This window comes from Pseudomonas sp. B37(2017) (genome assembly GCF_002112885.1).
GTDB lineage: Bacteria > Pseudomonadota > Gammaproteobacteria > Pseudomonadales > Pseudomonadaceae > Aquipseudomonas > Aquipseudomonas paraglycinae.
In genome coordinates, this window is sequence record NZ_NEIX01000004.1 from 461,374 (window position 1) to 512,857 (window position 51,484).

General features: G+C 60.9%; 55 protein-coding genes, 2 tRNA genes, 1 pseudogene and 1 riboswitch (1 of these 59 cut by a window edge). Of the genes and pseudogenes, 37 read left to right on the forward strand and 21 right to left on the reverse strand.

The features are described from left to right. Positions 1-734: the 5' portion of an MFS transporter gene (locus CAF90_RS13965; protein WP_085607039.1), read on the reverse strand. 451 nt of this gene lie to the left of the window's left edge; 734 of the gene's 1,185 nt are visible here — the first part of the coding sequence; the start codon lies at positions 732-734; the stop codon falls past the left edge of the window. Positions 735-818: 84 nt separating this feature from the next. On the opposite strand from CAF90_RS13965, the gene CAF90_RS13970 reads away from it, so the two are divergent. Beyond that, positions 819-1,592, forward strand: coding sequence for a helix-turn-helix domain-containing protein (locus tag CAF90_RS13970; RefSeq protein ID WP_085606949.1), 774 nt, complete (start codon positions 819-821; stop codon positions 1,590-1,592). Here CAF90_RS13970 and CAF90_RS13975 read toward each other — a convergent pair. Continuing rightward, positions 1,576-2,205, reverse strand: coding sequence for a LysE family translocator (locus tag CAF90_RS13975; RefSeq protein ID WP_007956831.1), 630 nt, complete (start codon positions 2,203-2,205; stop codon positions 1,576-1,578). The genes CAF90_RS13970 and CAF90_RS13975 overlap by 17 nt on opposite strands. Positions 2,206-2,296: 91 nt before the next feature. Between CAF90_RS13975 and CAF90_RS13980 the strand changes: the two genes are divergently transcribed. The 3 genes from CAF90_RS13980 to CAF90_RS13990 all read left to right on the forward strand — a co-directional run bounded on the left by CAF90_RS13980 (position 2,297) and on the right by CAF90_RS13990 (position 5,130). Beyond that, entirely contained in the window at positions 2,297-3,262 is a 966-nt protein-coding gene (locus CAF90_RS13980; protein ID WP_085606951.1) for a 2-hydroxyacid dehydrogenase, read from the forward strand. A 33-nt stretch (positions 3,263-3,295) separates the two neighbouring features. After that, on the forward strand, positions 3,296-4,294 hold the full coding sequence (locus CAF90_RS13985) for a class I SAM-dependent methyltransferase (protein WP_085606953.1): 999 nt from the start codon (positions 3,296-3,298) through the stop codon (positions 4,292-4,294). A gap of 40 nt (positions 4,295-4,334) precedes the next feature. Then, positions 4,335-4,457, forward strand: a riboswitch (yybP-ykoY riboswitch). A gap of 88 nt (positions 4,458-4,545) precedes the next feature. After that, the gene (locus tag CAF90_RS13990; protein WP_007956837.1) at positions 4,546-5,130 is read left to right on the forward strand and encodes a TMEM165/GDT1 family protein; all 585 of its coding nucleotides are present in this window, start codon (positions 4,546-4,548) and stop codon (positions 5,128-5,130) included. A gap of 44 nt (positions 5,131-5,174) precedes the next feature. On the opposite strand, the gene CAF90_RS13995 is transcribed toward CAF90_RS13990, so the two are convergent. After that, a complete protein-coding gene (locus CAF90_RS13995) occupies positions 5,175-5,993 on the reverse strand; it encodes a M48 family metallopeptidase (protein WP_007956847.1) in 819 nt (272 codons plus the stop codon). Between the two features lie 1,352 nt (positions 5,994-7,345). On the opposite strand from CAF90_RS13995, the pseudogene CAF90_RS29895 reads away from it, so the two are divergent. Together CAF90_RS29895 and CAF90_RS29900 are read left to right on the forward strand one after the other, a co-directional pair. Continuing rightward, positions 7,346-7,540: pseudogene (locus CAF90_RS29895) on the forward strand (HAMP domain-containing protein); the annotation flags it as partial. Positions 7,541-7,654: 114 nt separating this feature from the next. Next, on the forward strand, positions 7,655-8,398 hold the full coding sequence (locus tag CAF90_RS29900; protein WP_371857322.1) for a methyl-accepting chemotaxis protein: 744 nt from the start codon (positions 7,655-7,657) through the stop codon (positions 8,396-8,398). 4 nt (positions 8,399-8,402) lie between these two features. Here CAF90_RS29900 and CAF90_RS14005 read toward each other — a convergent pair whose 3' ends face one another. The 3 genes from CAF90_RS14005 to CAF90_RS14015 are packed head-to-tail and all read right to left on the reverse strand — an operon-like array spanning position 8,403 to position 9,515. Next, positions 8,403-9,026, reverse strand: coding sequence for an SOS response-associated peptidase (locus CAF90_RS14005; RefSeq protein WP_085606958.1), 624 nt, complete (start codon positions 9,024-9,026; stop codon positions 8,403-8,405). A 36-nt stretch (positions 9,027-9,062) separates the two neighbouring features. Continuing rightward, positions 9,063-9,323 carry a putative signal transducing protein gene (locus CAF90_RS14010; RefSeq protein ID WP_011335895.1) on the reverse strand — a complete coding sequence of 87 codons (261 nt, stop codon included), beginning with the start codon at positions 9,321-9,323 and terminating at the stop codon, positions 9,063-9,065. 9 nt (positions 9,324-9,332) lie between these two features. Further along, entirely contained in the window at positions 9,333-9,515 is a 183-nt protein-coding gene (locus CAF90_RS14015; protein ID WP_011335896.1) for a CPXCG motif-containing cysteine-rich protein, read from the reverse strand. 142 nt (positions 9,516-9,657) lie between these two features. On the opposite strand from CAF90_RS14015, the gene CAF90_RS14020 reads away from it, so the two are divergent. Next, on the forward strand, positions 9,658-10,821 hold the full coding sequence (locus CAF90_RS14020; protein WP_170929378.1) for a 1-acyl-sn-glycerol-3-phosphate acyltransferase: 1,164 nt from the start codon (positions 9,658-9,660) through the stop codon (positions 10,819-10,821). Between the two features lie 49 nt (positions 10,822-10,870). Here CAF90_RS14020 and CAF90_RS14025 read toward each other — a convergent pair whose 3' ends face one another. Beyond that, positions 10,871-11,149 carry a hypothetical protein gene (locus CAF90_RS14025; RefSeq protein ID WP_007951673.1) on the reverse strand — a complete coding sequence of 93 codons (279 nt, stop codon included), beginning with the start codon at positions 11,147-11,149 and terminating at the stop codon, positions 10,871-10,873. 194 nt (positions 11,150-11,343) lie between these two features. Between CAF90_RS14025 and CAF90_RS14030 the strand changes: the two genes are divergently transcribed. Continuing rightward, the gene (locus tag CAF90_RS14030) at positions 11,344-11,550 is read left to right on the forward strand and encodes a hypothetical protein (protein WP_085606961.1); all 207 of its coding nucleotides are present in this window, start codon (positions 11,344-11,346) and stop codon (positions 11,548-11,550) included. A gap of 56 nt (positions 11,551-11,606) precedes the next feature. Here CAF90_RS14030 and CAF90_RS14035 read toward each other — a convergent pair whose 3' ends face one another. Continuing rightward, positions 11,607-12,191 carry a YajG family lipoprotein gene (locus tag CAF90_RS14035; protein WP_007951676.1) on the reverse strand — a complete coding sequence of 195 codons (585 nt, stop codon included), beginning with the start codon at positions 12,189-12,191 and terminating at the stop codon, positions 11,607-11,609. Between the two features lie 190 nt (positions 12,192-12,381). On the opposite strand from CAF90_RS14035, the gene CAF90_RS14040 reads away from it, so the two are divergent. Both CAF90_RS14040 and mqo read left to right on the forward strand, forming a co-directional pair. Continuing rightward, on the forward strand, positions 12,382-12,615 hold the full coding sequence (locus CAF90_RS14040) for a hypothetical protein (RefSeq protein ID WP_007951677.1): 234 nt from the start codon (positions 12,382-12,384) through the stop codon (positions 12,613-12,615). 700 nt (positions 12,616-13,315) lie between these two features. Then, complete coding sequence (gene mqo, locus CAF90_RS14045; protein ID WP_085606963.1) at positions 13,316-14,824, forward strand: malate dehydrogenase (quinone); 1,509 nt, start codon at positions 13,316-13,318, stop codon at positions 14,822-14,824. 74 nt (positions 14,825-14,898) lie between these two features. Here mqo and CAF90_RS14050 read toward each other — a convergent pair whose 3' ends face one another. The 3 genes from CAF90_RS14050 to CAF90_RS14060 form a co-directional block, all read right to left on the reverse strand. Next, the gene (locus CAF90_RS14050) at positions 14,899-15,186 is read right to left on the reverse strand and encodes a PA4642 family protein (protein ID WP_007951679.1); all 288 of its coding nucleotides are present in this window, start codon (positions 15,184-15,186) and stop codon (positions 14,899-14,901) included. A gap of 63 nt (positions 15,187-15,249) precedes the next feature. Next, a complete protein-coding gene (locus tag CAF90_RS14055; RefSeq protein ID WP_007951680.1) occupies positions 15,250-15,729 on the reverse strand; it encodes a hypothetical protein in 480 nt (159 codons plus the stop codon). A gap of 87 nt (positions 15,730-15,816) precedes the next feature. Beyond that, on the reverse strand, positions 15,817-16,374 hold the full coding sequence (locus tag CAF90_RS14060; protein WP_007951681.1) for a hypoxanthine-guanine phosphoribosyltransferase: 558 nt from the start codon (positions 16,372-16,374) through the stop codon (positions 15,817-15,819). Between the two features lie 165 nt (positions 16,375-16,539). Here CAF90_RS14060 and upp point away from each other — a divergent pair, with 165 nt between their 5' ends. Both upp and CAF90_RS14070 read left to right on the forward strand, forming a co-directional pair. Beyond that, the gene (upp, locus tag CAF90_RS14065) at positions 16,540-17,178 is read left to right on the forward strand and encodes a uracil phosphoribosyltransferase (RefSeq protein WP_007951682.1); all 639 of its coding nucleotides are present in this window, start codon (positions 16,540-16,542) and stop codon (positions 17,176-17,178) included. Between the two features lie 2 nt (positions 17,179-17,180). Then, a complete protein-coding gene (locus CAF90_RS14070; protein WP_007951684.1) occupies positions 17,181-18,455 on the forward strand; it encodes a uracil-xanthine permease family protein in 1,275 nt (424 codons plus the stop codon). A gap of 159 nt (positions 18,456-18,614) precedes the next feature. Here the strand turns inward: CAF90_RS14070 and hemH are convergent, their stop codons facing one another. Both hemH and CAF90_RS14080 read right to left on the reverse strand, forming a co-directional pair. Further along, positions 18,615-19,640 (reverse strand): ferrochelatase, encoded by a 1,026-nt coding sequence (gene hemH / locus CAF90_RS14075; RefSeq protein ID WP_085606965.1) that lies wholly within the window; start codon positions 19,638-19,640, stop codon positions 18,615-18,617. A gap of 13 nt (positions 19,641-19,653) precedes the next feature. Next, positions 19,654-20,556, reverse strand: a complete 903-nt coding sequence (locus CAF90_RS14080; protein WP_085606967.1) for a TIGR01777 family oxidoreductase — start codon at positions 20,554-20,556, stop codon at positions 19,654-19,656. 197 nt (positions 20,557-20,753) lie between these two features. Here CAF90_RS14080 and CAF90_RS14085 point away from each other — a divergent pair, with 197 nt between their 5' ends. From CAF90_RS14085 to CAF90_RS14140, 12 genes are all read left to right on the forward strand, one after another. After that, the gene (locus tag CAF90_RS14085; RefSeq protein WP_007951687.1) at positions 20,754-21,740 is read left to right on the forward strand and encodes an NAD(P)/FAD-dependent oxidoreductase; all 987 of its coding nucleotides are present in this window, start codon (positions 20,754-20,756) and stop codon (positions 21,738-21,740) included. Further along, on the forward strand, positions 21,737-21,952 hold the full coding sequence (locus CAF90_RS14090; protein WP_085606969.1) for a TIGR02450 family Trp-rich protein: 216 nt from the start codon (positions 21,737-21,739) through the stop codon (positions 21,950-21,952). Before CAF90_RS14085 ends, CAF90_RS14090 begins: the two co-directional genes overlap by 4 nt. A 112-nt stretch (positions 21,953-22,064) precedes the next feature. Further along, a complete protein-coding gene (locus tag CAF90_RS14095; RefSeq protein WP_085606971.1) occupies positions 22,065-23,027 on the forward strand; it encodes a DUF523 and DUF1722 domain-containing protein in 963 nt (320 codons plus the stop codon). Next, positions 23,027-23,968 carry a MerR family transcriptional regulator gene (locus CAF90_RS14100; RefSeq protein WP_085606973.1) on the forward strand — a complete coding sequence of 314 codons (942 nt, stop codon included), beginning with the start codon at positions 23,027-23,029 and terminating at the stop codon, positions 23,966-23,968. The genes CAF90_RS14095 and CAF90_RS14100 overlap by 1 nt, the downstream gene beginning before the upstream one ends. Positions 23,969-23,988: 20 nt before the next feature. Further along, on the forward strand, positions 23,989-25,434 hold the full coding sequence (phrB, locus tag CAF90_RS14105; protein WP_139834492.1) for a deoxyribodipyrimidine photo-lyase: 1,446 nt from the start codon (positions 23,989-23,991) through the stop codon (positions 25,432-25,434). After that, entirely contained in the window at positions 25,427-25,849 is a 423-nt protein-coding gene (locus tag CAF90_RS14110; RefSeq protein WP_085606977.1) for a nuclear transport factor 2 family protein, read from the forward strand. Before phrB ends, CAF90_RS14110 begins: the two co-directional genes overlap by 8 nt. Beyond that, the gene (locus tag CAF90_RS14115; RefSeq protein WP_085606979.1) at positions 25,846-26,628 is read left to right on the forward strand and encodes an SDR family oxidoreductase; all 783 of its coding nucleotides are present in this window, start codon (positions 25,846-25,848) and stop codon (positions 26,626-26,628) included. The genes CAF90_RS14110 and CAF90_RS14115 overlap by 4 nt, the downstream gene beginning before the upstream one ends. Further along, positions 26,625-27,872 carry an NAD(P)/FAD-dependent oxidoreductase gene (locus CAF90_RS14120; protein WP_085606981.1) on the forward strand — a complete coding sequence of 416 codons (1,248 nt, stop codon included), beginning with the start codon at positions 26,625-26,627 and terminating at the stop codon, positions 27,870-27,872. Before CAF90_RS14115 ends, CAF90_RS14120 begins: the two co-directional genes overlap by 4 nt. Then, positions 27,869-28,684, forward strand: coding sequence for a DUF1365 domain-containing protein (locus CAF90_RS14125; RefSeq protein WP_085606983.1), 816 nt, complete (start codon positions 27,869-27,871; stop codon positions 28,682-28,684). The genes CAF90_RS14120 and CAF90_RS14125 overlap by 4 nt, the downstream gene beginning before the upstream one ends. Next, positions 28,671-29,942: a cyclopropane-fatty-acyl-phospholipid synthase family protein gene (locus CAF90_RS14130; protein WP_085606985.1), complete on the forward strand. Its 1,272-nt coding sequence runs from the start codon at positions 28,671-28,673 to the stop codon at positions 29,940-29,942. Before CAF90_RS14125 ends, CAF90_RS14130 begins: the two co-directional genes overlap by 14 nt. Continuing rightward, positions 29,935-30,426, forward strand: a complete 492-nt coding sequence (locus CAF90_RS14135) for a DUF2878 domain-containing protein (RefSeq protein WP_085606987.1) — start codon at positions 29,935-29,937, stop codon at positions 30,424-30,426. Before CAF90_RS14130 ends, CAF90_RS14135 begins: the two co-directional genes overlap by 8 nt. 52 nt (positions 30,427-30,478) lie before the next feature. Next, the gene (locus CAF90_RS14140; protein ID WP_007951707.1) at positions 30,479-30,784 is read left to right on the forward strand and encodes a YkgJ family cysteine cluster protein; all 306 of its coding nucleotides are present in this window, start codon (positions 30,479-30,481) and stop codon (positions 30,782-30,784) included. 54 nt (positions 30,785-30,838) lie between these two features. Here CAF90_RS14140 and CAF90_RS14145 read toward each other — a convergent pair whose 3' ends face one another. The 6 genes from CAF90_RS14145 to hemA all read right to left on the reverse strand — a co-directional run bounded on the left by CAF90_RS14145 (position 30,839) and on the right by hemA (position 36,200). After that, positions 30,839-31,357 (reverse strand): acyloxyacyl hydrolase, encoded by a 519-nt coding sequence (locus CAF90_RS14145; protein ID WP_085606989.1) that lies wholly within the window; start codon positions 31,355-31,357, stop codon positions 30,839-30,841. 113 nt (positions 31,358-31,470) lie between these two features. Beyond that, on the reverse strand, positions 31,471-32,262 hold the full coding sequence (murI, locus tag CAF90_RS14150; protein ID WP_085606991.1) for a glutamate racemase: 792 nt from the start codon (positions 32,260-32,262) through the stop codon (positions 31,471-31,473). Then, positions 32,255-33,010, reverse strand: coding sequence for a molybdopterin-synthase adenylyltransferase MoeB (locus CAF90_RS14155; protein ID WP_085606993.1), 756 nt, complete (start codon positions 33,008-33,010; stop codon positions 32,255-32,257). The genes murI and CAF90_RS14155 overlap by 8 nt, the downstream gene beginning before the upstream one ends. Then, entirely contained in the window at positions 33,004-33,834 is an 831-nt protein-coding gene (gene prmC / locus CAF90_RS14160; RefSeq protein ID WP_007951712.1) for a peptide chain release factor N(5)-glutamine methyltransferase, read from the reverse strand. The genes CAF90_RS14155 and prmC overlap by 7 nt, the downstream gene beginning before the upstream one ends. After that, positions 33,835-34,917 (reverse strand): peptide chain release factor 1, encoded by a 1,083-nt coding sequence (gene prfA / locus CAF90_RS14165; RefSeq protein ID WP_085606995.1) that lies wholly within the window; start codon positions 34,915-34,917, stop codon positions 33,835-33,837. After that, positions 34,914-36,200, reverse strand: coding sequence for a glutamyl-tRNA reductase (hemA, locus tag CAF90_RS14170; protein ID WP_007951716.1), 1,287 nt, complete (start codon positions 36,198-36,200; stop codon positions 34,914-34,916). Before hemA ends, prfA begins: the two co-directional genes overlap by 4 nt. 182 nt (positions 36,201-36,382) lie before the next feature. Here hemA and CAF90_RS14175 point away from each other — a divergent pair, with 182 nt between their 5' ends. From CAF90_RS14175 to ychF, 8 genes are all read left to right on the forward strand, one after another. Continuing rightward, entirely contained in the window at positions 36,383-38,107 is a 1,725-nt protein-coding gene (locus CAF90_RS14175; RefSeq protein ID WP_085606997.1) for a tetratricopeptide repeat protein, read from the forward strand. Positions 38,108-38,110: 3 nt separating this feature from the next. Beyond that, positions 38,111-38,728, forward strand: a complete 618-nt coding sequence (gene lolB, locus CAF90_RS14180; RefSeq protein ID WP_007951721.1) for a lipoprotein insertase outer membrane protein LolB — start codon at positions 38,111-38,113, stop codon at positions 38,726-38,728. A 3-nt stretch (positions 38,729-38,731) separates the two neighbouring features. Next, on the forward strand, positions 38,732-39,583 hold the full coding sequence (gene ispE, locus CAF90_RS14185; protein ID WP_085606999.1) for a 4-(cytidine 5'-diphospho)-2-C-methyl-D-erythritol kinase: 852 nt from the start codon (positions 38,732-38,734) through the stop codon (positions 39,581-39,583). 37 nt (positions 39,584-39,620) lie between these two features. Further along, a tRNA-Gln gene (locus CAF90_RS14190) sits at positions 39,621-39,695 on the forward strand. Between the two features lie 47 nt (positions 39,696-39,742). After that, complete coding sequence (locus tag CAF90_RS14195; RefSeq protein ID WP_003171603.1) at positions 39,743-40,684, forward strand: ribose-phosphate pyrophosphokinase; 942 nt, start codon at positions 39,743-39,745, stop codon at positions 40,682-40,684. Positions 40,685-40,825: 141 nt separating this feature from the next. After that, positions 40,826-41,428, forward strand: coding sequence for a 50S ribosomal protein L25/general stress protein Ctc (locus tag CAF90_RS14200; protein ID WP_007951725.1), 603 nt, complete (start codon positions 40,826-40,828; stop codon positions 41,426-41,428). 171 nt (positions 41,429-41,599) lie between these two features. Then, positions 41,600-42,184, forward strand: coding sequence for an aminoacyl-tRNA hydrolase (gene pth, locus CAF90_RS14205; RefSeq protein WP_007951726.1), 585 nt, complete (start codon positions 41,600-41,602; stop codon positions 42,182-42,184). Positions 42,185-42,206: 22 nt separating this feature from the next. Then, positions 42,207-43,307 carry a redox-regulated ATPase YchF gene (gene ychF / locus CAF90_RS14210; RefSeq protein ID WP_085607001.1) on the forward strand — a complete coding sequence of 367 codons (1,101 nt, stop codon included), beginning with the start codon at positions 42,207-42,209 and terminating at the stop codon, positions 43,305-43,307. Positions 43,308-43,370: 63 nt separating this feature from the next. Here the strand turns inward: ychF and CAF90_RS14215 are convergent, their stop codons facing one another. Then, entirely contained in the window at positions 43,371-44,588 is a 1,218-nt protein-coding gene (locus tag CAF90_RS14215; protein WP_085607003.1) for an MFS transporter, read from the reverse strand. 333 nt (positions 44,589-44,921) lie between these two features. On the opposite strand from CAF90_RS14215, the gene CAF90_RS14220 reads away from it, so the two are divergent. Continuing rightward, a complete protein-coding gene (locus tag CAF90_RS14220; protein WP_085607005.1) occupies positions 44,922-46,979 on the forward strand; it encodes a methyl-accepting chemotaxis protein in 2,058 nt (685 codons plus the stop codon). A gap of 115 nt (positions 46,980-47,094) precedes the next feature. Next, positions 47,095-47,171, forward strand: a tRNA-Met gene (locus CAF90_RS14225). Between the two features lie 84 nt (positions 47,172-47,255). Here the strand turns inward: CAF90_RS14225 and CAF90_RS14230 are convergent. Continuing rightward, positions 47,256-48,356 (reverse strand): M14 family metallopeptidase, encoded by a 1,101-nt coding sequence (locus CAF90_RS14230; protein WP_085607007.1) that lies wholly within the window; start codon positions 48,354-48,356, stop codon positions 47,256-47,258. A gap of 154 nt (positions 48,357-48,510) precedes the next feature. Here CAF90_RS14230 and ggt point away from each other — a divergent pair, with 154 nt between their 5' ends. The 3 genes from ggt (at position 48,511) to CAF90_RS14245 (ending at position 51,281) form a co-directional block, all read left to right on the forward strand. After that, the gene (ggt, locus tag CAF90_RS14235; RefSeq protein WP_085607009.1) at positions 48,511-50,343 is read left to right on the forward strand and encodes a gamma-glutamyltransferase; all 1,833 of its coding nucleotides are present in this window, start codon (positions 48,511-48,513) and stop codon (positions 50,341-50,343) included. A gap of 260 nt (positions 50,344-50,603) precedes the next feature. Then, positions 50,604-50,906: a type II toxin-antitoxin system HigB family toxin gene (locus CAF90_RS14240; RefSeq protein ID WP_064378527.1), complete on the forward strand. Its 303-nt coding sequence runs from the start codon at positions 50,604-50,606 to the stop codon at positions 50,904-50,906. 3 nt (positions 50,907-50,909) lie between these two features. Beyond that, entirely contained in the window at positions 50,910-51,281 is a 372-nt protein-coding gene (locus CAF90_RS14245) for a type II toxin-antitoxin system HigA family antitoxin (protein WP_074692315.1), read from the forward strand. Positions 51,282-51,484: the final 203 nt, after the last annotated feature.

The following is a 51,484-nucleotide window of genomic DNA, read 5'->3' on the forward strand; positions in this document are numbered from 1 at the left end:
AGGATTTGCGGCGAGGCGAACAGGTCATGCAAGCGGTCCTGAAACAGTTTCGGGTAGGTCATGGTGGTGGCGTTGAACACCACCCCGCCGGTGGCCGTGGCCAGGGCCAACACGCCAAACACCATGAACATCGAAATGCGCTGGCCGCCGGCGCCCTTGAGCGCGGTATGCGGGCGCTTGGGAATCGGCTCCTCGCGCACCTGCAAGGCAAAACCGATTCCCAGCACGATCGCCACCGCTCCCGGGATCAAAAACGCCGAACGCCAGCCGAACTGCGCCACCAGCAAACCGGTAATCAGTGCCGAGAACGCCACGCCGAGGTTGCCCCACATGCCGTTGATACCGATCTCGCGCCCGCGATTCTGCGCATAGGCCACTAGCATCGCCGTGCCGACCGGGTGGTAGATCGCAGCAAAAATGCCGATCAGGGTCAGGCCGATGACCAGCATCGTCGGGCTATTACTGAGACCGGTGAAGATCGCCGAGGCACCGATACCGAAGAAAAACACCAGCATCATCTGCCGCCGGCTCCAGTGATCCCCCAGCCAGCCGGCCGGTAGCGAACACGCGCCGAACGCGATGAAGCCGCCCAGCGACAGGCCGATCAGCGCGGCATAGTCGAGGGCGAAGGCCTGGGTCATGCCGAGCACGGCGGCGGGGAAAATCAGCATGAACATGTGATCGATCACATGGGCGGCGTTGATGTAGCGAATGACGTTTCTGGACTGGTTCATGACGGCACGCTTTACGTTGTAGTGAGCGCTCATGCTAAGTTGGCCGGAAAGCGCATTCCTGCCAACCAAGTCATCGAATCCGACATGTTGATCAGCCATTTCGAACACGGACCTGTCAGTGCCTATCCCCGGGATTATCTGGACGGCTCGCACCAGCCGCTGCACCTGCACCGCGAGGCGCAATTGCTTTATGCCGTGAGTGGAGTGATGCGGGTGGTCACAGCGCAAGGCGCCTGGGTGCTTCCGCCGAGTCGTGCGGTGTGGATTCCGCCCGAAGTCGCCCACGAGATTTTCATGTCCGGCGATGTGCAGATGCGTTCACTGTTCATCGCCCCCGAACTGGCGCCGGCCAGCCTGCGAAACTGCTGTGTGCTGGCGGTCACGCCCTTGCTGCGCGAGCTGATCCTGCGTGCGGTGCAGGGCCCACCGCATGCCGACAATCCGCTGATCCAGCAACTGATGCTGGAAGAACTCGCCAGCCTCGAAAATCTGCCGCTGCACATCCCGATGCCCAGTGACCGGCGCCTGCAAGGCATTTGCCTGGCGCTGTTGCGCACGCCGGATCATCCCAACACCCTGGAAGACTGGGCGCAGCAGGTCGGCGCCAGCTCACGCACGTTGGCGCGGCTGTTCCAGCAACAACTGAAGATGAATTTCAATGCCTGGCGCCAGCAACTGCGCCTGATGGAAGCCCTGCCCCGCCTGCTCGCCGGGGACAGCGTGCAGAGCGTGGCGCGGGATCTGGGTTACGGCAGCGCGCGGGCGTTCAGCGCGATGTTTCGCCGTTTGCTCGGGGACAATCCCCGGGAATACCTCAACGCCCTGAATCAGCTTCGCTCGATCAATGCATCTCGGTGAACGCGAGTTTTACGCCGATGGCGATCAGCACCGCGCCCATGGTGCGGTCGAACCAGTGGCCCATGCGGGCGAAACCGGCGCGCACGCGCTGCTGGCTGAACAGCATGGCCACCAGGCAGAACCAGGTGGCGGTCGCGACAGCGAGGTAAATCCCGTAACCAGCTTGTACTGTCAGCGGGGTGTGCGGGTTGATCACCACGGTGAACAGCGACAGGAAGAACAGCGTGGCTTTCGGGTTCAGGCCGTTGGTCACGAAACCCGAAGTGAAGGCACCACGGGCGGTGCGCTCGCCGGCCTCTTTGTGCAGATCATCGGTGACGGTTTTGGCCGGTTGCGCGCGCAGGGCCTTGAAGCCGATGTACAGCAGGTACGCGGCCGCCGCCCATTTCAGGGCGTTGAACAGCACGATCGATTGGGAAACGATCAGGCCGATCCCCAGCAGCGAATAACCCACGTGCAGGAAAATTGCCGTGCCCACGCCCAACGCGGTCCAGGTCCCGGCGCGTCGCCCATGGGTCACGCTTTCGCGCACCACCACGGCGAAATCAGGACCGGGGCTGGCGACGGCCAACAGGTGAATCAGGGCAACGGTCAAGAATTCGGTCCAGTACATGGGGGCTCCTTTCGGCCAAGCGTAACGAGTTGTTTCATCTGGTAGGCTCGGCAGATTACGCCTTCCCTTCAAAGCACAACAGGTACAGTTGATGACGAACGCCCACCGCGCCGTATTCCTCGATCACCCGTCGCTGGATCTTGGCGATCTCGACCTGAGCCCTTTGCGTGACTGCTTCAGCGATCTGCAACTGTTCGCGCAGACACTACCCGCGCAAGTGAGCGAACGCCTGCAAGGTGCGACCGTGGCGATCAGCAACAAGATCCTGATCGACGCCGCCGCCATGGCCGCCAACCCACAGTTGAAGCTAATCCTGATCACCGCCACCGGCACCAACAACGTCGATCTGGCCGCCGCCCGCGCCCATGGGATCACAGTGTGCAACTGTCAGGGTTACGGCACGCCGTCAGTGGCGCAACACACGATCATGCTGCTGCTCAATCTCGCCACGCGTCTGGCCGATTATCAAAAAGCCGTCGGTGAAGGCCGCTGGCAGCAGGCGAAACAGTTCTGCCTGCTGGATTACCCGATTGTCGAACTGGAAGGCAAAACCCTCGGCCTTCTCGGGCACGGCGAACTCGGCGGCGCGGTCGCGCGGCTGGCCGAAGCCTTTGGCATGCGCGTGCTGCTGGGGCAGATTCCGGGGCGCCCTGCCCGTCCGGATCGTCTGCCGCTGGAAGAATTGCTGCCGCAGATCGACGCCCTCACCCTGCACTGCCCGCTCAACGAACACACCCGACATTTCATCGGCGCCCGCGAACTCGCCTCGATGAAACCCGGCGCGTTCTTGGTCAACACCGCCCGGGGCGGGCTGATTGACGAACAGGCTCTGGCCGACGCCTTGCGCAGCGGTCATCTGGGCGGCGCGGCCACCGATGTGTTGAGCGTCGAACCACCGACCAACGGCAATCCGCTGCTGGCCGCCGACATCCCGCGTCTGATCGTCACCCCGCACAACGCCTGGGGCAGCCGCGAAGCGCGGCAGCGGATCGTCGGCCAACTGGTGGAAAACACCCAGGCGTTCTACAGCGGTAAGGCGCTGCGGGTCGTCAGTTGATAAACTGCGGCACTTTTTTTCACAGGAGCAGTTATGGATCCGCGCAGTGAAGTACTGCTTCGTCAGGCCGAGTTATTCCAGGGGGCGGTGTTGCTGGCCGGTTTGCCTGCCGATGATCTGCTGGGGCGCCTGCCCGATGCATTTGGCTGGTGCTGGCACGCCGGCGATCAGGCCGCACTCGAAGCGCGTTTCGAAGGGCGTAGCCATTTTGGCGTGAACGTACCGGAACGCGAATTCACCAACGCCGTGGTGTTTCTGCCCAAGGCCAAGGACCTGACCGATTACATCCTCAATGCCGTGGCTTCGCGTCTGGCCGGGCGTGAGGTGTATCTGGTCGGGGAAAAACGCAGCGGTATCGAAGGCGCCTCCAAACAGCTCAACCCGTTCGGCAAGCCGCGCAAGCTCGACAGCGCGCGCCATTGCCAGCTGTGGCAAGTGACCGTGGCCAACGCTCCGGAAGCCAAACCGCTGGAAAGCCTGGCGCAGACTTATGAGCTGCCGCTGGCCGAAGGCCCGTTGAAGGTCATCAGTCTCCCCGGTGTGTTCAGCCATGGCCGACTGGATCGCGGCAGCGCCCTGCTGCTGGAACACCTGGACAAACTGCCGAGCGGTCACCTGCTGGACTTCGGTTGCGGCGCCGGCGTGCTCGGTGCGGCGGTCAAGCGTCGTTACCCGCACAATCAGGTCACGTTGCTCGACGTTGATGCCTTCGCTGCCGCCAGCAGCCGTCTGACCCTGGCGGCCAACGGTCTGGAAGCCGAGGTGCTGACCGGTGACGGCATCGACGCAGCACCGATGGGTTTGAACGCGATTCTGAGCAATCCGCCGTTCCATGTCGGCGTGCACACCGATTATTTCGCCACCGAGAACTTGCTGCGAAAAGCAGCCAAACATCTGAAAAACGGCGGCGAACTTCGCTTGGTAGCGAACAGCTTTCTCAAGTATCAACCGCTGATCGAAGAGCATCTCGGGGTCTGCGCGATCAAGGCCGAAGGCAATGGTTTCCGGATTTACCGGGCCAAGCGCGGCTGAAAATTAGCACTTGCCGAATGGATTCTGCCTAGGCAGAATCCGCTCCGTCCTAGGGGAGTAGTCTCCCACGAGCGCCAAGCTCGTCCGGCATACGTCAACATACTTGATCCTCAGATCATGGCGTATGCGACCCAAGCGTCCGCAGCAGACGGATCGCAGGGTTTGACAAGACCTATGACACGCACACCTTACCCGGGGCGGGAAGGCTGTACGTGTCATAGCCGTGTCGACCCGCCCCTTAGGAAATCCTGATGCTGGACTCGTTACTCGTTCCCACCGCAATCGTTGCCTTGGCCGAAATCGGCGACAAGACGCAACTGCTCGCGCTGATTCTCGCCGCTCGCTTCCGCAAACCCTGGCCGATCATCGCCGGTATCGTGGCTGCGACCCTGGCCAACCACGCGGCAGCCGGTGCGGTCGGCGCCTGGTTCGGCAGCTTCTTCTCCGATTCGGTCCTGCACTGGATTCTCGCCGCGAGCTTCGCCGCCACCGCCCTGTGGACGCTGGTGCCGGACAAGATGGACGACGATGAAGCCAGCACCGCCCGCAAGTTCGGGCCATTCCTGACCACGCTGATTGCGTTCTTCCTCGCGGAAATCGGCGACAAGACTCAGATCGCTACCGTGATGCTTGCTGCGCAATACCCGGAGCTGTGGCTGGTGATCATCGGCACCACGGCGGGCATGCTGATTGCCAACGTGCCGGTGGTATTGGCGGGTAATTTTGCGGCGGAGAAACTGCCGTTGACCCTGATCCGTCGACTGGCCGCCTCGGCGTTCCTGATCCTGGCGATCGTCGCGGTGTACAAGGCGATGCAGAGCAGCGGCTGGGTTTGATCCGGCAGACCGCTCCCGCACCGAGTGCGGGAGCGATCATGGTTTCAGGACTTGGGCGCTTTCTCGTAAAGCGGCATGACCTTCGGAATCGCCGCCTGCAAGGCAGCCGTGCGGCTGCTGGAAGACGGGTGAGTGCTCATGAACTCCGGCGGCGCGCCTTCAGAGGCCTTGCTCATCTTCTCCCACAGAGTGATGGCGGCGTTCGGGTTGTACCCGGCACGCGCGGCGAGTTCCAGACCGATCAGGTCGGCCTCGTTCTCGTTGGCGCGGCTGTTGGGCAGCGTCATGCCGTAGTTGGCCACGGTGTCGGCCAGCGCCAGGCTGTCCTGCCCCAGGCCGAGCAACGCACCGGCGCCCTGCTTGGCCATTTCGATGCCATAGGCCTTGGACATGGCTTCACGTCCGTGCTCGCGCAAGGCGTGGGCGATTTCATGGCCCATGACCGCGGCGATTTCATCGTCGGTGAGTTTCAGGCTGTCGATCAGCCCGGTGTAGAAAATGATCTTGCCGCCAGGACCGCAGTTGGCGTTGAGCTCGTCGCTCTTGATCAAGTTCACTTCCCACTTCCACTGCGCCGAATCCGGACGGAAATTCGGTGCCTGGGCGATCAGCCGGTTGGCGATGGCCTGAATCCGTTTGGCATCGTTGCTGGTCTTGTCCAGCACGCCTTTGCTGGACGCTTCGCCCACGGTCTTCTGATAGGACTGGGCATACATCTGGTCGACCTCTTGCGAGGACAGCATGCTGAACATGTACTGCTTGCGCTCCACGCCCACGGCACCGCCGCTGGTGGTGTTGACCGACTGACAACCGGCCAGCAACAGCGCCGCGCTCAGTGCACTTACAACCAATGTCTTGTTCATTCAAAAGCTCCCTGAAAACCTGCCGCGTATCCTAGGCGGGTAATTGTATCGACGCCAGATACAACGGACGTGTTGCACCTGTTTTCAGAACACGCCCGCCAGCCCTGCAGGAAAAAATTCACATCCACCGCCGCGCCCGCTGCAACTGCGTCGCGCACTGATCCATTTGCGACATCCGACTGCAATTACTTGCTCCGCACCTCATGGCGCAATTGTGGCTGCCGATACAGCAGCGCAGACGTCCTCTCGCGTGCGGAGCTCCCATGAAGTTCAAGTCGATCCAGTTTTCCGTGGCCGCCCTGGCCGGCGCCATCGTACTCAGCGTAGTCGCCGCGCTGGTGCTGTACGCGCTGTTCTCCGGTGCCCGCACCCAGGAGATGGTCCAGCAACGGACCCAGGCCCAGTTCGAGCAAGTCATCGAACAGCGCCTGACATCGCTGGCGCAGACCCAGGTCAGCCAGATCCAGCGTGAACTGGAAGCGCCACTGTTGATTGCCGGCGGACTGGTACGCGTCAACGCCCTGCTCGGCACGCCGGGGGCCGATGGCCAGCCGCGACTGACCGTCAGCCGTGAGCAACTGATCAGCCTGATCAAGGAAAACGTCGAGAAGAACCCGAAGATTCTCGGCACCTACATCGGTTGGGAAAAGAACGCGCTGGACCACAACGATTCGGCCTACGTCGGCACCAGTGTGGTCGGCATCGACGCCGCCAACGGGCGTTTCCTGCCGTGGTGGTTCCGCAACGACGACGGCACCCTCGGTCTGGACAAACTGGTAGACGTCGACGACCAGAAAGTCCTGTCCACCGGCGTGCGCGCCAGCGAGTACTACCTGTGCTCGAAAGAAACCAAAAAATCCTGCGTGATCGATCCCGCCCCGTACAAGGTCGGCGACAAGATCGTCATGCTCGCCTCCTTTATCGAACCGATCATGCTCAACGGCGCCTTCCAGGGCATCGTCGGCGCCGACCTGTCGGTGAACTTCATCCAGGAAATGCTTCTGGGCGCCAACCAGAAGCTGTACAGCGGCGCCGGGCAAATGGCGCTGATCGGCGGCAACGGTCGGATCGTCGCCTACACCAAGGATCCGAGCAAATTCGGCGAGAAGGTCAGCGATATCCTCGACGCCCAGCAGATTGCCAACATGGCCAATCTCAAGCGCGGCGAAGTGACCTACACCGTCAATAAAGAGCAAGGCCGGATCGAGTTGTACCTGCCGTTCGGCATCGGCCAGACCGACGCGCGCTGGACACTGATGCTGCAACTGCCGCTCGACGCGGTGATGGCCGACCTGCAAAAGCTCCAGGGCGACCTCGACGCCCAGCGCAAATCCGACACCTTCGGCATGGCCATGGTCGGCCTGATCATTGCCGGCCTCGGCCTGCTGGTGATCTGGCTGGTGGGCCACGGCATCGCCCGCCCGCTCAAACAGATGGTGACCATGCTCGATGACATCGCCCAGGGCGAAGGTGACCTGACCCGTCGTTTGACCAGTGATCGCAAAGACGAACTCGGTTCAATCGCCAAAGGTTTCAATACCTTCCTCGCCAAATTGCAGGGGATGATCACGCAGGTGGTGTCGTCGGTACAGAGCGTCAGCGACTCCTCGGAGCACACGGCGGACATCGCGATCCGTACCAATATCGGCATTCAGAAGCAGATGGCCGAGATTGATCAGGTGGCAACCGCCGTGCAGGAAATGACCGCCACCGCGCAAGACGTGGCGCGTAACGCGACCCAGGCAGCACAAGCGGCCAGCCACGCCGATCAGGCGGCTAGTCAGGGCATGCAAATCGTGCGCGATACGTCCAATTCGATCGGCGTGCTGGCCGTGGAAATCGGCAAGGCCGTGGACGTTGTTCAGACCCTGGCCAAGGACAGCGAAAACATCAACGCGATCCTCATCGCCATTCGCGGGATCGCCGAGCAGACCAACCTGCTGGCCCTCAACGCGGCGATTGAAGCTGCCCGCGCTGGTGAACAAGGACGTGGTTTTGCGGTGGTGGCCGACGAGGTGCGCAACCTGGCGCAGAAAACCCAGAAGGCCACCGAAGAAATCCAGAGCATGATCCAGCAACTGCAACAGGGCACCCGCGACGTGGTGCGGGTCATGGAGGACAGCCAGAATCGTACCGACGAAAGCGTGCAGCACGCGGCCAAGGCAGCGGAGGCGCTGGAGACCATTACTCAGGCGGTATCGGTGATCAACGACATGAACACCCAGATCGCCAGCGCCGCCGAAGAACAGAGCGCGGTGGCCGACGACATCAACCGCAACGTGATCAACATTGGTCAGGTGGCGAATGAAGTGGCCGGTGGTGCGGATGAGTCGAGTTCGGCGAGTGCGGATCTGACCAAACTGGCGGAGCAACAGCGGCGGTTGATCAATCAGTTCAAGGTCTGACCGATCAGGCCGGAGTCAGGCACTCCGGCCCGTTGAGCTTCGGATCATTGACCAGGTTCGCCAGCACCCGCTCGCGCAAGGCGGCGGGTTCGCTGGCGAGCAGGCCTTGCAGAACATGCATCGGCGTTTCAGGATCAAGCCACGCCGCCTGCCCCGCCTCATCGAGAATCAAAGGCCGGCGCTGACTGGCCGCCGACTGAGTGATCACCGCCGTGCTTAGCCACACCTGTTCCTGCACCGGATACGCTTCCCAGATCGCCGCAAAAAACAACGAAGCACCTTCCCCCGGTGTCAGCCAGTACGGCCGCTTGCGCACGTTGCCGCGCCACTCGTAGAAACCGTTGGCCGGCAGCAGGCAACGGCGCAGGCGCAGGGCTTCGCGAAACATCGGCTGTTCGGCGACGGTTTCAGCCCGGGCGTGGGCCGGCGTGCGCGACATGTCGGTCAGCCATGGCGGTGTCAGCCCCCAACGGGCACGAGCCAGCGTGCGCTGGCCGTCGGGTTCGGCGCGCAGCATCAACACCGAATCGTTGGGGGAAATGTTCCACTGCGCCTGCTGATCGGCAGGAAAACCGGGCAGGTTCGCGAAATCGCGGTTCCAGCGAAACAGGGCATAACGTCCACACATGGGGCAGCACGACTCACAAATAAAACGAACGCCAGCCTAACAGACCAGCGTCCCGGGATAACTGTCCGGTTCATCGCCGGGCAGCGGCAGCGCGGCATTGTACGCACTGATCAGCTCGCGGGCGTATTCGGCCTGGTCGTTATCGACCGACAAGCCCAGCAGACCGAAGATCGGCAACTCGCCCGTGCCGCCCAGCAGATCGCGCCCGACCAGATGCGCCTCGATGCCTTCGCTGGCGAGCATGCCCTTGAGCATTTCGCCTTCCATCAGGTTTTCCGGCTCGTAGATTCGCTGCATGGGCGCGCCTCACTCGTTTTCGCTGAAGACTTCCAGAAACCAATCCTCTCCGTGGACCTGCAACACAAAGGTGATCGGCCGACAGCACACCTGACAGTCTTCGATATAGGTCTGGTCGCCAGCGGAGAGATCCACGGTCGTCTCGACCTCTTCACCACAATACGGACATTCATATACTGCGCTTTCCAGCATCGCGGTCTCCCGGGTGACTTGTGCGTATAATCGCCGGTCTATTTGCAGGGCTATTTTTGTCTGGCTACTTTTTCAGACCGTGCCCCGTTGGTTTTCGATCAAAACCTTTACTTACCCTAGCCGTTTCCAACAAGAGAGCATGATGGGCGAATTCGATGCCATCCGACCTTACGACGACAGCGAAGTACCTGCGGTACTGGCGCGACTGCTCGGCGACAAGGCGTTTCTAGATATCCTCACCCACTTCCGCTTCCCGCGTTTTGCCGGTGCCTTCGGCTGGATGCTCAAACCACTTATAGCCCATCGGCTGCGTCGTGAGTTCGCCGACGTGACCTCCGTGGCCACTTTGCAGGACAAGGTCGAGTTCTACGTCGACCACACCATCGAGCGCGCCACCGACGGCGTGACCTACACCGGTGTCGAGCAATTCAAGTCTGGCAGCGCTTATCTGTTCATCGCCAACCACCGCGACATCGTGATGGACCCGGCCTTCGTCAACTACGCCGTGTACCACGCCGGCCTGCCGACGCCGCGCATCGCGATTGGCGACAACCTGCTGCAAAAGCCGTTCGTCAGCGACCTGATGCGTTTGAACAAGAGCTTCATCGTGCACCGCTCGATCACCGGGCGCCGCGAGAAAATGGCCGCTTACCAACTGCTGTCGGCGTACATCAACCACTCGATCCGCAATGACTGCGCCTCGATCTGGATCGCCCAGGCCGAAGGCCGCGCGAAGGACGGCGACGACCGTACCGAGTCGGCGATCCTCAAGATGTTCCACATGAGCCGCAAGGACGAGCCCTTCGGCGAAGTCATCCAGTCACTGAACCTGACCCCGGTGTCGATCAGCTACGAATACGACCCGTGCGACCAGGCCAAGGCCCGCGAGCTGTACATACGCGCCACCACCGGCACCTACAGCAAGGCGCCGGGCGAGGATGACGTAAGCATCGCCAAGGGCATCACCGGCTACAAGGGCCGGGTGCACGTGAACTTCGCCGCGCCGATCACCGAACTGTTCGAGGACACCAAGCAGTTGGCGGTCGAGATGGACAAGCAGATTCTCGGTGGCTACCGGTTGTTCCCGGTGCATTACCTGGCGTACGCGCAGTGGGCCGATGCCGATCCGCAATTGAACGTGCCGAAGGCTGCCGAAGTGTTTGGTGCCGAGGAACTGGCCAAGGCCCAGGAAGAGTGGCAGAACCGTCTGGACGCCTGCCCCGAGGAGCATCGTCCGTATCTGGTGCTGCAATATGCGACGCCGGTGCGCAATCAGTACCGGGTCAAGGCTGGACTGCCGCTGTAAGCGGTGCCGGCTGGATACAAGAACGGCGCCTTCGGGCGCCGTTTTTCGTTCAGAAGCGGGTACTGATCCAGGACACCAGCAGCGCCAGGCCCAGGCAGGCAAAACCGAAGCGGTAGAAGAAGCGGTTCATGCGCAGGGTCGCCCAATCGAGCACCGGCTCCTGATTCGGCTGACTCTGACGCTGGGCCGCGATACTGGCCATCGCCCGTTGTTCACGGCGACGGGTCGCGTGCAGCAGCCAACTGCCGGGGAAGGCCAACAGCAGGGCCAGCAGGTTGATCAGTTTGGCGGGATGGGCGGTAAACAGCGTCATCAAGTGCAGCGACATCACAGACCTCAATCTAAACCGGGCATGGCGAACGCCAGACCGACGACCGCGGCGCGGATTCTACCGAAACCCTCCCCCACTGCCCTAGCCTTTGCGACAAATAACCCTTCAATCGACCGATGGCTGTCCTGTGTCACGGCATCGTCATTTGTTTCAGTCACCCTGCGCGCCTCGAAACCGACACGGAACGCGACATGCTTCACGCTGAAAACCAGGATCGCCTGTACCTCATCTCCCCGTCCGACGAACAGCAGAACCTCGTCGGCAGCCTGGCCTTCAATGTTCAGGACCGTCACTGGCTGGTGTACTGCGCCCTCGGCGGGCACCAGCATGCGGACTTGCCCGAGACCGACCTGCTGACCGGCGTCAGCGTCCTCGACTTCTATTCCCAGGCCGCCTGAACGAAAAAAGCCCGGAGCCATCACTGGCCCCGGGCTTTTTCACATCAACCGGACACTTACTCGGCGAGGACCTGACCCACGGTCGGATCCTTGAACAGACGGGTCAGCGCATCGCTCAGCACATCGCTGACCAGTTTGGTGTTGGTTTCCTGGTTCGGCGCCATGCCGAAACGCTGGTCCAGCGAGGCACCGTAACGGCCGCTGTAGCGACGGTTAGCGTTCTGCACGTCGGAGCGGAAGGTCGCGCCGATGGTGGCTTCAGTCACGTACATGCCTTCTTTGGGCGACTGGTATTTCAATTCGGCCAACGTCACGGTCAACTGCGGTGCATTGGGGGCGTTGTTGGTCGGGGTGAACCCGAGCAGACGCACGGCCGCTTCGGCCTGGGCCTGCAACTTCGGCAGGATCTGCTCGCGCTGCACGGTGATGGCGCTGGTTTCCGGGTACAGGCCGCCACGGGTACCGAGGGTTGGCGACGGACGACCGTCGACCACGCGGACCACGACAGGCTGGCCGTGACCGACCGGTGCCAGCTGAGTGGTCAGCTTCGGTTCCGGGCTCAGTTGTTGCGGGCTGTGGGCGCAGCCAACCAGGGTCAAACTGGTCACAGTGATCAAACCGAACAACAGGCGTTGCAACATGCTCTTCTCTCCAGAATCAGGCACAGACAGGCCGGCAGTATAGCGGTGGGCCACTGTGGGTCACCAGCACTGAAATGTCAGACAAACCCCGCTGCCAGCGGTTCCTGTCACACATTCTTCACCCCCCATACACGTTCGCGTCACGGCCTTTTGACAATCTTCCTCACAGATCCCCAAAAGGAACACTGCCATGCGCTATCTGATCTCGTTGTTCGCCCCACGCCCGCTGCACCGCAGCTTCGCCCTGCTCGACCGCAACGGCCATTGCCAGGCCTTCAAGCAATGCAGCCTGCAACCGATGGGTGACGGTTGGGTCGAAATCGAGGAAATCCGCCTCAACTGGTTGCACCAGCCTCTGCCAGTCAGCGCCCGGGTCGAACAGCAGCGCCCACGCGCACGTGCTCAGGCAATGTTGAGCATCTGACCGGATGCCTAATAAAAGTCATTAAACTCGACCAACTCCCCGCATTTCTTCGATACAATCTCCCCCCGATTATAAGGACGTCTCCTGATCGGGCCCCGCAACAGCGTCAATGCGCTTGCATTGGCATCCAAATCGCCCACAGAGAGCCGCCCACACAGATCGAGTGAAGCTGGCGTGCTTGCTGTTTCCCTGGCAAATCCCGCTTTTCGCGAATCTGCAGAGCTGTCATGACGCTCGGCCACTGAGTTGTTTGCCCTTTCGGGCACGGTGCCAGCCCCGGACAGCCCTTTTTGAGGTTCACGTCTTCAAAAGAGCGTGAAAAAAACGGGTTTTCACAACTTCACAAGAGTGTGGCGAGCAAATGAATAGTTTTGCGTCTGAACATGCACCATTAGCGTCTGAAACAGCCCAACGACACAGGAACGGGAACGCCTCGACTACCGGAGCCTGAAGCCTGTCCGCTACGGATTTGGTTGCACAAACGGATGTCTCGACCATAAGTCGAATTGCCAGCCCCGTGCCGAAATGAGTTCATATGACTCTTTAAGCCAGGCCGCACGCATCCGTCGAAGTTGCGAAAAATTGCGAAGATTCGGACATGGCACACCTGACCAAGGATACCCGGGGCTCAACTGACCTGCCCTGGACGCCTGGCAGCCATGCCGACAATTTGGTGCTGCAGATTTTGGAGACGCGTTAAATGGCGCATAACGAAGCAGTCGACGTAGTTCTGGTTGGGGCCGGCATCATGAGTGCCACCCTCGCAGTACTGCTCAAGGAACTCGACCCGGCGCTCAAGCTGGAAGTCGTCGAGCTGATGGATTCCGGTGCCGCAGAGAGTTCCAACCCATGGAACAACGCCGGTACCGGCCACGCCGGCCTGTGCGAGCTGAACTACACGCCGCAGGCTGCCGACGGCACCGTCGACATCAAGAAAGCCGTGCACATCAACACCCAGTTCGAGGTGTCGAAGCAGTTCTGGTCGTACCTGACCAAGAAAGGCACGTTCGGCTCGTGCAAATCCTTCATCAGCCCGGTGCCGCACCTGAGCTACGTCGAAGGCGAAAAAGGCGTTTCGTTCCTCAAGGAACGCTTCAACGTGCTGCACAAGCACCACGCCTTCGCCGACATGGAATACACCGAAGACAAGGCGAAGATGGCCGAGTGGATGCCATTGATGATGCCGGGTCGTCCGAAAGACCAGGTGCTCGCCGCCACCCGCGTGATCAACGGCACCGACGTCAACTTCGGCGCCCTGACCAATCAGTTGCTCAAGCACCTGACCAGCGCCCCCGATGCCCAGGTCAAGTACTGCAAGCGCGTGACCGGCCTCAAGCGCAATGGCAACGGCTGGACCGTCAGCATCAAGGACGTCAACAGCGGCAGCAGCCGTGAAGTCGACGCCAAATTCGTGTTCCTCGGCGCCGGTGGCGCGGCCCTGCCGCTGCTGCAAGCTTCGGGCATCGAAGAAAGCAAAGGTTTCGGCGGCTTCCCGATCAGTGGCCAGTGGCTGCGTTGCGACAACCCGGAAGTGGTCAAGCATCACCAGGCCAAGGTTTACAGCCAGGCCGCCGTCGGTTCGCCACCAATGTCCGTGCCGCACCTGGACACCCGCGTGGTCGACGGCAAGAAATCCCTGCTGTTCGGGCCATACGCCGGTTTCACCACCAAGTTCCTCAAGCACGGCTCCTTCATGGACCTGCCGATGTCGGTTCGCGCCGGCAACATCGGCCCGATGCTGGCCGTGGCGAAAAACAACATGGACCTGACCAAGTACCTGGTCAGCGAAGTGATGCAGTCGATGGAACAGCGCCTGGAATCCCTACGCCGTTTCTACCCCGAGGCGAAAGCCGAAGACTGGCGCCTGGAAGTGGCCGGCCAACGGGTGCAGATCATCAAGAAAGACCCGAAAAAAGGCGGCATCCTGCAGTTCGGTACCGAACTGGTGGCTGCGAAGGACGGCTCCCTCGCTGCCCTGCTCGGCGCTTCGCCAGGCGCCTCGGTGACCGTTTCGATCATGCTGGAACTGATCGAGAAGTGCTTCCCGGCCAAGGCCAAGGGTGAGTGGGCTGCCAAACTGGCGGAAATTTTCCCGGCCCGTGAAAAGGTCCTGGAAACCGACGCTGCGCTGTATCGCAAGATCAACACGCAGAACAACGTCGCGCTGGAACTGGTTGAAGCCAGCAACGAGACCGAAAGCTACGCCTGATTCGGCTCCATGAAAAACGCCCCGCACTCGGTGAGTGCGGGGCGTTTTTTTATGCCTGTGGAAAACTTCGGCTATCAGCCGCGTGCTTTCTCGATCAGCTCGATGTATTCCGGGGCATTGCGCTGATCGCGGATCTGGTCGACGAAGGTCTTGCCGTGCTCGTCCTTGCCGTCCACGTCATAACCGGCTGCAACGAAGAACGTCAGGAAACGCTCGAAATCGTCGATGCGCAGGCCACGGTAAGCCTTGACCAGTTTGTGCAGCGACGGCGAGGTGGCATCGACCGGCTCAAAATCGAGGAACAGCTTGATCTGCTCATCGCCGATCTCGTCACCAATCACTTGCTTCTTATCTTTACGCATTGCCGACTCCAGCTCGCAGACATTTCACGGGGCGGGCAGTTTACCCCTGCGCAGGCACAAGGCTCAACGCGAGCGCGTGCTGCCGGTGTGCAAATCGGCCCAGATGTGGCCGTTGGCGTAGGTCAGGAACTGGCAATACACGGTGTCGTTGCGCAACAGATCGATCACCACCCGGTACTGGGCCAGCGGGTAGAACAGCGTCAGGGTCTTGCTCTTGTCGTCATACACCGGTTTTTTCAGGCTTTTGCTTTCGCCATCGAAGTTGACCAGCACCTGATTGATCGTCGCGCCCTTGTTCAGGGATTTGCCCTTGAGGCGGATCATCAATGGCGAGGTGACCGGGATCGGCTGCTGATTGGACTGGCGCTGGGCCCCCACCACCACTGAATAATCGGTGACCTGCAACAGTTGCTGCTGCTCGGGTTCGGCATCACGCAGGGTCAGATCGTCGGGCGGCAGGAATTGACTGTGCATCGGGGCGGCGGCCAAGGGCAGGCTGAGGGTCAGCAACAGGGCGGCGCAGCTGCGGATCAAGAGGCTCATGACAGGCTCCGGGGGGCGGGGCCGAGCACTTTAGCAGTCTTTAAAAGCAAAAGATCGCAGCCTGGGGCTGCGATCTTTCAGGGGTTCTTACATGCCTTTGACGGCGAAGATCCCGTTGGCGTTGCGCCAGTAGCCTTTGTAGTCCATGCCGTAACCGAAGATGTAACGGTCGATGCACGGCAGACCGACGAAGTCGGCTTTCAGGTCAGGACGGGCCTTGCGGTCGTGATCCTTGTCGATCAGCACGGCGGTGTGCACTTTGCGCGCGCCGGCGTGACGGCAGAAGTCGATGATCGCGCCCAGGGTGTGACCTTCGTCGAGGATGTCGTCGATGATCAGCACGTCGCGGTCGATGAACGAGACTTCCGGCTTGGCTTTCCAGAACAGGTCGCCGCCGCTGGTTTCGTTGCGATAGCGGGTGGCGTGCAGGTAGGACGCTTCCAGCGGGAACTGCAGATGGGTCAGCAGTTTGCCGGAGAAGATCAGGCCGCCGTTCATCACGCAGAACACCACCGGGTTGCTGTCGGCCAGTTGTTCGTTGATTTGTGCACCGACGCGGGCAATGGCAGCCTCGACTTCAGCTTCGGTGTACAGGCAGTCAGCCTCTCGCATGATTTGACGGATATGCTCGAGATCAGCGGACATGGCGCTCTCCAAGGGGGGTCTGTTTCGGAAAAGCGGGCAAAGGTACGCATCCCGCACGGCCGAATCAAGCATTTGTGGACTAACGTACTGTATGTCCTATAGGACATCACCCTCGGATAGATTAATCTAGGCCGGTTTTTTTGCCCGCCGCCGGAGCCTTTCCCCATGTCCATCCAAGAGATCCGCCATCCGCTGATCCGTCACAAACTTGGCCTTATGCGCCGTGCAGACATCAGCACCAAGAATTTCCGCGAGCTCGCTCAGGAAGTCGGTGCCCTGTTGACCTATGAAGCTACCAAAGACCTGCCGCTGGAAACCTACGACATCGAAGGTTGGTGCGGCACTGTGTCGGTCGAGAAAATCGCCGGCAAGAAAATTACCGTCGTGCCGATCCTGCGCGCCGGCATCGGCATGCTCGAAGGCGTGCTGAGCCTGATCCCGGGCGCCAAGGTCAGCGCCGTCGGTGTTGCCCGTAACGAAGAAACCCTGCAGGCCCACACCTATCTGGAAAAACTGGTTCCGGAAATCGACGAACGCCTGGCGATGATCATCGACCCGATGCTCGCCACCGGCAGCTCCATGGTTGCGACCATCGACCTGCTGAAGAAGGCCGGTTGCAAGGACATCCGCGCGATGGTGCTGGTAGCCGCGCCGGAAGGCATCGCCGCTGTCGAGAAAGCTCACCCGGACGTGATCATCTACACCGCGTCCATCGATCAGAAACTCAATGAGCACGGTTACATCATTCCTGGGCTTGGCGATGCCGGTGACAAGATCTTCGGCACCAAGCAGAAGGACGCGTAAGCATGCAGCAAGAGTTCAACGATCCGCTCTGGCGCACGGTGCTGTCCGGCGCACAGATGCTGTTCGTGGCTTTCGGCGCCCTGGTGCTGATGCCACTGATCACGGGCCTGGACCCGAACGTGGCACTGTTTACCGCAGGTCTTGGGACGATTCTGTTCCAGATCGTCACCGGGCGTCAGGTGCCGGTGTTCCTGGCGTCGAGCTTCGCCTTCATCACCCCGATCATTCTCGCCAAGGGCCAGTTCGGTCTGGCGGCGACCATGGGCGGCGTGATGGCGGCCGGTTTCGTCTACACCTTCCTTGGCCTGGCCGTGAAGATCAAAGGCACCGGCTTCATTGACCGTCTGCTGCCGCCAGTGGTGATTGGTCCGGTGATCATCTCCATCGGCCTGGCCATGGCGCCGATTGCCGCGAACATGGCGATGGGCAAGGCCGGTGACGGTTCCGAGCTGATCCATTACCAGACCGCGATGATGATCTCGATGCCGGCGCTGTTGACCACGTTGATCGTGGCGGTGTTCGGCAAAGGCATTTTCCGTCTGGTGCCGATCATTTCCGGCGTGCTGGTGGGTTTCGCCATGTCCTTCTATTTCGGTGTCGTCGACACCGCGAAGATTGCGGCAGCCCCATGGTTTGCACTTCCTCACTTCACCGCGCCGGAGTTCAACTGGCAGGCGATTTTGTTCATCGTCCCGGTGGCGCTGGCCCCGGCGATCGAACACATCGGCGGCGTGATTGCGGTCGGCAGCGTGACCGGTCGCGACTACCTGAAAAAGCCTGGCCTGCATCGCACCCTGCTCGGTGACGGCATCGCCACCACCGCAGCCGGCCTGTTCGGCGGCCCGCCCAACACCACCTACGCCGAAGTGACTGGCGCAGTGATGCTGACCAAGAACTACAACCCGAAAATCATGACCTGGGCGGCGATCTTCGCCATCACCCTGGCGTTCATCGGCAAGTTCGGCGCCTTGCTGCAAAGCATTCCGGTGCCGGTGATGGGCGGGATTCTGTGCCTGCTGTTCGGTTCGATCGCGGCGGTGGGGATGAACACCCTGATCCGTCACAAGATCGACCTGGGCGAGGCACGCAATCTGGTGATCGTTTCGGTGACCCTGGTGTTCGGTATCGGCGGTGTGCTGGTCGGCACCGGCACCGGTCCCGACGACTTCGGCCTCAAAGGCATCGCGCTGTGCGCGGTGGTGGCGATTGCGCTGAACCTGATCCTGCCGGGCAATGACAGCTGGAAACACAAGAAGGCGGATGAGCCGCTGATCTAAGCCTTGGCTTCAAGATCGTTCCCACGCGGATCACCCCACACTTATCGTTCCCACGCTCTGCGTGGGAATGCCTCTGGGGACGCTCCGCGTCCAGTGACGCGGAGCGTCACGGGCTGCATTCCCACGCGGAGCGTGGGAACGATCAATCATCGACGATCATCAAAGGGCCAGTGGCGCCCGTTCACACAGCGTTGCCAACGCCTTCGCCCATTGCGGGTCATCGTTCAGGCACGGCACCAGCACCAGCTCCTCTCCCCCCGATTCGCAGAACTGTTCCTTGCCGCGATCGCCGATCTCTTCCAGGGTCTCGATGCAATCGGCAACAAACGCAGGGCACATCACCAGAATCTTCTTCACGCCGCTTTTGGCCAGTTCATCCAGCCGCGCTTCGGTGTAGGGTTCGATCCACTTCGCCCGGCCCAGTCGCGACTGAAACGACACCGACCACTTGCCGTCCGGTAGCCCCATGCGCTCAGCGAACAGCGCCGCTGTGCGCAGGCATTGGGCGCGATAACAGGTGGCCAGTACGGCCGCCGAGGCGTTCTTGCAGCAATCTTCATTTTTGAAGCAATGATTGCCGGTCGGGTCGAGCTTGGTCAGATGCCGTTCCGGCAAACCGTGGAAGCTCAGCAACAGGTGATCGTAATCCTGCTGCAAGTGCGGTCGGGCACTCGCCACCAGCGCGTCGAGGTATTCCGGCTGATCGTAGAACGGCTGCAACACCGACAGCTGCACATCGAGCTTCTTCTCGCGCACCACCCGCTTGGCTTCTTCAATCACCGTGGTGGTGGTGCTGTCGGCGAACTGTGGATAAAGCGGCGCGAGGGTGATGCGTTTATGCCCCGCCGCGACCAGCTTCAACAGGCTTGTCTCGATCGACGGCTCGCCGTAACGCATGGCCAGCTCAACCGGGCCGTGAGTCCACTGCGCCTTCATCTGCTGTTGCAGGCGACGACTGAGCACCACCAGTGGCGAACCTTCGTCCCACCAGATCGAGGCGTAGGCGTGGGCCGACTGCTCCGGGCGCTTGATCAGGATCAGCGACACCAGCAGACGCCGCACCGGCCACGGCAGGTCGATCACGTACGGGTCCATCAGGAATTGATTGAGGTAGCTGCGCACGTCGGCCACCGAAGTGGAGGCCGGCGAACCCAGGTTGACCAGAAGCAAGGCGTGATCGGTCATGCAACGTCCTATTTCAGAGGCGGCTGGAAAGATCGTCCAGGGCCGCGCGTAAATCCGTGAACCGGAAAGTGAATCCCGCTTCCAGCAAGCGTTTCGGCGTGGCCCGTTGGCCACCCAGCAACAGCAATGACATCTCGCCGAGCCCGACCTTCAAGGCGAGGGCCGGCATCGGCATGAACGCCGGGCGGTGCAGCACGCTGCCCAGCGTCTTGGCGAATTCGCGATTGCGCACAGGTTTCGGCGCGCACGCATTATAAGGACCGCTCGCCTGATTGCGGTGCAGAAGAAAATCAATCAGGGCGATTTGGTCATCGATATGAATCCACGGCATCCACTGCCGACCATTGCCCAAAGGCCCGCCCAGCCCGAGCTTGAACGGCAGCAGCAGGCGCGACAAAAAGCCGCCCTCGGCCGACAGCACCAGTCCGGTGCGCACCAGCACCACGCGAATATCCATCGCTTCGGCGCGTTGCGCGGTTTCCTCCCAGGCGATGCACAACTGGCTGGCGAAATCGTCGATCACCGGCGGCGAGTCTTCGGTCAGCTCACGCTCGCCGCCGTCACCGTACCAACCCACGGCCGAACCCGAGATCAGCAGCGACGGTTTCTGCCCGCGATGTTCCAGCCACGCCAGCAACGATTCGGTCAGCGTGATCCGGCTGCTCCACAACAGCGCCTTGCGCCGATGGGTCCACGGCCGGTCGGCAATCGGCGCGCCGGCGAGGTTGACGATCACGTCGACCGGCTCGTCGCCAAGGTCCTCCAGACGCGCGATTCCATGCACCTGAGCGCCACAGATGTTCGCGACTTTTTCCGGACGACGACTCCAGACCGTCAGGCGATGACCCTGCCCGGACCAGTGCCGGCAAAGCTGACGTCCGATCAATCCAGTACCGCCGGTCAGCAATATGTGCATGACTTCTACCTCGCGTGGCGTTTTACCCCGATCACTAGTCTATTTTTATAAACAGGGATCTTTTCTATCGGGCAGGCTCTATTGTTTAACCATAGGCCAAGCTGTCAGAACGAGAACGCTGGAAGTTATACCAAAAAACAAAATTGTACAGGTTTCATCCACGGCGTAGTCTGTACAGAAAGGTAAACGAGGCCCCTATGACTGTACCTATCGCAATCATTGGCACCGGCATCGCCGGACTCTCCGCCGCCCAGGCCCTGACGGATGCCGGGCATACCGTTCAGTTGTTCGATAAAAGCCGCGGCAGCGGCGGGCGCATGTCGAGCAAGCGCAGCGACGCCGGCTCGCTGGACATGGGCGCGCAATATTTCACCGCCCGTGACCGACGCTTCGTGACCGAAGTCCAGCGCTGGCAAAGCAAAGGCTGGGTCGCCGAATGGGCACCGCAGCTCTACACCTTTCATGGCGGGCAACTGAACCTGTCGCCGGACGAACAGACCCGCTGGGTCGGCACGCCGCGCATGAGCGCCATCACCAGGGGCCTGCTCGACGGGTTGGAAGTGCACTTCGCCTGCCGGATCACCGAGGTCTATCGCGGCGAAGAACACTGGCACCTGCAAGACGCTGAAGGCTTCACTCACGGGCCGTTCAGCCACGTCGTAATCGCCACGCCGGCGCCTCAGGCCACCGCCCTGCTGGCCGCCGCGCCGAAACTCGCCGGTGCCGCCGCCGGGGTGAAAATGGACCCGACCTGGGCCGTCGCCCTCGCCTTCGACACCCCGCTGGATACGCCGATCGAAGGCTGTTTCGTCCAGGACAGTGCCCTCGACTGGCTGGCCCGCAACCGCAGCAAACCGGGACGCGACACCACGTGCGACACCTGGGTCCTGCACGCCACCAGCGCCTGGAGCCGGCAGCACATCGACTTGCCCAAGGAAGCGGTGATCGAACAGTTGCACGGCGCCTTCGCCGAATTGCTGCACAGCGCCATGCCGGCCCCGACCTTCAGCCTCGCCCACCGCTGGCTCTATGCCCGGCCGGCCAGCAGCCATGAATGGGGCACTCTGGCCGACGCCGACCTGGGTCTGTACGCCTGTGGCGACTGGTGCCTGTCGGGTCGGGTCGAAGGGGCGTGGCTCAGTGGTCAGGAGGCTGCAAGACGCTTGCACGAACACCTGCAGTGAACCGCATCAATCCGCGCAAATTGCTGCTGTCGAAATGGACAGCAGCCCAGCCGCAAAACCGTGAAAAGCATTTTCTGGTGACCGAACTGTTTCGCGACGAAGAAGGTACGGTGCTGACGATCGAATTGCAGGCGGTGCTGACCCGACGTACCGAGCAATGCGACTGGCAAACCCTGCAGGATGACTCACGCTGGAAAATGGGCTGGCGCTGAAAACCTCAAAAAAACTTATACAAACAATTTGACTTGTACACCCATGAATCTATGCTGAAGTCATGTTGTACAGATCAGTTTGCCTGTACAGGTTTAGATTCGAGGTTGCTGCATGTCCGACTCATCGACGTCCCTACCGAAAATCGCCATCAGCGCCTGCCTGATGGGCGCCGAGGTCCGCTACAACGGCGGACACAAGGAATCGCGGCTGTGCAGCCGCACCCTGGCCGAGCATTTTGAATTCGTTCCCGTCTGTCCTGAGGTAGCGATCGGTCTGGGAATTCCCCGCGAGCCGATTCGACTTGTGGGCGACCCGGCCAAGCCTGAAGCGGTCGGCACCGTCAATCCGTCGATTAACGTCACCCAGCCACTGGCCGCTTACGGCGAGAAAATGGCGGGGGAACTCAGTGACATCTGCGGCTACATCTTCATGCAGCAATCGCCCTCCTGCGGGCTGGAGCGCGTGAAGGTCTACCACGCCAACGGTGCACCGGTGAATGGTGGCGGGCGTGGCATTTACGCCGAGGCGTTCTGTGCGCAGCATCCGAATCTGCCGGTGGAGGAAGCCGGGCGCCTGAACGATCCGGTGCTGCGGGAAAACTTCATCACCCGCGTGCTCGCCTACCGCGAATGGCAGCAGGTGCTCGAGCAGGGCTTGAGCCGCCGTGCACTGACCGAATTTCACTCGCGCTACAAATACCTGCTGATGGCCCACAACCCGGTGCAATACAAGACGCTGGGCAATCTGCTGGGCAACATGGGCCAGACAGCGCCGGACGAACTCGGCCCGCGCTATTTCAGTGAACTGATGGCGGCGCTGAAAAAATGCGCCACCCGCCGCACCCACAGCAATGTCCTGCAGCACATCAGTGGTTACCTGAAACAGGTCATCACCCCCGAAGACAAACAGGAAGTGCAACACATCATTGGCCAGTACCGGCACGGCATCGTGCCGCTGGTAGTGCCGCTGACGCTGCTCAAGCATCACTTTCGCCTCCACCCGGATCCCTACATCGCGCAGCAGGTGTACCTGCAACCGCATCCGGAAAACCTCAGCCTGCGAAACGCCATTTGATGAACGACTCACCCGACACCAGCGCCCGTGAAGACCTCGGCGCCGACTTCAAGAAAGCCCTCGACGAAGGCTGGCTGCCGATTCGCGAAGTTGCGCGCCAGACCGGCGTGAATGCCGTCACCCTGCGCGCCTGGGAAAGACGCTACGGGCTGATCGTTCCGCAGCGCACGCCCAAGGGCCATCGTCTTTACGGCGCCGAGCATGTGCAACGCATTCAGAACATCCTCACCTGGCTCAATCGCGGCGTTGCGGTCAGCCAGGTCAAACCGCTGCTCGACACGGCGCAAGCTTTAAACGAACCGGTGGAAGACGAATGGCATCCGTTGCGCCAGGCCGCCCTGCTGGCGGTCACTCACCTGAACGAGCGCAGCCTCGACGACAGCATCAACCAGGCGATGGCGCTGTATCCGCCACGCACACTCTGCGAGCAATTGCTGCTGCCGCTGCTGAGCGATCTCGAACAGCGCTGGCAGGGCCAGTTCGGCGCGCAGATGGAGCGCGTGTTCTTTTTTGCCTGGTTGCGCAGCAAATTTGGCGCACGCATCTACCATAACAACCGTCAGTTGCGCACCGCGCCGCTGCTGCTGGTCAATCAGTCGGATTTACCGCTGGAGCCGCACCTGTGGCTCTGCGCCTGGCTGATCAGCAGCGCCGACTGCCCGGTGCAGGTGTTCGACTGGCCGCTGCCGGCCGGAGAGCTGGCACTGGCAACCGATACCCTGCAAGCCCGTGGCGTACTGCTGTATTCCAGCAAAGCCCTGAGCCTTGCGCAGCTACCGAAACTGTTGAATGGCGTCAGCTGCCCAAAACTGATTGCCGGACCCACGGTGTGCATTCACCACGCCGAGTTGTCCGCAAAGACTTCCGATTTCGCTGATCTGCTCTTGGCCGAAGACCCTCTTTCGGCGCATCGGGTGCTCATTCAGCGTGGATTGATTTAATGATTCAGACAGAGACCGACATGCAATTGATCTGGCTGCGCAGCGACCTGCGCCAACATGACAACACCGCCCTCGCGGCCGCCGCCGAGCGTGGCCCGACCGTGGCTGTGTACCTGTTGAGCCCGCTGCAATGGCAGGAACATGACGACGCGCCGTGCAAGATCGATTTCTGGCTGCGCAATTTGCGCGAGTTGAGCAAAAGCCTGGGTGCCCTGAACATCCCGCTCCTGATCCGCACCGCGCCTCACTGGGATCAGGCACCCGCCGTGCTGCTCGAACTGTGCCGGCAACTGAAGATCGAGGCCGTGCACGTCAACGAGGAATACGGCATCAACGAAAGCCGTCGCGACGAGGCCGTTGCCGAGGCGTTGCGAGCCGAAGGCATCACCTTCCACAGCTACCTCGACCAATTGCTGTTCAAACCCGGCAGCGTACTGACCAAAACCGGCACTTACTTTCAGGTGTTCAGCCAGTTTCGCAAGGTCTGCTACGAACGCCTGCACCGCTCGATGCCGTCGCTTAAACAGGCCCCGGGCAAACAGCAAGCGCTGAACATTGCCAGCGATCCCGTTCCAGAAGCCATCGAAGGGTTCCCGACACCCGGCGAATCCCTGCGCGCCCTGTGGCCCGCCGGTGAAGCCGAGGCCCGGCGCCGTCTCGACACGTTCGCCGATGCGCAGATCGACTATTACAAGAGCGAACGCGACTTCCCGGCCAAACCCGGCACCAGCCAGCTCTCGGCCTATCTGACCGCCGGCGTGATCTCGCCGCGCCAATGCCTGCACGCCGCCCTGCAAAGCAATCAGGGTGAATTCGAAAGCGGCAAGGTCGGCGCTGTCACCTGGATCAACGAACTGCTCTGGCGCGAGTTCTACAAACACATCCTCGTCGGTTACCCACGGGTTTCGCGGCATCGCGCATTCCGCCCGGAAACCGAAGCCCTGGCCTGGCGTGATGCCCCCGAGGATCTGGCCGCCTGGCAAGAAGCCCGCACCGGCTTGCCGATCATCGACGCGGCCATGCGCCAATTGCTGGAAACCGGCTGGATGCACAACCGCCTGCGGATGGTGGTGGCAATGTTTCTGACCAAAAACCTGTTGATCGACTGGCGCGAAGGCGAGCGTTTCTTCATGCGCCACCTGATCGACGGCGACCTGGCTGCCAACAACGGCGGCTGGCAGTGGAGTTCCTCGACCGGCACCGATTCGGCGCCGTACTTCCGTATTTTCAACCCGGTCAGCCAGTCGGAAAAATTCGACAGCGAAGGCCTGTTCATCAAGCACTGGTTGCCGGAACTGGCCGGCCTGAACAAGAAAGAAGTCCACAACCCGGCCAGTGCCGGCGGGTTGTTCGGCGTGGCGGACTATCCGGCACCAATCGTCAATCTGAGCGCATCACGGGAACGGGCGCTGACAGCGTTCAAGAACCTGCCGTCACGCGCGTCTCAAGGAGAGAGCGATGAGTGAATTTCTGCGCAGTTTCGCCCAGCGGTTCGCACAGTTGAATAAAAACAACTTGCGCACCTTGGACGAACTGTACAGCGAGGACATTCATTTCACCGACCCGCTACACGAAGTGCAGGGGCTGACGAACCTGCGCGCTTACTTCAGTGAGTTGTACGCCAACGTCAACGAACTGCGCTTCGATTTCCACGGCTTCGACCAGATCAGCGACGGCGAAGGCTATCTGCGTTGGGTCATGAGCTACCGCCACCCGCGTCTGAGCGGTGGGCAACTGATCCGCGTCGCGGGCTGCTCGCACCTGCTCTGGAGCGACAAGGTTTACCGCCACCGGGATTACTTCGATGCCGGAGCGCTGCTTTATGAACATTTACCCGTATTGGGCCGAGTGATTGCCTGGCTGAAAAGGAGATTGGGATGAGTCGTACAGCTCCACGGCGTTATTGGCTGACCGGTGCCAGCAGTGGCATCGGTGCAGCATTGGCAGAAGAAATCCTCAAGACCGGTGCACATCTGGCGGTCAGTTCCCGCCAGGTCGCGCCGCTCAAAGTGCTGTCGCAACGTTATCCGGGACAGGTACTGGTGGTGCCCGGCGATCTGACCAACAGTCAGACCGTGCGTGAGATCGGCGAACAGATCGCTGCGGACTGGGGATCGCTCGATACGGTAATCCTCAACGCGGGCACCTGCGAATACGTCGACGCCCGTCAATTCGACGCGTCGATCATCGAACACGTAGTACGCACCAACCTGCTCGCCAGCAGCTATTGCATCGAAGCCGCCCTGCCCTTGTTGCGCAAAGGCACGGCACCGCATCTGGTGGGCATGGCCAGCTCGGTGACCTATGTGCCGTTGCCTCGCGCCGAAGCTTATGGTGCGTCGAAGGCCGGGCTGCGTTATCTGTTCGAATCCCTGCGCATCGACCTGGCGGACGAAGGCATTGAAGTCACGGTGATCAGCCCCGGTTTCGTCGACACGCCGCTGACCGCCAAAAATGATTTTCCGATGCCGCTCAGCTGGCCTGTGGATAAAGCCGCGCGGCATATCTTCGCCAAGCTGAAAGACCGGCCGCTGGAGATCGCCTTTCCGGCGCTGTTCATGGCGGTCCTGTGGCCCTTGTCGAAAATGCCCGCGCGCGTACAACTGGCGATTGGCAAACGCATGGTGCGCAGCAATCCGCCGCTCAGGGATGCAACATGAAAATCGCCATCGTAGGCAGCGGCATCGCCGGTTTGACCTGCGCGTATCTGCTCGCTCGCCGACATGACATCACCGTGTTCGAAGCCGACGCCCGGGTCGGCGGTCATACGCACACGGTACCGGTCACCGTGGAAGGGCGCGACTACGCAGTGGACACCGGTTTCATCGTGTTCAACGACTGGACGTATCCGAACTTCATTCGTTTGCTCGGCCAATTGGGCGTGGCCTTCAAACCCACCGAGATGAGTTTTTCGGTCAACGATCCGGACACCGGTCTGGAATACAACGGCAATAATCTGAACAGCCTGTTCGCCCAGCGCAGCAACCTGTTGTCCCCCGGATTCTGGGGCATGTTGCGCGACATCCTGCGGTTCAACAAAGAAGCCCGGCGCGACCTTGCCGAACAGCGAATCGCCGCCGACACCACCCTCGACGATTACCTCCAGGCCGGCGGCTACGGCGAGCGTTTCATCCTGCATTACATCGTGCCGATGGGCGCGGCGATCTGGTCGATGCCGATGGCCGAGATGCTCAATTTTCCATTGCAGTTCTTCGTGCGTTTTTTCGAGAACCACGGGTTGCTGTCGGTCAGCAATCGGCCGCAGTGGCAGGTCATCAAGGGTGGCTCCAGCGCCTACATCACGCCGCTGACGGAGTCGTTCAAGGAGCGCATCCGCCTGAACTGCCCGGTGGGCCGGATCGATCGCGACGCGCACGGCGTGGTTATCCACAGCCCCGCCGGCATCGAACGTTTCGACAAAGTGGTGCTGGCCTGCCATAGCGACCAGGCGTTGCGACTGCTGGGAAATCCTGACAGTAAAGAACGGGAAATCCTCGGCGCGCTGCCCTACGCCGACAACGAAGTGGTGCTGCACACCGACACCCGCCTGCTGCCCACACGCAAACGGGCCTGGGCCAGCTGGAATTATCGCCTCGGCGGCGCCGGTCATACCCAGGCCGCCGTGACCTACGACATGAACATCCTGCAAGGGATCCAGAGCGATACCACGTTCTGCGTCAGCCTCAACCAGAGCGCCGGCATCAGCCCGTCCAAAGTGCTCGCGCGCTTCACCTACGCTCACCCGCAATTCAGCCTCGCGGCGGTGGCGGCGCAACAGCGCTGGGCCGAAATCGACGGCGAGCAGCACACGCATTATTGCGGCGCCTATTGGGCCAACGGTTTCCATGAGGACGGGGTGGTCAGCGCTTTGCGCGTGGCCGCGTCCTTCGGAGAAAGCCTGTGAACAGCGCACTCTACAGTGGCTGGATCGCCCATCGGCGATTCGCCCCGCGCCGTCATGAATTCCGTTACCGGATCGGCATGCTGTACCTCGATCTGGCTGAACAGGAGGCGGTGCTGGGCCTGTCCCGACTGGCAGGCGCCAGCCGCTTTGCACCGTTTTCATTTCGCGAAACCGATTACCTGAAAACCTTCACCGGCCGGGGCGTGCGCCTGAGCGATGCGGTGCGGCAGCTTGTCGGCGAAGCCCTGGGCCATGCGCCGCAAGGTTCGATCTGCCTGTTGACCCAGCCACGCAGCTGGGGCCTGTCGTTCAACCCGGTGAGTTTTTTCTATTGCCACGAGGCCGACGGCCAACTGGCGGCGATTCTCTGCGAAGTCAGCAATACCCCGTGGCGCGAGCGTTTTCACTACGTGTTGCCGGCCAGAGCGCCCAGCAATCTGCAGGACTTTCACCAGCACTTTGCCGTGGCCAAGGCGTTTCATGTCTCGCCATTCCTGCCGCCGGACCTGGAATACCGCATGAGCTTCAGCCCTGCCGCGCAGGTCCTGGGTGTGCACATGGCCGACTGGCAAGGCGAGCAAAAACTGTTCGACGCCACCCTCGACCTGCGACGTGAACCCCTTGATCGACACCACTTGCACCGGCACCTGTGGCGCTTTCCCTGGATGACCGCCAAGACCGCGCTGGCGATCTATTGGCAGGCGTTGCGCCTGTTGCTCAAGCGCACCCCGATATTTGCCCACCAGCGCGCCGACGACCGTTTTCGAACCGCCACCGTACCGACCGAGGAACGCCACCATGAAATCCACTAGCGTCTCGGCCAAAGCCAGCCTGCTCAGCCCCCACGGCCTGAGCGGCTCGCTGCTGCGCCGGGGAGTACTGCGCCAGCTGGAGCAGCTCAAGCAGGGTCAACTGATCGTCATCGAGGACGGCGAACGCCACGTCTTCGGCACACCGGGCAGCGCGTTGGTGGGGGAAATTCAGGTCATGGATCCGGCTGCCTGGGGCCTGGTCGCGGGCAATGGCTCGATCGGCGCCGGTGAGGCTTTCATTCATGGTTACTGGCGCTCGCCGGATCTGACGGCCGTGGTGCGGGTCTTCGTCAGCAACCTTGAAGTGCTCGACGGAATGGAAGGTGGCCTGGCCCGGCTTGGTCGCCCGCTGGTGCGCGGGCTGCACTGGCTCAACCGCAATACGCGCAAGGGCTCGCAGAAAAACATCGCCGCCCACTACGACCTCGGCAATGACCTGTTCGAACAGTTTCTCGACCCGACCATGATGTATTCGGCCGCGCAGTTTCTCAGTCCCGACGACAGCCTGGAGCAGGCGCAACTGAACAAACTGGAGCGGATCTGCCAGAAACTCGCGCTCAAGCCCGACGACCACCTGCTGGAAATCGGCACCGGCTGGGGCAGCATGGCGCTTTACGCAGCGCAGCACTACGGCTGCAAAGTCACCACCACCACACTGTCGAAGGAGCAGTTCGCCTTCACCGCCGCCCGCATCGAACGCCTCGGCCTGCAGGATCAGGTGACGCTGCTGCTCAAGGATTACCGTGACCTCACCGGCCAGTACGACAAACTGGTGTCGATCGAAATGATCGAAGCAGTCGGCCACCGTTTCCTGCCGACCTACTTCAAACAGTGCGCGCACTTGCTCAAGAGCAACGGCCTGATGCTGCTGCAAGCGATCACCATCCGCGAACAACGCTACGAGCAGGCGCGTCGTGGCGTGGACTTCATCCAGCGCTACATTTTCCCCGGCGGCGCCCTGCCCTGCGTGCAGAAAATGCTCGAGATCGTCAGCCGCGACACCGACATGAACCTGTTGCACATGGAAGATTTCGGCCTGCACTACGCTCGCACCCTGCGTCTGTGGCACGAGAACTTTCGCCATGCTCACGGCCGTCTGACCGAGCTGGGCTATGACGATTACTTCCTCAGGCTGTGGGAGTTCTACCTGTGTTATTGCGAGGGTGGATTCCTCGAGCGCACCATCGGCACCGCACAACTGGTGCTGGCCAAACCGGCGGCGATGACCGCGCCTTTGCTGGGCCGTTTCGATGCTTGAGCGGTTGGCCAACGCGGTGCTGTTCCAGATCGGCTGGTTGGCCTGCGTACTCGGCGGTAACAGTTTGTGGTTGTTGCTGGCGCTGGCGGTGCTGGTGATTCATCTGCGCTGGATCAGCAGTTGGGCGCAGGAAGGCCGGTTGATCCTCAGTGTGGTGATCATCGGCACGGCGGTGGACAGCCTGTTGCGCGGCCTCGGGGTTTTCGAGTTCAAGGATCTGTCGCCGCTGATTCCGCTGTGGCTGATGTTGTTGTGGGCGTTATTTGCCACGACATTGCGTCATTGCCTGCAATGGAGCGCGAGTCCGTGGTGGCTGGCCAGCCTGCTTGGCGCGGCAGGTGGCGCGCTGTCTTATGGCGCCGGCGGACGACTGGCCGGTGTGCAGTTTCCGTTCGGAGAGCTTGCGACCCTGATCGGCATCGCGCTGCTGTGGGCGTTGCTGTTTCCGCTGCTGCACCAATTGTCCCGGAGGCTGGCGCGCTAAACGTCTGTCAGGCCTTTCACACGCTCACCGGCCACTGCCGTACACTGGCGCCATGAAAACCATTCCCCATCGGCAAATCGCCGAGCCCGAGGTCACCTGCTCGACCTGTGCAGCCTGCTGCTGCCAGCTCGAAGTGATGCTGATCACCGACACCGGCGTACCCGAGCGTTTTATCGATACCGACGATTGGGGTGGTGAGGTGATGCTGCGTCTGGACGACGGCTGGTGCGCGGCGCTGGATCGCGACACGATGATGTGCACGATCTACGAGAAGCGTCCGCTGATCTGCCGCGAGTTCGAAATGGGCGCACCGGAGTGCATCGACGAACGCCAGGGGATTGCCACGGCGTATCGCTGAATAAAAAAAGGAGCGCTAGGCGCTCCTTTTTTACGGGGCTGACTTTCTGGGGGCTTATAGCGGCATCGTGTAATGCAATGCGTAGCTTTCGACCCCATCGTTGTCGCTGCTCAGGCCGGCGTTGGAATAGTGCGTCGCACGGATACCGACTTCATGCCCGCCATTGAAGCGCAGGCCGAAACCAAAGCGGTCTTCAAACTGGAAGGCGCCGCCGAGCTTGTTGTCTTCGTATTCGGTGTTGGAGAACAGCGCCACGCCGATCCCCGCCTCGACATACGGTTTGACCGACTGACCGGCAAACTCGTAAACAAACACCGGCGAGAACGACAGGCTGTTGTTGCTGGAGGTCTTGTCGCCTTCCCAGTAGGTGTAGGCGCCACTCCAGTAACCGGTCAGACGACCAACGTCACTTTGCAGCCAGCTCTTGTCCCAGTCGAAATTCATGCCCAGGCGATAAGTCATCGTCGAATCGCTGGTGGCACCCACTGCAAACTCGACGCCAGCAGCTTGTGCGGTAAAACTTTGCCCCATCAGTGCAGCCGCAATCGCGGCCAAGCAGAATAGTCGCTTCACGTTGAAACTTCCTTTTCCGGAACGATCGTTTGGTTTTTCTAGGTCACTCTGCGCTATAGAAATCTGCGCTTGGTCAGAAGTTCAGCTGACTTTTTAGATATTTCACATTTTTTTTACAAGGTGAATTTTTCGACGTCACCATCGACTTGACCCAGCAGGGCGAGGGTCTTGCGCAAAGACGCGGGATCGGCGCTGGTCCAGAATCTGACCGGCCGGTTCGGCCCTTCGGCGAGCAGATCACGCTCGGCCAGCAGCCGCTGCAATTGACGTGCTACCGCCGCGCCCGTATCGATCAGGCTGATGCTCTCGGGGATCATCGACTTCAGCATCGGCTTGAGAAACGGGTAGTGGGTGCAGCCCAGAATGATCGTGTCGCAACCGTTGGCCAGCAGCGGATCGACGTAGTGCTTGAGCAATGCACGCAGCTCGGCGCTATGCAGATCGCCGCTTTCAATCCGCTCGACCAGTCCGGGGCACGGTTGAGTGATGACCCGTACATCCGTGGCAAAACGATCGAGCAGCGCTGCAAACTTTGCACTCTGCAAGGTGCCGGTGGTGGCGAGTACCCCCACCACGCCGCTGCGGGTGGCGGCGGCGGCCGGTTTGACCGCCGGCTCCATGCCGACAATCGGCCATTCGGGAAAGTCCCGGCGCAGATCGGCGACGCCGGCCACGGTCGCGGTGTTGCACGCGATCACCAGCGCCTTGGCGCCCTGCTCGCGGAAGAAACCGGCCATCACGCTGCAACGCTGGCGGATGAATTCCGGGGTTTTCTCGCCATAAGGAATATGGCCGCAATCGCCGAGGTACAGCAGCGATTCATTCGGTAGCAGTTGCTGGATTTCCGCCAGCACCGACAGGCCGCCGACGCCGGAATCGAAGACGGCAATCGGCGCTTCACGCATGCTGCGAACCACAGATGCTGCAACCCGGGTCGCGCTTGACCCTCAGCTCACGGAATCGCGAGCCCAGCGCATCGATCAACAACAGACGGCCCACCAGCGGTTCGCCGAAACCCGCCAATAACTTCAGGGCTTCCAGCGCTTGCAGGCTGCCGACCAGACCGACCAGCGGCCCGACCACGCCGGCTTCGCTGCAAGTCAATTCGGCTTCGCTGCCGTGACCGTACAGGCAGTGGTAACACGGGCTCTCGGCACGACGCGGGTCGAACACCGAAAGCTGTCCTTCGAGGCGGATCGCGGCGCCGCTGACCAAGGGCTTGCGCGCCGCCACGCACGCGGCATTGACCGCTTCGCGGGTGGAGAAATTGTCCGAGCAGTCGAGCACCAGATCCACCGCCGCCACGGCTGCGGCGAGAGAATCCTCGTCCAGTGCCTGACGATGGGGCACCAGCTTGATTTCAGGATTGATCGCGCTCAGGCGCTTGAGCGCCGAGTCGACCTTGGTCATGCCGACGCTGTCGGTGTCGTGGATGATCTGGCGTTGCAGGTTGGTCAAATCGACCGTGTCGAAATCCGCCAGGTGCAATTCACCGACACCCGCCGCCGCCAGGTACAAGGCCACTGGCGCACCGAGACCACCGAGGCCGACGATCAATACCCGGCTGTCCTTGAGCTTCAACTGGCCATCGATGTCGATGTGTTGCAGCAGGATCTGCCGACTGTAGCGCAACAATTCCTGATCATTCAGCACGGCAGGCGCCCCAGGCTGATCCGTTGATGGCCGCCCAGATCGGTGCGGCTGTGGACTTCTTCGAAACCTTGCGTCAGCAGCAGATCGCGCACGGCTTCGGCTTGATCATAGCCGTGTTCGAGCATCAGCCAGCCGCCGGCTTCCAGATGGGCCGGCGCCTGGGCGATGATCAGGCGCAGATCATCGAGCCCGTCGATGCCGGCCACCAAGGCGCTTTCCGGCTCGAAACGCACATCGCCTTCCACCAGATGCGGATCGGCAGCGCGAATGTACGGCGGGTTGCTGATGATCAGCTCGAAACGCTTGCCTTCGAGGGCGCTGAACCAGTGACTGCTCAGCACCGTGGCGTTGTTCAAGTGCAGGCGCTGGCGATTGCGTTCGGCCAGGGCCACGGCTTCCAGCACGCGATCCACGGCGGTGACTTTCCACGCCGGGCGCTCGCTGGCCAGGGCCAGGGCAATCGCCCCGCTGCCGGTGCCGAGGTCGAGAACTTTGGCCGGGGTCGCCGGCAACAATTCCAGTGCGGCTTCCACCAGCAGTTCGGTGTCCGGGCGCGGGATTAGCGTGTGCGGCGCGACTTCCAGATCCAGCTTCCAGAAACCCTGCTGACCCAGAATGTAGGCCACCGGCTCGCCGCTGCGACGACGTTGCAGGTACTCGGCGAAGACCAGTGCGGCTTCGCTGGGCACGATACGCTCGGGCCAGGTGTGGAGAAAACTGCGCGACTTGCCCAGCGCGGCGGCCAGAAGCAATTCGGCGTCCAGACGCGCGGTGGGCGAATCCGGCAATTCGGCGGCGCGCAACAGGCTGGCGATGATGGTCATTTACTCACCTATCGCTGCGAGCTGGTCGGCCTGGTATTCGGCCAGCAACGGCTCGATCACCGCTTCGACGCCACCGGCGAGGATTTCGTCGAGGGAATACAGGGTCAGGTTGACGCGGTGGTCGGTGACCCGGCCCTGGGCAAAGTTGTAGGTACGGATGCGCTCGGAGCGGTCACCGGAACCCACCAGCAATTTACGTTCGCTGGCGATGGCGTTGGCCGCCGCCGCCGTCTGCTGGTCGTTGAGCTTGGCCGCCAGCCAGGCCATCGCCCGGGCACGGTTCTTGTGCTGGGAACGTTCTTCCTGGCACTCGACAACGGTGCCGGTCGGTATGTGGGTGATGCGGATCGCCGAATCGGTGGTGTTGACGTGCTGACCACCGGCCCCGGAGGAGCGGTAAGTGTCGACGCGCAAATCCGCCGGGTTGATCTCGATGGCTTCACGCTCGTCCGGCTCGGGCAATACCGCCACGGTGCAGGCCGAGGTGTGGATACGGCCCTGGGATTCGGTGGCGGGTACACGCTGTACGCGGTGCGCGCCGGATTCGAATTTCAGCTTGCCGTAAACGTTGTCGCCTTCGATGCGGGCGATGACTTCTTTATAGCCGCCGTGTTCGCCTTCGTTTTCCGAGAGGATCTCCACGCGCCAGCCACGCCGCTCGGCGTAACGCGAGTACATGCGGAACAGGTCGCCGGAGAAGATCGCCGCCTCGTCGCCACCGGTGCCGGCGCGGATTTCGAGAAACACGTTGCGCCCGTCGTTGGGATCCTTGGGCAGCAACATGCGTTGCAGATCGGATTCCAGGGTGATCAGCAATTCCTTGGTTTCGCGGACCTCTTCCACGGCCATTTCACGCATGTCCGGGTCGCTGTCCTTGAGCAGCGCCTGCGCGCCTTCAAGATCACTTTGTACGCCGAGCAGCTTTTTATAGCCTTGTACCACCGGCTCAAGTTCGGCGTATTCCTTGGAATAGGCGCGGAATTTGGTCTGGTCGGAAATGACTTCGCCGTCGCCGAGCAGCGCGGTCAGTTCCTCGAAACGGTCCTGGAGAATGTCCAGCTTATTGAGCAGTGACGCTTTCATTGCGGTTTTTTATCCGAAAAGCTATCCGGTGAGCCCTCGAGGGCAAAGAGTTCCTGAGCCATGGCCAGCGCATCGAGGCGGCCTTCGGCAGAAAGCTTTTTCAACTGCACGCTCGGAGCGTGCAGGAGTTTGTTGGTCAGGCCACGGGCCAGTTGCCCGAGCACGTCTTCGGCGTTGCCGCCGTTGGCCAGCAGGCGCAGGGCCTTTTGCAGTTCTTCGTCGCGCAGGCGTTCGCTCTGTTGACGATAGGCCTTGAGCACATCGACCGCCGCCAGCTCGCGCAGGCGCACCATGAAATCGTCGGCGCCGACCGAAACCATCTCTTCGGCCGCCTGCGCTGCACCCTGACGGCTCTTGAGGTTTTCGGCGACCACTTCGTGCAGATCGTCGACGCTATAGAGGTAAACGTCGTCGAGTTCGCCGACTTCTGGCTCGATGTCACGGGGAACGGCGATGTCGACCATGAAGATCGGCTTGTGCTTGCGCAGCTTCAGCGCGCTTTCCACTGCGCCCTTGCCGAGGATCGGCAACTGACTGGCGGTAGAACTGATGACGATGTCGCTGCGTACCAGTTCGGCAGGAATATCCGAGAGCAACACTGCGTGGGCACCGAACTGCTCGGCCAGCAGGCTGGCGCGCTCCAGCGTCCGGTTGGCGACCACGATTCTCTTGACCCCGAGTTCATGCAAATGACGGGCGACCAGAGTGATGGTCTCGCCGGCACCGATCAGCAGGGCCTGGCTGCGTTGCAGGTCACTGAAAATCTGTTTGGCCAGGCTGACGGCGGCAAATGCCACGGACACCGGGTTTTCGCCGATGGCGGTGTCGGTACGGACTTGCTTGGCGGCATTGAAGGTCGCCTGGAACAGTCGCCCGAGCAGCGGCCCGATGGTGCCGGCCTCGCGGGCCACGGCGTAGGCCGATTTCATCTGGCCGAGAATCTGCGGTTCGCCCAGTACAAGCGAGTCGAGCCCGGAGGCGACGCGCATCATGTGACGAACTGCCGCATCATCTTCATGCACATAAGCACTCGCGCGCAGCTCATCGAGGCTTAAATGGTGATAGTCGGCCAGCCAGCGCAGCACGATATCGGCCGAAAGCTGATCCTGTTCTATATACAGCTCACTGCGATTGCAGGTGGAGAGGATCGCAGCTTCGCGGCTGTCGGTGAGTCGGCAGAGCTGCTGCAAGGCCTCCACCAGCTGCTCAGGGGTAAAGGCCACGCGCTCGCGGACGTCTACTGAAGCAGTCTTGTGGTTGATACCGAGTGCAAGGAAGGCCATTCAAGGTCGCTGATGGTGACGTGAAGCCGGCAATTGTCCTACTTCGTCAGATTCAGAACAACTACCGCTGACTATTGTCCCAATTGTCGGCCCCTATAATGGCCACAATCGAGACTCGGTTATGTTTGGCCGAAGGCTTGTGTCATGATGATCCGACCGCAGGTTAGTCGTCCTCTTCCTATATGAATAGATCTTCCGCGTTGCTCCTCGCTTTTGTCTTCCTCAGCGGCTGCCAGGCCTTGGCCCCCGTTTCGCAGGACGGTGCCTCACCGGTCGAAGACACCACGCCGGCTCCTGAAAAGCCCAAGGTTTACAGCTCGTTCAGCCAGGAAACGGTGTTCAGCCTGCTGAGCGCCGAACTCGCTGGCCAGCGCAATCGTTTCGACATTGCCCTGGACAACTACGTGACCCAGGCCATCAACACCCAGGATCCGGGCGTTTCCGAGCGCGCCTTCCGCATCGCCGAGTACCTGGGCGCCGATCAGCCGGCCCTCGATACCGCGCTGATCTGGGCGAAAAACGCCCCGGACGACCTCGAAGCGCAACGCGCCGCCGCCGTGCAACTGGCTCGCGCCGGGCGCTATGACGACTCGATGGTCTACATGGAGAAAGTCCTGCAGGGCAAGGGCGACACCCATTTCGACTTCCTCGCGCTGTCGGCCGCCGACACCGACCAGGAAACCCGCAACGGCCTGATGAAAAGCTTCGACCGCCTGTTGCAGCGTCACCCGAACAACAATCAGCTGATTTTCGGCAAGGCCTTGCTGATGCAGCAGGACGGCGACACCAAAGGTGCGCTGACCCTGCTTGAAGACAATCCGCCGGAAGACGGCGAAATCGCCCCGATCCTGCTGCGCGCGCGTCTTCTGCAAGGTCTGAACCGTGGCGACGAAGCCTTGCCGCTGTTGCAGAAAAGCATCAAGAAATACCCGGACGACAAGCGCCTGCGCCTGACCTACGCGCGGATGCTGGTGGAACAGGACCGGATGGACGACGCCAAGGTCGAGTTCTCCACCCTGGTTCAGCAATACCCGGAAGACGACGAACTGCGTTATTCCCTGGCGCTGGTCTGCCTGGAAGCCAAGGCCTGGGACGAGGCCAAGGGCTATCTGGAAGACCTGATCGCCCGGGAAAGCCATGTCGATTCGGCGCACCTGAACCTGGGGCGCATCGCCGAAGAGCGCAACGACCCGCAAGGCGCGCTCATCGAGTATGCCCAGGTCGGCCCGGGCAACGACTATCTGCCGGCGCAACTGCGTCAGGCCGATATTCTGATGAACAACGGCAAGACCGCCGAAGCCCAGAGCAAACTCGCCGCCGAGCGTGACGAGCAGCCGGATTACGCGATCCAGCTGTACCTGATCGAAGCCGAAACCCTGTCCGCCAACAATCAGGGCGACAAGGCCTGGAAAGTCCTGCAACAAGCGTTGCAGCAGTACCCGGACGATCTGAACCTGCTTTATACCCGCGCGATGCAGGCGGAAAAACGCAATGACCTGGCGCAGATGGAAAAAGACCTGCGTCTGATCATCAAGCGCGATCCGGACAACGCCATGGCCCTCAACGCCCTCGGCTATACCTTGTCCGACCGCACTACTCGCTACGCGGAAGCCAAGGCGCTGATCGAGCAGGCGCACCAGATCAACCCGGAAGACCCGGCGGTGCTCGACAGCCTCGGCTGGGTGAACTTTCGCATGGGCAATCTGGAAGACGCCGAGAAATACCTGCGTCAGGCCCTCGAGCGCTTCCCCGATCACGAAGTCGCCGCGCATCTGGGCGAAGTGCTGTGGGCCAAGGGCAAGCAGCGCGAAGCGAAACAAATCTGGGGCAAGTTCCTCAAGGACCAGCCTGACAGCACCATCCTGCGCAGCACCATCAAGCGCCTGACCGGATCCGAGACTCTTTAACTCATGTTTTTGCGCCACGTCATAGTTTTCAGCTTCATCGCCCTGCTCGCCGGTTGCGCGGGTTTCGGCGCCCGTGAATCGGTCGAAGGCCACGGCAATCCGGCACAGTGGGCCGCGAACAAACAACACCTGACCGGCCTCGACGGCTGGCAGATCGACGGCAAGATCGGCATTCGCGCCCCGAAAGACTCGGGCAGCGGCACGCTGTTCTGGCTGCAACGTCAGGATTACTACGACATCCGTCTGTCCGGCCCGCTGGGTCGTGGCGCGGCGCGACTGACCGGTCGCCCGGGCGCGGTGTCGCTGGAAGTGGCGAATCAGGGCCGTTATGAAGCGCCGACTCCGGAAGCACTGGTCGAAGAGCAACTGGGCTGGAAACTGCCGGTCTCGCATCTGGCCTGGTGGGTTCGCGGCCTCCCGGCACCGGACAGCAAAAGCCGTCTGACCCTGGACGGCAACAGCCGTTTGGCCAATCTGGATCAGGATGGCTGGCAGGTCGAATACCTCAGCTATGCCGAACAGAACGGTTACTGGCTGCCCGAGCGGATCAAACTGCACGGCACCGATCTGGACGTGACGCTGGTCATCAAGACCTGGCAACCGCGCAAATTGGGGCAATAACGCATGACCGCTCCACGCCTGACGCTGCCATCGCCGGCCAAACTCAACCTGATGCTGCATATTCTCGGTCGCCGTGAAGACGGTTATCACGAGTTGCAGACGCTTTTTCAGTTCCTCGACTACGGCGACGAAATCACTTTCGCCGTGCGTGACGATGGCGTGATCCACCTGCACACCGAATTCGACGGCGTGCCCCACGACAGCAACCTGATCGTGCGCGCGGCGAAGAAACTGCAGGAACAATCCGGCTGCTCGCTCGGCATCGATATCTGGATCGACAAGATCCTGCCGATGGGCGGCGGCATCGGTGGCGGCAGTTCGAACGCGGCCACCACCCTGCTCGGCCTCAATCACTTGTGGCAACTGGGTTGGGATGAAGATCGACTGGCTGCACTGGGCCTGACACTGGGCGCCGACGTGCCGGTGTTCGTGCGGGGCCATGCGGCTTTCGCCGAAGGTGTCGGTGAGAAACTGACCCCGGTCGAGCCCGCCGAACCGTGGTATGTCGTGCTCGTTCCGCAAGTCTCTGTTAGTACGGCAGAAATTTTTTCAGATCCATTGTTGACACGTAACACGCCGCCCATTAAAGTGCGCCCCGTTCCCGAGGGAAACAGTCGAAATGACTGCTTGCCGGTGGTATCAAGGCGTTATCCAGAAGTACGTAACGCATTGAATTTGTTAGGTAATTTTACCGAAGCAAAACTCACCGGAACTGGAAGTTGTGTGTTTGGGGGCTTCCCAAGCAAAGCTGAAGCTGATAAAGTCTCGGCCCTTCTGACAGAGACCCTTACAGGGTTTGTAGCGAAAGGAAGCAACGTTTCGATGTTGCATCGCAAGCTGCAAAGTCTGCTCTAAAGGAACCAAGTGCCCGGCACTTGCAAGCAACAGATACAGGGGCGTCGCCAAGCGGTAAGGCAGCAGGTTTTGATCCTGCCATGCGTTGGTTCGAATCCAGCCGCCCCTGCCATTTTCCTATACTCATCCAGGTATACCCTCAGCCTTCAGGTACTGCGCGTGTCCAAGATGATGGTCTTTACGGGGAACGCTAACCCCGATCTGGCTCGGCGTGTCGTACGTCAGCTGCATATCCCTCTCGGTGACATCTCTGTCGGTAAATTCTCCGACGGCGAAATTACAGCCGAGATCAATGAAAACGTTCGTGGTAAAGACGTCTTCATTATTCAGCCGACTTGCGCTCCGACCAACGATAACCTGATGGAACTGGTAGTGATGGCTGATGCCTTCCGCCGCTCCTCGGCTACTCGTATCACTGCTGTTATTCCTTATTTTGGTTATGCCCGTCAGGATCGCCGTCCGCGTTCCGCACGTGTGGCTATCAGCGCGAAAGTCGTTGCTGACATGCTCACCGTAGTCGGCATCGACCGTGTTCTCACGGTTGATCTGCATGCTGACCAGATTCAGGGTTTCTTCGATATTCCGGTAGATAACATCTACGGCTCCCCTGTTCTGGTGGATGACATCGAAGATCAGCGCTTCGAGAACCTGATGATCGTGTCCCCGGACATTGGTGGCGTCGTGCGTGCACGTGCCGTTGCCAAATCCCTGGGCGTGGATCTCGGGATCATCGACAAACGCCGTGAGAAAGCCAATCACTCTGAAGTGATGCATATCATCGGTGATGTCGAAGGGCGTACCTGCATCCTGGTCGATGACATGGTCGATACCGCCGGCACTCTGTGCCACGCGGCCAAGGCCCTGAAAGAGCATGGCGCAGCCAAGGTCTTTGCTTACTGCACACACCCTGTGCTGTCGGGTCGGGCCATCGAGAATATCGAAAATTCCGTGCTGGACGAGCTGGTGGTCACTAACACCATCCCGCTGTCCGCTGCAGCACAAGCCTGTGCACGTATCCGTCAACTGGATATCGCACCGGTTGTTGCCGAAGCGGTTCGCCGCATCAGCAACGAAGAATCGATCAGCGCGATGTTCCGTTAAGGGCCCTGCCCTTCTCGAAATGTCTCGTTGACGAAAAGCGCCCCGCCCCGGCATTCCTGCCGGGGCGGGGCTTTTTTGCCCATACCGTGTTCGGCGCTGGTCGCAAACGCCACTCGGTCATGGCTATTTTGGAGATACAAAATGAACGATTTTACTCTGAATGCTGAAGCGCGTTCCGACCTGGGGAAAGGTGCGAGCCGCCGCCTGCGTCGTCTCGCCGCCCTGGTTCCAGCTGTTGTTTACGGTGGCGACAAAGCCCCTGAATCCATCAGCATGCTGGCCAAAGAAGTTGCCAAACTGCTCGAAAACGAAGCTGCCTACAGCCACGTTATCGAACTGAACGTTGGTGGCACCAAGCAAAACGTGATCATCAAGGCTCTGCAGCGTCACCCGGCCAAAGGCCACGTGATGCACGCTGACTTCGTACGCGTTGTAGCTGGCCAGAAACTGACCGCTATCGTTCCTGTGCACTTCATCAACGAAGCTGCTCCAGTGAAGAAAGGCGGCGAAATCTCGCACGTTGTTGCCGAGATCGAAGTTTCCTGCCTGCCAAAAGATCTGCCTGAGTTCATCGAAGTCGACCTGGCTAACGCTGAAATCGGCACCATCGTTCACCTGTCGGACCTCAAAGCTCCTAAAGGTGTCGAGTTCGTGGCTCTGGCACACGGCGATGACAAGGCTGTTGCCAACGTCCACGCTCCACGTGTTGCTCCAGAAGCTACCGAAGAAGGCGCAGCAGAGTAATTCACTCTGTCATGCCTGAGTGAGCAGGTAACATCGCGGACTGGAACGTAGCGAGAAAGCGGGCGGGAACGCGGAGTTTACATCCATGGTAAATGAGCATTTTTCGTCCACTTTCGCCGCCTTCCCTGATCGCGGCGATGTTATCCACCACTCAAAGGAAGGGCCCCTATCGTGACTGCCATCAAACTGATCGTTGGCCTGGGAAATCCAGGCGCTGAATACGAGCAGACCCGGCATAACGCAGGGGCCCTTTTTGTTGAGCGCATCGCCCACGCACAGAACGTGAATCTCGTGGCCGATCGCAAGTATTTCGGCCTGACCGGGCGCTTCTCGCATCAGGGTCAGGATGTTCGTCTGCTGATTCCCACCACCTACATGAACCGCAGCGGCCAGGCCGTGGCGGCACTCGCCGGTTTCTTCCGCATCAAGCCTGAAGAAATCCTGGTGGCGCACGACGAACTCGATCTGCCTCCGGGCGTCGCCAAACTCAAAGTCGGCGGCGGCCATGGCGGTCACAACGGGTTGCGCGACATCATTGCGCAATTGGGCAATCAGAATACGTTCCACCGCCTGCGGCTCGGCATCGGCCACCCGGGCGTCGCCAGTATGGTTTCAAATTTCGTCCTGGGTCGTGCGCCACGCGCCGAACAGGAAAAACTCGATGCCAGCATCGACTTTGCCCTCGGCGTGCTGCCGGATATCCTCGCCGGTGAATGGAACCGCGCGATGAAAAACCTGCACAGCCAGAAGGCCTGACTCTAATCCGAGGGGAAACACCATGGGATTCAATTGCGGCATCGTCGGCCTGCCTAACGTCGGCAAGTCCACCCTGTTCAACGCCCTGACCAAATCCGGGATCGCGGCCGAGAACTTCCCCTTCTGCACCATCGAGCCGAACAGCGGCATCGTGCCGATGCCGGATCCGCGTCTGGACGCTCTGGCGGCCATCGTCAATCCGAAGCGCATCCTGCCGACCACCATGGAATTCGTCGACATCGCGGGCCTGGTTGCCGGCGCCTCGAAAGGTGAAGGCCTGGGCAACAAGTTCCTGGCCAACATCCGCGAAACCGACGCGATCGCTCACGTCGTGCGCTGCTTCGAAGACGAGAACGTGATCCACGTTTCCAACAGCGTCGACCCGAAGCGCGACATCGAAATCATCGACCTGGAACTGATTTTCGCCGACCTCGACAGCTGCGAGAAGCAACTGCAGAAAGTCGCGCGCAACGCCAAGGGCGGTGACAAGGACGCAGTGGCCCAGAAGGCCCTGCTCGAACAACTGATCCCGCACTTCACTGAAGGCAAGCCTGCACGCAGCCTGATGAAGAACATGAGCGCCGACGAAAAAGCGATCATCAAGGGCTTCCACCTGCTGACCACCAAGCCGGTCATGTACATCGCCAACGTCGCTGAAGACGGTTTCGAGAACAACCCGCACCTGGACGTGGTCAAGGCCATCGCCGAAGAAGAAGGCGCGATGGTTGTTCCGGTCTGCAACAAGATCGAAGCGGAAATCGCCGAGCTGGACGACGGTGAAGAGAAAGACATGTTCCTTGAGGCCCTGGGCCTGGAAGAGCCTGGCCTGAACCGCGTGATCCGCGCCGGCTACGAAATGCTGCACCTGCAGACCTACTTCACCGCCGGTGTCGAAGAAGTCCGCGCCTGGACCGTCCGCGTCGGTGCCACCGCACCACAAGCCGCCGGCGTGATCCACACCGACTTCGAGAAAGGCTTCATCCGCGCCGAAGTGATCGCCTACAACGACTTCATCCAGTACAAGGGCGAAGCGGGCACCAAGGAAGCCGGCAAATGGCGTCTGGAAGGCAAGGATTACATCGTCAAAGATGGCGACGTGATGCACTTCCGCTTCAACGTGTAAAAGCTGCACCCAAGAAAAAGCCGCGTTTGATACGCGGCTTTTTTGTGCCTGAAATTCGGCCCGTCAGGCCTTTTGGGTTCTCGGCAGGAAGATCGCCAGCACCCCGAACAGCGGCAGGAACGAGCACAGGAAGTACACGTACTCAATGCCGTGAATGTCCGCCAGATGCCCGAGCAACGCCGCACCGATCCCGCCAAATCCGAACATCAGACCGAAGAACACCCCGGCAATCATTCCGACATTGCCCGGCACCAGTTCCTGCGCGTACACCACGATCGCCGAGAACGCCGAAGCGAGGATGAAACCGATCACCACGCTCAGAACGCTGGTCCAGAACAGGTCGACATGCGGCATCAGCAGCGTGAACGGCGCCACGCCAAGGATCGAGAACCAGATCACCGCCTTGCGCCCGATCTTGTCGCCAATCGGCCCGCCGAAGAACGTGCCCGCCGCCACCGCGCCGAGGAACAGGAACAGATGCAGCTGTGAACTGGCCACCGACAGGTCGAACTTCTCGATCAGGTAGAACGTGAAGTAGCTGGTCAGGCTGGCCATGTAGAAGTACTTGGAGAACACCAGCAACCCGAGCACCACCAGCGCGCTGATCACCCTGCTCTTCGACAGTCCGTGAGTGGCGGCCTGGCCGGCCTTGAGCTTGAACAGGTTCAGGTGATGGGCGTACCAGCGGCTGATGCGATAGAGCACGAACAGCGCAAACACCGCGAACAGTCCGAACCAGGCCACATTGCCCTGGCCGAAAGGAATGATGATCGCCGCTGCCAGTAACGGGCCGAATGCCGAACCGGCATTACCACCGACCTGGAACGTCGATTGCGCCAGACCGAAGCGCCCACCCGACGCCAGCCGCGCGATACGAGAAGCTTCAGGGTGGAAGGTCGAAGAGCCGATACCGATCAGCGCCGCTGCCAGCAGAATCAAAGGGAAACTGCCAACCATCGACATCATCACGATACCGATCAGCGTGCACACGGAACCTGCCGGCAGCAGCCACGGCTTCGGATGCCGGTCGGTGTGATAACCGACCCACGGCTGCAACAGCGAAGCGGTCAATTGGAACGTCAAAGTGATCAGGCCGACCTGGGTGAAACTCAGGCCATAGTTGGCCTTGAGCATTGGATAGATCGACGGCAGCACTGACTGGATCAGGTCGTTGATCAAATGCGCCAGCGCCACCGCGCCAATGATGCGCATCACCAAAGGGCTGCTTTGTGGAGGAGCGGACGCCGAGGCAGCGGCGGTCTGAACGTTGCTGATAGCCATGGGAGTTTCCGGACTGCAGATGGGTGCACGCGGGCAGGTGCGTCAATGTGCCATTTTTCGGTGCGCCAGCGCCATCCCCTTAGCCAGCTAACGAACTATTCAGTCGTCGCGCCACAAGTGATAGCGCAACGCCATGGTCTGAATCTTGCCTTGCTTATCCGCTTGAACGCGGCGCCCTTACAAAGGGCATCGAGAATGGGAAGTTTCGCTACAGAGCCGGCCTACAGAGCGGGCAAGGGTGAACTTTCGAGGCCTTTTAGCAGGGCACCAATCCCGGTCGCAACGACCGCGATGCACGCCGATGGTGCGTGGTGTCCAGAGGAGTCATGGGGCATGCAGGCTTTTTTATCACCGGGGATCAGGTTGCTGGGGCGGTTTGGCTTCGCGCGTAAATTCCAGTTGTTGTTTCTGCTGTTTATCCTGCCATTGGCCGGCAGCCTGTTGATGATCGGCCAGGACTATCGCGAAAAACTCAACCTGATTGCCGGCGAACGTGCCGGTGTGCGGCAGTTGCTCGCCCTCGATGCACTCGACAATCTGCTCGCCGCCCAGCGCGACCGCGCCGCCCGCTGGCGCGCCACGGAAACCAACCGCCAGCCGACGCCCGCGACCCTCGCCGCGATGGCTGCGTTCGATGGCGTACAACCTGCTGTTGCCCAGGCGACGCTGGACTTGGGCAATGCCTTGCAAGCCGAAGGCGCGGAAGGAGAAACCCTGACTCGCTATCAGGCGCTGCAAGCCGCGCTCAATGGTCTGGACTCGAAAAGCCTTTCCGGTGTCGGTTGGTGGCCGGACGGTTACGACCGATTCACCAACGCCCTCAGCGCCCTGCAAGCGTTGCGCGAACAGATCGCGATGGACAACCGTCTGATCCTTGCACCGTGGCTGGAAACCTATCTGCTGACGCAGATTTCCACCCAGCACGCACCGGACCTGATCGAACGTGTCGGCCGACTGGCAGCCGTCGGCCAGGCGTCGGTGGTATCCGGCCAGTTCACCCTGCAAAGCCGTCTGCAACTGCGTGACCTGCGCAGCCGCATCGGCGATGCCCGTGAGCAGTTGGTGAAAACTGCGAGCCTGCTCGAAGCGCGTCTGCCGCCGGCCCTGCAAGGCTGGGCCGGGCAATATCACGACAGCCTCAAACAACTGGATGCCGGTCTGAAAGTGCTGGATGACGGCGTGTTCGGCGGCAGCATCAATCTCAAGCCTGAAGAGTTCGAGCGCACTCTCGATGCCCTGCTCGGCAACCTCGCCACGCTGCGCCAGCAATCGCTGGTGTCGCTGGATCAGCGCCTGGATGACTACCACGGATCGGCGATTCGTCAGTTCATCGTTGTCGCCGCTGTGTTCGGTTTCCTGTTGCTGGCGGCGCTGTATCTGTTCGTCTGCCTGCAAGCCTCCATCCGTCGTAGCGCCAGCGGCATCACGCTGCTGGCCGAGGCTCTGCGCGACGGTAATCTGAGCCTGCAAGTGCCGGTCGTGGGCCGCGATGAATTGGCTTCGATCAGCACCGCACTCAACGTGGCGGTGGTGCAATTGCGCACCAGCCTGCTGGGTGTCGATCACGAGACTTCGCAACTGAGCAACGCGGTGCGCAGCCTCAACGATCACTCCAGCGGCGCTCTCAGCGAAGTCGAGGCCCAGCAATTGCAGATCAGCCAGATCGCCGCAGCGGCCACGCAACTGGCGGCGACGTCTCAAGGCGTGGCGCAGAGTTGCGAACAGGCTTCCGGCAGCGCCCAGCACACCCGGCGCATCGCTGCCGACAGCAGCCGTGACAGTCAACGGACCACGGCGAGCATTCAGCAGCTCAATCAGCGCCTGAACGAAACTGCCGCAGCGCTCGGCCGGGTCAGCGAGCAAGGGCAGCAGATTCAACTGGTGGTCGACACCATTCGCGGCGTCGCCGAACAGACCAACTTGCTGGCGCTCAACGCCGCCATCGAAGCCGCGCGGGCCGGGGAGCAAGGTCGCGGTTTTGCCGTGGTGGCCGACGAGGTGCGCAGCCTGTCGCAACGTACGCAATCGTCCACGGCGCAGATCGCCGGCACGGTCGACAGCCTGCGCAATACGGTCAATGAAGCCGTGAGCCTGATGGAGGCTGCCTGCGGCCAGGCGCAATCGGACGCGGAAGCGGTCACGGGACTTGGCGAACGCCTGGGGGAAATCGCCAGCGCCGTGCAGAGTGTCACCGACACCCTCGCCCAGATCGCCACGGCAGTCGAAGAACAGGCGAGCACCGCCGATGAGGTCAGCGGCAATATCCAGCAGGTCGATCAAGCGGCGGTTCGTCTGCTCGAAGGCGCGCGGGCCGTGAATCTCGCGGCGGACACCTTGAGCCAGGGCAGCCATGCCTTGAGTGCGAATACCGGGAGATTTCAGCTGCGATGAAAGCCCCTCCCGCCCCGATTTTCGGCGCGGGAGGATAAGCGGTTGAAAATAAGAAGAAATATTTTAAATTTACGCTTGACGCTTTTCCATTTCAGGGGAATAATGCGCGCCACTTGGCTACATAGCTCAGTTGGTTAGAGCATAGCATTCATAATGCTGGGGTCCGGGGTTCAAGTCCCTGTGTAGCCACCAAGTACTAAAAACGGCTTACCGAAAGGTAGGCCGTTTTTTTATGCCTCGAGAAAAGTGCCGGCCATCGTCAGCCGGCATTTTCTTTTATCCGGCCAGTGCCGCCAGCCCTTTCGTCCAGATCTGCCGCGTGCGCAAACCGACCATCGCCCGCCAGTCAGGATCGGCGGGATAGAACTGCTCCAGCAGATTCAATTTGATCTCGCGCCCCGTCGCATCCAGCGGATCGCCATGCAGATGCAGCCAGTGATCGTCGCGCAGGTAACGATGCACGTCCGGCCCCGGATAAGTCCCGCACTCGATCACGAACGGCATCAGTTGCACATTCGGCAGCGCATTGAGCAGTGCCTGCGAGGTGTAGCCGGTGGCGGTTGCCGCAACGCCGGTTTCACTCAGGGTTTCGGCTCCAGTGTGCAGCGTGTAGAGCCACGGGCCGTAAATCGACTGCGCCTTGGCCAGCGCTGGATACGGCGCCTGGGTAATCGTCAGCAGCATCGGATGCCCGTACTCGCCTGCGCCGGTGTGCAGGTCGAAACACATCACGGTTTCAGCACCGGCCAGATGATTCTCGATGATTGAGTGCAGCGTGCGATTCGACCAACTCGGCGCGAGTCCGCCAAAGAACAATCCGTCGGGATGACTGTGCTGACCGCCCTCGACAATCGACATGACAGCCGGCCAGCCGTGCTCGGCAATTTGCGCATCCAGCAAGGCATCAGCCTTTTGCCGCTCGGGGCCATTCAAATCGGTGCAGGCGTAAATTTCATGCAGCGCTGCGTAAGCGCGGTTGTCCGGAAGCGGTCGGTTGAAATCCAGGTGATTGCGGTTGAGGTCGATATTGTCTTCGTTGACCCGCCGCAGCCACGTCGTGCCCCACGGGTTGATCAGGTGAACCATCACGACCGCGACATCCTTCGGCAGCGAGTCCGGCGTGAAATGCTCGAACCAGTCGATCTGGCACTCCGATCCGTAATAACCCTCAACCCCGTGGGTGCCGCTGAGCGCCACTAGGCGCCGTTTGGCCGCTGGATCCCCCAGCACCGCGACATCGGTACTCAAAGACTCGCCAAACGGCCCATTGAGCGGATGCGCGTACGAAGAGAGCGTTGCACCCGCAACCTTTGCGGCGGCTAGAAAGCGCTCGCGTTGTTCGCGATAGCTGGGCTGGGTCGGAAACTCGTTGTGCATGGCGGCCTCTTGTTGATTGTTCTGGCTTCACGTTTGCCCATGACCCTACAGAAAATCCGCCAAGGCATGAAGGACAAAGATACCTCCGGTTTGCGTCGTACACGGTCGGCCGATACAGTCCGTCAGACTTTTATCCCACGGACGGAGAGCCCGCGTGTTTCCAGCCCTGCCCCTGAACCGTTTTCGCCTGCCCGCCCTGACGCTGATCGTCAGCGCCATCGCCCTCACGGCCTGCAACGCACCGCCCTCCTCGACCCTGCCGCTGGCACCGGAAGCCGCCTCCGGTTACCGCACCGGCCTGCAAGCCAGCCACGCCGAAAAACACATGGCCGCCGCTGCCAATCCGCTGGCCGCCGAGGCCGGTCGCGAGATGTTGCGTCAGGGTGGTTCCGCCATCGATGCCGCCATCGCGATGCAAGCCGTGTTGACCCTGGTCGAACCGCAATCCTCCGGGATCGGTGGTGGCGCGATGATCGTGCTGTGGGACGGCAAACAAGTGCGCACCTACGACGGTCGCGAAACCGCACCGGCCGGTGCGACCGAGAAGCTGTTCCTGCAGGCCGATGGAAAACCGATGCCGTTCCCGCAGGCGCAGATCGGTGGACGCTCCGTCGGCACCCCAGGGGTAATGCGTGCATTAGAGCTGGCGCACAAAAAGCACGGCCGCTTGCCGTGGGCGACATTGTTCGAACCGGCGATCAAACTGGCCGAGCAGGGTTTTGCGATCTCCCCGCGCCTGCATTCGCTGCTGGAATCCGACCCGGTGATTCGCCGCTCGCCGGACATGGCCAAGTACTTTCTGAACAGCGATGGCAGCGTCAAAGCCGTCGGCACTCGCTTGCAGAATCCGGCGCTGGCCGCCGTGCTCAAACGCATCGCCAACGAAGGTGCGGACGCACTGTACAAAGGCCCGATCGCCGAAGAGATCGTGGCCAAGGTTCAGGGCCACGCCAACCCCGGCAGCCTGTCGCTGAACGACCTTCAGCACTATCAGGCCAAGGAGCGCGCGCCCCTGTGCACCGACTACAAACGCTGGCAGGTTTGCGGGATGCCGCCGCCATCATCGGGCGGAATTGCAGTGGCGCAGATTCTCGGCACCTTGCAGGCGCTGGAAACCCGCGATCCGCGCCTGTCCCTGACGCCGCTCAAACCTGTGAAGACCGATAAACCCGCCGGCATCGAACCTGCGCCGCAAGCCGTGCACCTGATCGCCGAAGCCGAGCGCCTGGCCTACGCCGACCGCGCGCAATACGTAGCCGATACCGACTTTGTGCCGGTGCCGGCCAAGGGCCTGGTCGATCCGGGTTACTTGGCCAGCCGCGCCAGCCTGATCGGCGAACGCAGCATGGGCACAGCCAAACCCGGCACACCGCCGGGCGTGCAGGTCGCCTACGCGCCGGATCGCTCGCCGCTGCGCATTTCCACCTCGCAAGTGGTGGCCGTGGATGACTTCGGTGGCGCCGTCTCGATGACCACCACCATCGAAGCAGCGTTCGGCTCGCACCTGATGGTTCAGGGTTTCCTGCTCAACAACCAGATGACCGACTTCTCGTTCATCCCCGAAGAGAACGGACAGAAAGTCGCCAACCGCGTAGAGCCCGGCAAACGCCCGCGCTCATCGATGGCGCCGACCTTGATCTTCGACCGCAACAGCGGCGAGTTCGTCGCCACCGTCGGTTCTCCCGGCGGCTCGCAGATCATCGAATACGTGGCCAAAACCACCGTCGGCCTGCTCGACTGGAACCTCGACCCGCAAAGCGCGATCAGCCTGCCCAACTTCGGCAGCCGCAACGGCCCGACGGAACTGGAACAGGGCCAGTTCAGCCCGACGCTGATCCAGGCACTCAAGGACAAGGGCCACACCGTCAACGAAATCGACATGACCAGCGGCACCCAGGCAATCGTGCGAGTCAAGGATGCTCAGGGGAAGACAACGCTGGCAGGTGGGGCGGATCCTCGGCGTGAAGGGGTAGCGTTGGGGGATTGAATCAACACTGCCAACTGAAAAAGGCTTACCGAGAGGTAAGCCTTTTTTGTAGGTCCATGAATCCAATTCGGCTAAATCACGCTGCCTTTTCCTACACCGGAAAAATGCTGTCCGGGATAGAGTTTTCCTCCACTGAATTCACTCCCCCCTTTCCCTCCACTGCCGACAGCATCGGTAAAAGTCATCAATTGACACCAACCATTTGTCCAGTATCCACCGACAGACTTGCAGCAGTCCCACAGCGGGACTAGGATCACGCCATGAGAATCATCGCCATCAGTCAGCTAAAAGTCTTTTGGGAACGATATCCGGAAGCAGAGCAGCCATTGCTGGCATGGATAGACGAAGCAAGAAAGGCAAGCTGGAAAACACCTGTGGATATCAAGTCACAGTTTGCTTGCGCCAGCATTCTGAAAAGCCGAAGAGTTGTATTCAATATCAAAGGCAATTCCTATCGCCTGATTGTCGCCGTGGCGTACCGCTTTGGCGCGGTGTACATAAAATTTGTCGGCACTCACAAACAGTACGACGCAATCGACGCTGATACCGTCGAAATGGAGTAACCCATGAACATACGTCCGATTCATACCGAAGAAGACTACCGTGCGGCGCTCAAAGACGTGTCCGCTCTTTTCGAGAATGAGCCAGAGCCCGGCACGCCTGAAGGTGATTACTTCGACATCATGATCACCCTTATCGAGGCCTATGAGGCCAGACACTTCCCACTCGACCTGCCCAACCCGATTGACGCCATAAGGTTTCGGATGGAGCAGTCCGGGCTGTCAGCCGCCGATCTCGCTCCAGCAATTGGCCGGACAAACCGCGTTTATGAAGTTCTGAATGGCAAACGCGCGCTGACGCTTCCCATGATCTGGAAGCTTCACGAATTGTTCGGTATCCCGGCAGAGAGTCTGATCAAACCCATGAAATCGGTCTGATAAAAAACAATCGTGCAGGCACCTCAACATGTATTGCCTACCCTGAATTCCGCACCCACCCAATGAAGAAGGCTTACCGAGAGGTAAGCCTTTTTTGTAGGTCCTGTCTCGTCCTGAATAAGGTTTACACCTTCTGGCTTCTTTTCAGGAGTGTGCAATGGATTCGGGCGCAAAACGCAGTCAACGCGATTACACGCTGACTT

Bases quoted from the DNA above. Each gene is read 5' to 3' on its own strand.
- CAF90_RS13970 (WP_085606949.1), top strand. From the start codon at position 819: ATGTTGATCAGCCATTTCGAACACGGACCTGTCAGTGCCTATCCCCGG.
- CAF90_RS13975 (WP_007956831.1), bottom strand. From the start codon at position 2,205: ATGTACTGGACCGAATTCTTGACCGTTGCCCTGATTCACCTGTTGGCC.
- CAF90_RS13980 (WP_085606951.1), top strand. From the start codon at position 2,297: ATGACGAACGCCCACCGCGCCGTATTCCTCGATCACCCGTCGCTGGAT.
- CAF90_RS13985 (WP_085606953.1), top strand. From the start codon at position 3,296: ATGGATCCGCGCAGTGAAGTACTGCTTCGTCAGGCCGAGTTATTCCAG.
- CAF90_RS13990 (WP_007956837.1), top strand. From the start codon at position 4,546: ATGCTGGACTCGTTACTCGTTCCCACCGCAATCGTTGCCTTGGCCGAA.
- CAF90_RS13995 (WP_007956847.1), bottom strand. From the start codon at position 5,993: ATGAACAAGACATTGGTTGTAAGTGCACTGAGCGCGGCGCTGTTGCTG.
- CAF90_RS29900 (WP_371857322.1), top strand. From the start codon at position 7,655: ATGGCCGAGATTGATCAGGTGGCAACCGCCGTGCAGGAAATGACCGCC.
- CAF90_RS14005 (WP_085606958.1), bottom strand. From the start codon at position 9,026: ATGTGTGGACGTTATGCCCTGTTTCGCTGGAACCGCGATTTCGCGAAC.
- CAF90_RS14010 (WP_011335895.1), bottom strand. From the start codon at position 9,323: ATGCAGCGAATCTACGAGCCGGAAAACCTGATGGAAGGCGAAATGCTC.
- CAF90_RS14015 (WP_011335896.1), bottom strand. From the start codon at position 9,515: ATGCTGGAAAGCGCAGTATATGAATGTCCGTATTGTGGTGAAGAGGTC.
- CAF90_RS14020 (WP_170929378.1), top strand. From the start codon at position 9,658: ATGGGCGAATTCGATGCCATCCGACCTTACGACGACAGCGAAGTACCT.
- CAF90_RS14025 (WP_007951673.1), bottom strand. From the start codon at position 11,149: ATGTCGCTGCACTTGATGACGCTGTTTACCGCCCATCCCGCCAAACTG.
- CAF90_RS14030 (WP_085606961.1), top strand. From the start codon at position 11,344: ATGCTTCACGCTGAAAACCAGGATCGCCTGTACCTCATCTCCCCGTCC.
- CAF90_RS14035 (WP_007951676.1), bottom strand. From the start codon at position 12,191: ATGTTGCAACGCCTGTTGTTCGGTTTGATCACTGTGACCAGTTTGACC.
- CAF90_RS14040 (WP_007951677.1), top strand. From the start codon at position 12,382: ATGCGCTATCTGATCTCGTTGTTCGCCCCACGCCCGCTGCACCGCAGC.
- mqo (WP_085606963.1), top strand. From the start codon at position 13,316: ATGGCGCATAACGAAGCAGTCGACGTAGTTCTGGTTGGGGCCGGCATC.
- CAF90_RS14050 (WP_007951679.1), bottom strand. From the start codon at position 15,186: ATGCGTAAAGATAAGAAGCAAGTGATTGGTGACGAGATCGGCGATGAG.
- CAF90_RS14055 (WP_007951680.1), bottom strand. From the start codon at position 15,729: ATGAGCCTCTTGATCCGCAGCTGCGCCGCCCTGTTGCTGACCCTCAGC.
- CAF90_RS14060 (WP_007951681.1), bottom strand. From the start codon at position 16,374: ATGTCCGCTGATCTCGAGCATATCCGTCAAATCATGCGAGAGGCTGAC.
- upp (WP_007951682.1), top strand. From the start codon at position 16,540: ATGTCCATCCAAGAGATCCGCCATCCGCTGATCCGTCACAAACTTGGC.
- CAF90_RS14070 (WP_007951684.1), top strand. From the start codon at position 17,181: ATGCAGCAAGAGTTCAACGATCCGCTCTGGCGCACGGTGCTGTCCGGC.
- hemH (WP_085606965.1), bottom strand. From the start codon at position 19,640: ATGACCGATCACGCCTTGCTTCTGGTCAACCTGGGTTCGCCGGCCTCC.
- CAF90_RS14080 (WP_085606967.1), bottom strand. From the start codon at position 20,556: ATGCACATATTGCTGACCGGCGGTACTGGATTGATCGGACGTCAGCTT.
- CAF90_RS14085 (WP_007951687.1), top strand. From the start codon at position 20,754: ATGACTGTACCTATCGCAATCATTGGCACCGGCATCGCCGGACTCTCC.
- CAF90_RS14095 (WP_085606971.1), top strand. From the start codon at position 22,065: ATGTCCGACTCATCGACGTCCCTACCGAAAATCGCCATCAGCGCCTGC.
- CAF90_RS14100 (WP_085606973.1), top strand. From the start codon at position 23,027: ATGAACGACTCACCCGACACCAGCGCCCGTGAAGACCTCGGCGCCGAC.
- phrB (WP_139834492.1), top strand. From the start codon at position 23,989: ATGCAATTGATCTGGCTGCGCAGCGACCTGCGCCAACATGACAACACC.
- CAF90_RS14110 (WP_085606977.1), top strand. From the start codon at position 25,427: ATGAGTGAATTTCTGCGCAGTTTCGCCCAGCGGTTCGCACAGTTGAAT.
- CAF90_RS14115 (WP_085606979.1), top strand. From the start codon at position 25,846: ATGAGTCGTACAGCTCCACGGCGTTATTGGCTGACCGGTGCCAGCAGT.
- CAF90_RS14120 (WP_085606981.1), top strand. From the start codon at position 26,625: ATGAAAATCGCCATCGTAGGCAGCGGCATCGCCGGTTTGACCTGCGCG.
- CAF90_RS14130 (WP_085606985.1), top strand. From the start codon at position 28,671: ATGAAATCCACTAGCGTCTCGGCCAAAGCCAGCCTGCTCAGCCCCCAC.
- CAF90_RS14135 (WP_085606987.1), top strand. From the start codon at position 29,935: ATGCTTGAGCGGTTGGCCAACGCGGTGCTGTTCCAGATCGGCTGGTTG.
- CAF90_RS14140 (WP_007951707.1), top strand. From the start codon at position 30,479: ATGAAAACCATTCCCCATCGGCAAATCGCCGAGCCCGAGGTCACCTGC.
- murI (WP_085606991.1), bottom strand. From the start codon at position 32,262: ATGCGTGAAGCGCCGATTGCCGTCTTCGATTCCGGCGTCGGCGGCCTG.
- prmC (WP_007951712.1), bottom strand. From the start codon at position 33,834: ATGACCATCATCGCCAGCCTGTTGCGCGCCGCCGAATTGCCGGATTCG.
- prfA (WP_085606995.1), bottom strand. From the start codon at position 34,917: ATGAAAGCGTCACTGCTCAATAAGCTGGACATTCTCCAGGACCGTTTC.
- hemA (WP_007951716.1), bottom strand. From the start codon at position 36,200: ATGGCCTTCCTTGCACTCGGTATCAACCACAAGACTGCTTCAGTAGAC.
- CAF90_RS14175 (WP_085606997.1), top strand. From the start codon at position 36,383: ATGAATAGATCTTCCGCGTTGCTCCTCGCTTTTGTCTTCCTCAGCGGC.
- lolB (WP_007951721.1), top strand. From the start codon at position 38,111: ATGTTTTTGCGCCACGTCATAGTTTTCAGCTTCATCGCCCTGCTCGCC.
- ispE (WP_085606999.1), top strand. From the start codon at position 38,732: ATGACCGCTCCACGCCTGACGCTGCCATCGCCGGCCAAACTCAACCTG.
- CAF90_RS14200 (WP_007951725.1), top strand. From the start codon at position 40,826: ATGAACGATTTTACTCTGAATGCTGAAGCGCGTTCCGACCTGGGGAAA.
- ychF (WP_085607001.1), top strand. From the start codon at position 42,207: ATGGGATTCAATTGCGGCATCGTCGGCCTGCCTAACGTCGGCAAGTCC.
- CAF90_RS14215 (WP_085607003.1), bottom strand. From the start codon at position 44,588: ATGGCTATCAGCAACGTTCAGACCGCCGCTGCCTCGGCGTCCGCTCCT.
- CAF90_RS14220 (WP_085607005.1), top strand. From the start codon at position 44,922: ATGCAGGCTTTTTTATCACCGGGGATCAGGTTGCTGGGGCGGTTTGGC.
- CAF90_RS14230 (WP_085607007.1), bottom strand. From the start codon at position 48,356: ATGCACAACGAGTTTCCGACCCAGCCCAGCTATCGCGAACAACGCGAG.
- CAF90_RS14240 (WP_064378527.1), top strand. From the start codon at position 50,604: ATGAGAATCATCGCCATCAGTCAGCTAAAAGTCTTTTGGGAACGATAT.
- CAF90_RS14245 (WP_074692315.1), top strand. From the start codon at position 50,910: ATGAACATACGTCCGATTCATACCGAAGAAGACTACCGTGCGGCGCTC.